The organism is Marivita lacus, from assembly GCF_014637725.1.
Lineage (GTDB): Bacteria > Pseudomonadota > Alphaproteobacteria > Rhodobacterales > Rhodobacteraceae > Marivita > Marivita lacus.
The window spans coordinates 55,933-113,603 of sequence record NZ_BMFC01000012.1; the positions used below are offsets into that span (position 1 = coordinate 55,933).

Annotated in this window: 51 protein-coding genes and 3 pseudogenes (2 of these 54 only partly in view); 38 read left to right on the forward strand and 16 right to left on the reverse strand. The window is 60.5% G+C overall.

What is annotated here, in order from left to right; genetic code table 11:
- The 5 genes from IEV82_RS18255 to IEV82_RS18275 all read right to left on the reverse strand — a co-directional run.
- Nucleotides 1-1,651: the 5' portion of an McrB family protein gene (locus IEV82_RS18255; protein ID WP_188483507.1), read on the reverse strand. Its footprint begins 605 nt before the window's first position; the window shows 1,651 of its 2,256 coding nt (coding positions 1-1,651); the start codon lies at nt 1,649-1,651; its stop codon lies beyond the left edge, outside the window.
- Nucleotides 1,652-1,778: 127 nt separating this feature from the next.
- A complete protein-coding gene (locus IEV82_RS18260) occupies nt 1,779-2,102 on the reverse strand; it encodes a hypothetical protein (protein WP_188483508.1) in 324 nt (107 codons plus the stop codon).
- Nucleotides 2,103-2,693: 591 nt separating this feature from the next.
- Entirely contained in the window at nt 2,694-3,611 is a 918-nt protein-coding gene (locus IEV82_RS18265; protein ID WP_188483509.1) for a plasmid partitioning protein RepB C-terminal domain-containing protein, read from the reverse strand.
- Entirely contained in the window at nt 3,608-4,519 is a 912-nt protein-coding gene (locus tag IEV82_RS18270; protein ID WP_188483510.1) for a plasmid partitioning protein RepB C-terminal domain-containing protein, read from the reverse strand. Before IEV82_RS18270 ends, IEV82_RS18265 begins: the two co-directional genes overlap by 4 nt.
- Complete coding sequence (locus tag IEV82_RS18275; protein ID WP_268236136.1) at nt 4,519-6,093, reverse strand: recombinase family protein; 1,575 nt, start codon at nt 6,091-6,093, stop codon at nt 4,519-4,521. The genes IEV82_RS18270 and IEV82_RS18275 overlap by 1 nt, the downstream gene beginning before the upstream one ends.
- Before the next feature lie 94 nt (nt 6,094-6,187).
- Here IEV82_RS18275 and IEV82_RS18280 point away from each other — a divergent pair, with 94 nt between their 5' ends.
- From IEV82_RS18280 to IEV82_RS18320, 9 genes are all read left to right on the forward strand, one after another.
- A complete protein-coding gene (locus tag IEV82_RS18280) occupies nt 6,188-6,586 on the forward strand; it encodes a hypothetical protein (protein WP_188483511.1) in 399 nt (132 codons plus the stop codon).
- A gap of 104 nt (nt 6,587-6,690) precedes the next feature.
- Nucleotides 6,691-8,346, forward strand: coding sequence for an anti-phage dCTP deaminase (locus tag IEV82_RS18285; RefSeq protein ID WP_229747915.1), 1,656 nt, complete (start codon nt 6,691-6,693; stop codon nt 8,344-8,346).
- Nucleotides 8,343-8,879 carry a hypothetical protein gene (locus tag IEV82_RS18290; RefSeq protein ID WP_188483512.1) on the forward strand — a complete coding sequence of 179 codons (537 nt, stop codon included), beginning with the start codon at nt 8,343-8,345 and terminating at the stop codon, nt 8,877-8,879. Before IEV82_RS18285 ends, IEV82_RS18290 begins: the two co-directional genes overlap by 4 nt.
- A 281-nt stretch (nt 8,880-9,160) precedes the next feature.
- Nucleotides 9,161-10,639 (forward strand): class I SAM-dependent DNA methyltransferase, encoded by a 1,479-nt coding sequence (locus IEV82_RS18295; RefSeq protein ID WP_229747916.1) that lies wholly within the window; start codon nt 9,161-9,163, stop codon nt 10,637-10,639.
- A complete protein-coding gene (locus IEV82_RS18300) occupies nt 10,636-11,967 on the forward strand; it encodes a restriction endonuclease subunit S (protein ID WP_188483514.1) in 1,332 nt (443 codons plus the stop codon). Before IEV82_RS18295 ends, IEV82_RS18300 begins: the two co-directional genes overlap by 4 nt.
- Nucleotides 11,968-12,223: 256 nt before the next feature.
- Nucleotides 12,224-14,545 (forward strand): EcoAI/FtnUII family type I restriction enzme subunit R, encoded by a 2,322-nt coding sequence (gene hsdR, locus IEV82_RS18305; protein ID WP_188483515.1) that lies wholly within the window; start codon nt 12,224-12,226, stop codon nt 14,543-14,545.
- A 107-nt stretch (nt 14,546-14,652) separates the two neighbouring features.
- A complete protein-coding gene (locus IEV82_RS18310) occupies nt 14,653-15,174 on the forward strand; it encodes a MarR family transcriptional regulator (RefSeq protein ID WP_188483516.1) in 522 nt (173 codons plus the stop codon).
- Nucleotides 15,175-15,395: 221 nt separating this feature from the next.
- On the forward strand, nt 15,396-16,157 hold the full coding sequence (locus IEV82_RS18315) for a ParB/RepB/Spo0J family partition protein (RefSeq protein ID WP_188483517.1): 762 nt from the start codon (nt 15,396-15,398) through the stop codon (nt 16,155-16,157).
- Between the two features lie 442 nt (nt 16,158-16,599).
- Nucleotides 16,600-17,283, forward strand: a complete 684-nt coding sequence (locus tag IEV82_RS18320; RefSeq protein WP_188483518.1) for a recombinase family protein — start codon at nt 16,600-16,602, stop codon at nt 17,281-17,283.
- Here IEV82_RS18320 and IEV82_RS18325 read toward each other — a convergent pair.
- Entirely contained in the window at nt 17,267-18,556 is a 1,290-nt protein-coding gene (locus tag IEV82_RS18325; RefSeq protein WP_188483519.1) for a tyrosine-type recombinase/integrase, read from the reverse strand. The two genes, IEV82_RS18320 and IEV82_RS18325, sit on opposite strands and share 17 nt — an antisense overlap.
- 524 nt (nt 18,557-19,080) lie before the next feature.
- On the opposite strand from IEV82_RS18325, the gene IEV82_RS23980 reads away from it, so the two are divergent.
- The 5 genes and pseudogenes from IEV82_RS23980 to IEV82_RS18345 all read left to right on the forward strand — a co-directional run.
- A complete protein-coding gene (locus IEV82_RS23980) occupies nt 19,081-21,006 on the forward strand; it encodes an OmpA family protein (protein WP_308420459.1) in 1,926 nt (641 codons plus the stop codon).
- An 80-nt stretch (nt 21,007-21,086) separates the two neighbouring features.
- A pseudogene (locus IEV82_RS23745) lies at nt 21,087-21,221 on the forward strand (IS5 family transposase); the annotation flags it as partial.
- Between the two features lie 3 nt (nt 21,222-21,224).
- A pseudogene (locus tag IEV82_RS23750) lies at nt 21,225-21,332 on the forward strand (IS5 family transposase); the annotation flags it as partial.
- Nucleotides 21,333-21,584: 252 nt separating this feature from the next.
- Nucleotides 21,585-22,196 (forward strand): hypothetical protein, encoded by a 612-nt coding sequence (locus tag IEV82_RS18340; RefSeq protein WP_188483522.1) that lies wholly within the window; start codon nt 21,585-21,587, stop codon nt 22,194-22,196.
- A 61-nt stretch (nt 22,197-22,257) separates the two neighbouring features.
- Nucleotides 22,258-22,659 (forward strand): annotated as a pseudogene (locus IEV82_RS18345) (transposase); the annotation flags it as partial.
- A 25-nt stretch (nt 22,660-22,684) separates the two neighbouring features.
- Here IEV82_RS18345 and IEV82_RS18350 read toward each other — a convergent pair.
- From IEV82_RS18350 to IEV82_RS18385, 8 genes are all read right to left on the reverse strand, one after another.
- Nucleotides 22,685-23,077: a CBS domain-containing protein gene (locus IEV82_RS18350; RefSeq protein ID WP_188483523.1), complete on the reverse strand. Its 393-nt coding sequence runs from the start codon at nt 23,075-23,077 to the stop codon at nt 22,685-22,687.
- 189 nt (nt 23,078-23,266) lie between these two features.
- The gene (locus IEV82_RS18355) at nt 23,267-24,202 is read right to left on the reverse strand and encodes an FAD:protein FMN transferase (protein ID WP_229747917.1); all 936 of its coding nucleotides are present in this window, start codon (nt 24,200-24,202) and stop codon (nt 23,267-23,269) included.
- 36 nt (nt 24,203-24,238) lie between these two features.
- Complete coding sequence (gene nqrF / locus IEV82_RS18360; RefSeq protein ID WP_188483525.1) at nt 24,239-25,462, reverse strand: NADH:ubiquinone reductase (Na(+)-transporting) subunit F; 1,224 nt, start codon at nt 25,460-25,462, stop codon at nt 24,239-24,241.
- The gene (nqrE, locus tag IEV82_RS18365; protein ID WP_188483526.1) at nt 25,459-26,073 is read right to left on the reverse strand and encodes an NADH:ubiquinone reductase (Na(+)-transporting) subunit E; all 615 of its coding nucleotides are present in this window, start codon (nt 26,071-26,073) and stop codon (nt 25,459-25,461) included. The genes nqrF and nqrE overlap by 4 nt, the downstream gene beginning before the upstream one ends.
- On the reverse strand, nt 26,070-26,735 hold the full coding sequence (locus IEV82_RS18370) for an NADH:ubiquinone reductase (Na(+)-transporting) subunit D (protein WP_188483527.1): 666 nt from the start codon (nt 26,733-26,735) through the stop codon (nt 26,070-26,072). Before IEV82_RS18370 ends, nqrE begins: the two co-directional genes overlap by 4 nt.
- Nucleotides 26,736-26,738: 3 nt before the next feature.
- Nucleotides 26,739-27,533: an FMN-binding protein gene (locus IEV82_RS18375; RefSeq protein WP_188483528.1), complete on the reverse strand. Its 795-nt coding sequence runs from the start codon at nt 27,531-27,533 to the stop codon at nt 26,739-26,741.
- Nucleotides 27,520-28,302 carry an RnfABCDGE type electron transport complex subunit D gene (locus tag IEV82_RS18380; protein WP_188483529.1) on the reverse strand — a complete coding sequence of 261 codons (783 nt, stop codon included), beginning with the start codon at nt 28,300-28,302 and terminating at the stop codon, nt 27,520-27,522. The genes IEV82_RS18375 and IEV82_RS18380 overlap by 14 nt, the downstream gene beginning before the upstream one ends.
- Entirely contained in the window at nt 28,299-29,486 is a 1,188-nt protein-coding gene (locus IEV82_RS18385; RefSeq protein WP_229747918.1) for a Na(+)-translocating NADH-quinone reductase subunit A, read from the reverse strand. The genes IEV82_RS18380 and IEV82_RS18385 overlap by 4 nt, the downstream gene beginning before the upstream one ends.
- Before the next feature lie 200 nt (nt 29,487-29,686).
- On the opposite strand from IEV82_RS18385, the gene IEV82_RS18390 reads away from it, so the two are divergent.
- Nucleotides 29,687-30,865, forward strand: a complete 1,179-nt coding sequence (locus IEV82_RS18390) for a cytochrome c3 family protein (RefSeq protein ID WP_188483531.1) — start codon at nt 29,687-29,689, stop codon at nt 30,863-30,865.
- A 33-nt stretch (nt 30,866-30,898) separates the two neighbouring features.
- Here the strand turns inward: IEV82_RS18390 and IEV82_RS18395 are convergent, their stop codons facing one another.
- Entirely contained in the window at nt 30,899-32,077 is a 1,179-nt protein-coding gene (locus IEV82_RS18395) for a cation:proton antiporter (protein ID WP_188483532.1), read from the reverse strand.
- A 170-nt stretch (nt 32,078-32,247) separates the two neighbouring features.
- Between IEV82_RS18395 and IEV82_RS24060 the strand changes: the two genes are divergently transcribed.
- Nucleotides 32,248-32,469, forward strand: a complete 222-nt coding sequence (locus tag IEV82_RS24060) for an allophanate hydrolase-related protein (protein WP_373285249.1) — start codon at nt 32,248-32,250, stop codon at nt 32,467-32,469.
- On the opposite strand, the gene IEV82_RS18400 is transcribed toward IEV82_RS24060, so the two are convergent.
- A complete protein-coding gene (locus IEV82_RS18400; protein ID WP_188483533.1) occupies nt 32,435-33,466 on the reverse strand; it encodes a LacI family DNA-binding transcriptional regulator in 1,032 nt (343 codons plus the stop codon). The two genes, IEV82_RS24060 and IEV82_RS18400, sit on opposite strands and share 35 nt — an antisense overlap.
- Nucleotides 33,467-33,560: 94 nt before the next feature.
- Here IEV82_RS18400 and sauS point away from each other — a divergent pair, with 94 nt between their 5' ends.
- The 22 genes from sauS to IEV82_RS18510 form a co-directional block, all read left to right on the forward strand.
- Nucleotides 33,561-34,970 carry an acylating sulfoacetaldehyde dehydrogenase gene (gene sauS / locus IEV82_RS18405; RefSeq protein WP_188483534.1) on the forward strand — a complete coding sequence of 470 codons (1,410 nt, stop codon included), beginning with the start codon at nt 33,561-33,563 and terminating at the stop codon, nt 34,968-34,970.
- Nucleotides 34,967-36,553 carry an AMP-binding protein gene (locus IEV82_RS18410; RefSeq protein WP_188483535.1) on the forward strand — a complete coding sequence of 529 codons (1,587 nt, stop codon included), beginning with the start codon at nt 34,967-34,969 and terminating at the stop codon, nt 36,551-36,553. Before sauS ends, IEV82_RS18410 begins: the two co-directional genes overlap by 4 nt.
- Before the next feature lie 42 nt (nt 36,554-36,595).
- Nucleotides 36,596-37,549, forward strand: coding sequence for a Bug family tripartite tricarboxylate transporter substrate binding protein (locus IEV82_RS18415; protein ID WP_188483536.1), 954 nt, complete (start codon nt 36,596-36,598; stop codon nt 37,547-37,549).
- A gap of 13 nt (nt 37,550-37,562) precedes the next feature.
- Nucleotides 37,563-38,153, forward strand: coding sequence for a tripartite tricarboxylate transporter TctB family protein (locus tag IEV82_RS18420; protein ID WP_188483537.1), 591 nt, complete (start codon nt 37,563-37,565; stop codon nt 38,151-38,153).
- A 15-nt stretch (nt 38,154-38,168) separates the two neighbouring features.
- Entirely contained in the window at nt 38,169-39,665 is a 1,497-nt protein-coding gene (locus tag IEV82_RS18425; protein ID WP_188483538.1) for a tripartite tricarboxylate transporter permease, read from the forward strand.
- A gap of 444 nt (nt 39,666-40,109) precedes the next feature.
- On the forward strand, nt 40,110-41,960 hold the full coding sequence (locus IEV82_RS18430; protein ID WP_188483539.1) for a DUF4214 domain-containing protein: 1,851 nt from the start codon (nt 40,110-40,112) through the stop codon (nt 41,958-41,960).
- A 103-nt stretch (nt 41,961-42,063) separates the two neighbouring features.
- Nucleotides 42,064-42,987: an NAD(P)/FAD-dependent oxidoreductase gene (locus IEV82_RS18435; protein WP_188483540.1), complete on the forward strand. Its 924-nt coding sequence runs from the start codon at nt 42,064-42,066 to the stop codon at nt 42,985-42,987.
- Nucleotides 42,984-43,823, forward strand: a complete 840-nt coding sequence (locus tag IEV82_RS18440) for an isoprenylcysteine carboxylmethyltransferase family protein (RefSeq protein ID WP_188483541.1) — start codon at nt 42,984-42,986, stop codon at nt 43,821-43,823. Before IEV82_RS18435 ends, IEV82_RS18440 begins: the two co-directional genes overlap by 4 nt.
- Nucleotides 43,795-44,511: a bifunctional 2-polyprenyl-6-hydroxyphenol methylase/3-demethylubiquinol 3-O-methyltransferase UbiG gene (gene ubiG, locus IEV82_RS18445; RefSeq protein WP_188483542.1), complete on the forward strand. Its 717-nt coding sequence runs from the start codon at nt 43,795-43,797 to the stop codon at nt 44,509-44,511. The genes IEV82_RS18440 and ubiG overlap by 29 nt, the downstream gene beginning before the upstream one ends.
- The gene (locus IEV82_RS18450) at nt 44,508-44,900 is read left to right on the forward strand and encodes a DUF4149 domain-containing protein (protein WP_188483543.1); all 393 of its coding nucleotides are present in this window, start codon (nt 44,508-44,510) and stop codon (nt 44,898-44,900) included. The genes ubiG and IEV82_RS18450 overlap by 4 nt, the downstream gene beginning before the upstream one ends.
- A 247-nt stretch (nt 44,901-45,147) precedes the next feature.
- Nucleotides 45,148-46,416 (forward strand): DEAD/DEAH box helicase, encoded by a 1,269-nt coding sequence (locus IEV82_RS18455; RefSeq protein WP_188483544.1) that lies wholly within the window; start codon nt 45,148-45,150, stop codon nt 46,414-46,416.
- Between the two features lie 154 nt (nt 46,417-46,570).
- A complete protein-coding gene (locus IEV82_RS18460; protein WP_188483545.1) occupies nt 46,571-47,032 on the forward strand; it encodes a (2Fe-2S)-binding protein in 462 nt (153 codons plus the stop codon).
- A 2-nt stretch (nt 47,033-47,034) separates the two neighbouring features.
- Complete coding sequence (locus IEV82_RS18465) at nt 47,035-49,281, forward strand: xanthine dehydrogenase family protein molybdopterin-binding subunit (protein WP_188483546.1); 2,247 nt, start codon at nt 47,035-47,037, stop codon at nt 49,279-49,281.
- Between the two features lie 180 nt (nt 49,282-49,461).
- Nucleotides 49,462-50,166, forward strand: a complete 705-nt coding sequence (locus IEV82_RS18470) for a succinate dehydrogenase/fumarate reductase iron-sulfur subunit (protein ID WP_229747921.1) — start codon at nt 49,462-49,464, stop codon at nt 50,164-50,166.
- Entirely contained in the window at nt 50,163-50,492 is a 330-nt protein-coding gene (locus tag IEV82_RS18475) for a succinate dehydrogenase (RefSeq protein ID WP_188483548.1), read from the forward strand. The genes IEV82_RS18470 and IEV82_RS18475 overlap by 4 nt, the downstream gene beginning before the upstream one ends.
- Complete coding sequence (gene sdhC, locus IEV82_RS18480; protein ID WP_188483549.1) at nt 50,489-50,827, forward strand: succinate dehydrogenase, cytochrome b556 subunit; 339 nt, start codon at nt 50,489-50,491, stop codon at nt 50,825-50,827. Before IEV82_RS18475 ends, sdhC begins: the two co-directional genes overlap by 4 nt.
- Nucleotide 50,828: 1 nt before the next feature.
- Nucleotides 50,829-52,592, forward strand: coding sequence for an L-aspartate oxidase (locus IEV82_RS18485; RefSeq protein WP_188483550.1), 1,764 nt, complete (start codon nt 50,829-50,831; stop codon nt 52,590-52,592).
- On the forward strand, nt 52,589-53,545 hold the full coding sequence (locus IEV82_RS18490) for a fumarate hydratase (RefSeq protein WP_188483551.1): 957 nt from the start codon (nt 52,589-52,591) through the stop codon (nt 53,543-53,545). Before IEV82_RS18485 ends, IEV82_RS18490 begins: the two co-directional genes overlap by 4 nt.
- Nucleotides 53,542-54,690, forward strand: coding sequence for a CaiB/BaiF CoA transferase family protein (locus IEV82_RS18495; RefSeq protein WP_188483552.1), 1,149 nt, complete (start codon nt 53,542-53,544; stop codon nt 54,688-54,690). Before IEV82_RS18490 ends, IEV82_RS18495 begins: the two co-directional genes overlap by 4 nt.
- On the forward strand, nt 54,687-55,352 hold the full coding sequence (locus IEV82_RS18500; protein WP_188483553.1) for a fumarate hydratase C-terminal domain-containing protein: 666 nt from the start codon (nt 54,687-54,689) through the stop codon (nt 55,350-55,352). The genes IEV82_RS18495 and IEV82_RS18500 overlap by 4 nt, the downstream gene beginning before the upstream one ends.
- Entirely contained in the window at nt 55,349-56,455 is a 1,107-nt protein-coding gene (locus IEV82_RS18505; protein ID WP_188483554.1) for a sulfite oxidase, read from the forward strand. The genes IEV82_RS18500 and IEV82_RS18505 overlap by 4 nt, the downstream gene beginning before the upstream one ends.
- On the forward strand, nt 56,452-57,671 hold the 5' portion of the coding sequence (locus IEV82_RS18510; RefSeq protein ID WP_188483555.1) for a thiamine pyrophosphate-binding protein. It continues 346 nt past the right edge of the window; only the first 1,220 of its 1,566 coding nucleotides appear in the window; it begins with the start codon at nt 56,452-56,454; its stop codon lies beyond the right edge, outside the window. Before IEV82_RS18505 ends, IEV82_RS18510 begins: the two co-directional genes overlap by 4 nt.

The following is a 57,671-nucleotide window of genomic DNA, read 5'->3' on the forward strand; positions in this document are numbered from 1 at the left end:
GAATACGCTTGTCTACCTCAACCAGCGTGATGAGCTCGCCGAAGACTTTGGCGACATTCCCGCGATTGATCTCGTCGATGAAGAGGGCGAAACGCATATCCGGCGCGCGCCGGGCCCGCTCGCAGAGCCGCTTCAGCACACCCGACCGAACCTCGTATGTGACGGTGCCGTCTTCCGTGACAGGACGAATCCCTTCGACGAAATCCTCGTACGCATAGCTCTGATGGAACGTGACGAACTCGAAACGATCTCCGGCCTCATCCTCGTAACGCGGCAGATAATCGTTCTTCAGACGATAAGTCTTCCCGGTGCCTGGAGGACCGTAGATAATGAGATTCAGCGGCGGTGCGGCTTTCTTCGGCAATGCTTCTCCAGATCCCTTACCGCCCTGTGGCGCAGTTGTGCCTGTTGCAGCCAGTGGCAGCGCCTTCCAGAGGCGCTCCAAGGTCCTGGCCGCCTTGTTCTTGATCTCGATCCCAGAAGACTGCGGGTTCCATTCTTGGCTGGGTTCGCGGCTCTGAAGTTCTTCTAGGGGGACAATCTCGTCCATTGTTGCGTCGCGGACGGAGTCGAATGCCAGGTCAATGAAGCGCGTCATCTCTCCGGCATCGGCGCGGGCCCGTTCCCAGTGCTCTGCGTCGTAGGGCGCGCGCGTAACCTTGCCCACACCCACGATGCCCTTCGGAGGACTGCCGGTCCGGATCAGAAAAACGCGGTCACCCTCGCGCGGCTTGCTCGAGCTGCAGCGCCAGCGGCTGTCGGCCTTCTCACCGCTGATGGTCATGGCGCGGTCGGCAGCGAGTGTATCCCAGTTCCATCTGGATGGGTTCCAGCTGAGGAGCCAGTTCTTTGTCTGCGTCTTCCATTGGGACTCAAATTCTTCTTGGTAGAAATCGATGTCCGCGCCGTGCTCCTGTTCCAGACGACGGCGCAGGTCCAGTAAAGCGCGGTCAATCTCGATAGTGCTCCACTTACGAATTTCCTTCTCCGGCGTGTCACTGAAGCCTGCGAGGATCAGGCGCTTATCGCCTTCGGAGCTGATCCGCTCGAAGGTGTCAGGAAACAGCAGGTGTGGAAGGATGTGGATCAATTGCCTGTTTCGAGCCTCTGGGAGGCCGCTCAGCCAGCCGGAGAATGCCCAGGGATCAGAGGCGATCTGCTCGCGATCGGAGACATCGCGAGCCTTGAAGTCGCGCATGGCACCGATCAGAAAGACCAACTCGCGCCACCGATGCGTGTTGTAAGCAGTTCCAGCGGAACCGATGCCCTTGAGGACAGCATCATTTAGAAGAGGATGCATCCCGTCCAAAACTTCCCCCGACCAGGACCAGATTTCCAAAACGTTCTCCCGCTTTTTGGCGGCGCCCACGTTTGAAGGAAAGAGAAGCAACAGCCACAGGCTCTCGGCCATCAGCTGCCGGCAATTAGAAGAGCCTTCTGAAAGCTGCACTCTCAGTTTAGAGAGAAAATCACCTTCACCGGCGTCGAGGTTCTGGACGAAGCGCTGGTCAAGTTCGTTCAAAAGCGCGTTCGTCCAAAGTTTCTTGCCTTCAGAAAAGATCGAATGTTCGGCGATCAGAGATCTTTCACGCCACTGCCCCGCAGCGTCGTAAATTGGTTTGACATGGTGGCTAGGACTAAACTTTGACACGAAAACACGCTTTCTCGGTTGTTTTACGGGGCGCGGTGGATGCCAGACGTCTGGCCCGGAGGCCTTTGCGGCTCAAAGCCACAGTAGTTGCGGCTTTGCTTGCAGGCGTTGACAGGGCCGTCGGAATTTATCTGTGAAATCCTTCTCTTGCATCGAGGGCAACAGAAATCTTCGCATGGTTCGTTTTTGCGATCACAATATCAGATAGAATTAATGCTGATCGAACAACACCATTGGCGCTCGGTTCTCGGCCTCGTAGCGTGATAAACGGTCGTTGGACGCGGTGCTTGGCGTAAACATGGTCGTGGAATTCGGACTGACTTGAAAATACCGATGCGCAAAAGGGGCAGGAAAAGCTTGATTCACTGGGCAGACTGAGATCAGGCGTCCTTTCGGTGCCTTCATACAAGGCATCAAGGTGATCTTCACGGATCCAGCCGACAGTGGGCATATTGACCTCCCAAGTCGCGACAGTCCTCGTTATGCCGTCGGCGTGTCGAACCCACCCATCCAGCTTCATCAATCAACATCAATGAAATAAGCGTAACAGCTAGCATTTCCGCGAACAAGCGGATTGACAGAAATGACGGGCGATGGACCGGCCATGTTCGCCGATGGTGTGACCTTCATTCAGGCAATTTCGAAGGCGCGCATGGACCTCGATTTCAACTCGACCTCTTGCTCCTGCAGCACACCGATGTTCTCCCCTTTAAAGACCTGCTGCAATTCATTTTCCTCCCTTCAAATCGGTCGGGACACAAGCATGCAGTAGATGAGAAACGAAAGGCCAGACTGGCAAAACTTCAAGGGCAATATCGGGACGTAATGCAGGCGTGCCGAGCCTCACCACTTACCGGCACGCCTGCAATTTTCGCAACCACATGCGCGGTTACGCGGTCGGCGAAACCTCGGCCGACCTGGTGGGCTCCGAACGGGTTCGCCGTCATCCCCACCTCCGCGCTTGATCCGCCCCACAGTGCGGCGTCTCCTGCGGTCCCCGCGCTTGTCGGGTCCGGGTCCCCATCAGTTCTGGCCGCCTTGGCTAGTCCGCTTCCGGCGGCGGGGCGGAGGCCATCTCAGTGATGACTTGGAATTCTGCCAGAAACTCAGGTCGATGCTGCATCAGGTACCGGACGATCCGGGCGTTTCCGAGCAGCTTTCCCAGATAGCCCTTGATGACGGTCAGCTGCAGGTGGTCTTGGCCATAGGAGTCTTGAATCGATGTGATCCCTTCCTGAAGCCGTGCCAGCTCTCGCTCCATGCGGGCCATGGCCTCGGGGGTAATGCCCTTCATCTTCTTGGGCTTCTTGGAGTCCACCAGCTGTGCTTGGGGCGTTCCTGCGAGGATCGCGGAGATGTAAGCTGGAGAATAATTGTTTGCGTTCATCATCAGCTCGGCTGCCTCGATCTGGCGCATGGCTTTCATCTTACGCAGGATTTCGAACACAGCGGTCGCGCATTGTTTGTCCTTCAGGATGCTGACAGCTTCTCCGCAGATCCCGTCGAGGAGTTTTGCCTTTCGCACAATGCTGCGCGGATGGAGGTCGAGCGCCAGGGCTATCTTTTCTTCGGAGACACCTCGCTCAATGGCCTTGAGGATCATTTTGTGCTCTTGGATGGGCGCAAGGCGGCTGATCCGCTTGTTGTAGGTGAAGGCCTCGTCGTCCGTGGAGATCAGACATTCGACCCGTTCGATGCCGAGATCCTTCAGCACCTCGATCCGGATATGTCCATCCAGCAGCATATAGGTCTCGTCCTCACCGGTGGATCGCGTAACGACTGGTGGCTCGACCAGGCCAACCTCTTTGATGGATGCGGTGATCTGGCGATACTTGCGGCTGGATTTGACCGATGCGCTGAGCGCGCGCACCGGCAGGACGGCCTCAACCGGCACAGTGACGCAATCGCTTTCGAAGCCAAGCGCCACCGCGTCCGGGGATTTGCGCTTGCCACGGCTCATTCTGTTGCTCCCGAATCCAGTGACTGCCCGAGATAGGTGGGCAGGGTGTCCAGCCCCTCCGCCCGCAAGAGCGTCAGGAAGTGGTCATCGTCGCGCAGCGTGCGAAACGCCTCCACGACGAACATCAAACGGCCCTGCGTCAGCTCGGCCTTCTTGATCAGCACCTTCTGGCGTTTTGCTTCCTGCTGATATGCGCGCACTAGCGCGTCGCTGGTCAGGGGACGCTTGGTGCCGTCGCTTCTGCCATATCGGTTTCGATGAAGGTGCGGACCTTGAGCATCGCGCTGCTGGATAAGACGGCGCACCGCGGCGAGTTTCTTACCGCGCAACTTTTTCTGGGTGTAGGCATCCATCAGAGCGCGCTGCCCGCCCTCGGCATCTGTCTTTGAAATGTCGATGGCGAGGTTCAGCGGCAGAAGGCCGGTTTCTACGGCCGAGACCAGCCGTTCTTCCCCGCGCTCCAGAAGCCCCGCGATCATGCCGACATAGTCTGGCGTGACGCCGATCTTGTTTGCGATCTGGCGATCATTGTAGCCGCGTTTGCGCAGGTTGCCGATTTCGCGCATCAGGTCGATGGGGTTGTGCTGGCGACGTGCACAGTTTTCCACGAGGCTCATGACAAGGCAGTCGCTCTCATCGGCGTCGATGATGATGGCCGGGATGGCATCCTGCTGAAGCTCCATGAACGCCTCGAGCCGACCTTGGCCGCATACGAGATCATATTCCGCAGGGTCTGTCCCGACGCGTTGCGCCACGGTGATCGGTCGCTTCAGACCGATCTTTGCGATGTTTTCGACCATTTCCTCGAAATTGCGGCGGTTGCGTACACGGGGATTGAGGATGCGAATGCGGTCGGTGGGGATGAGTGTGATATGCTTCTGTGCAGTGTCGTGATCGTCGTCATGCATCAGGCGGCCTCCGTGATCCGGGCCCGGCCAGCGAGCGCATAAAAATAGTCGAGCGTGTCAAAACGATAGGCGTCCAGCGACAGTCCGTTCTGCTCGGCCAACTTCAGCCTGCTCATGGTCATGTCGATGCTCGGAAGCAGGTAATAATCGCGTGGGCCGCTGTTCAACGCGTCCATCCGCACGGCGATCGTGATGTCGGGTACCAGGTCAGTATCGAGGCGGATGCGCCATCGCAGGGAGCCGCCCTGCGTCTCGAAACATCGGGCCAACACCACCGACGCCGTGAACTCGTCGTTGATGCGGATCAGGTCGGTGTCTGGATCTTGGAAAGCATGGCCGCCGCGTTCGCCGATACCTTCAAGTATCTGGGCTACGATGCCGGGGTGGGCCTGCCGTAACACCCTGTTAATCTCGACGTAGCGATAGTCGCGCTCCGGCTCGTAACCGATCATCTGGTAGGCGCGCAGCAGGCTGCCGAAGCGGCTCCGAAAGGCGCTGGACGACGGTACGTTGTCCTGTTCATCGATGATCAATCCGGACAGCACGCCTTTCTGTTTCAGAACGGTGCGAAGCGCTTCGAGCAGTTCGGCGTCCGTGAAATGCTGGCTGCGTGCGTCGATGATTTCGCGTGCACGCAGAAACAGCGCCTCGTCCACAATTGCGGGGTAGGCGCCTACGGCCCGGATCCACATCTCGCGCGGATTCACCACCCGGCGCTGTTTCAGCTTGAAGGACACCTTGTTGTAGACGTTGTTGCCGATGTATTTCTCGTTGGTCAGGACCTGGTGCACCGATGCCCGGGACCATGGCCGCTCAAGATCGGTCAGATGCCCTTCGGCATTCAGGGTTTCCGCAATCTTGCGCTCCGAATGGCCATCCTCGACGAACATCCGATACATCCGGCGCACAATGTCCTGTTCCTGCTCAGGGCCTGGAACAAGCACGACACGGTCGGTCTGAAGGCTCTTCTGCTCACCGCGGGATAACGCGCCCTTCGGGTTGCCGTGTTCGTCGATCAGCACCCGGCGCAGGCCATAACCTGCCGCACCGCCTTGGCGGAACCCAAGCTCTACCAGGCGACATTGCCCCGCGAACACCTTCACGGAAAGCTCGCGGCTGTACTCGCCCGCCATGACCCGCTTGACGGTTTTCAGCAGGTTGGAGCCGATGCTGCCGTCGTTTTCGAATTGCTCGCCGCAATAGTGGACGCGGATCCCGGCACGAGAGCAGACATGCTCGTGGTAGGCCCCTTCATCGGCATCCTGAAAACGGCCCCAGCGGCTGACGTCATAGACCAGAATGGCCTTGAAATCCGCTTGGCCTGTTCGGACCTCGGCCATCAGGTTCAGCAGCGCTTCGCGGCCGTCCAACCGCAACCCGGACCGACCGGAGTCCTCGAACACCCGCAGGATCTGCAGACCCCGGGCGTTGGCGTAATGTCGAATGACGTCCAGCTGGTTCTCGGTCGAGTACTTCTGGTGATCGGTCGACATCCGCACATAGGCGACAGCCGGCACATCTGTTTCCGGTGGCTCGTCGTTCCTGTTCGAATGGGTCGCTGATCGACCGGTCAATTGCCTATCTCCTCACAATTCCAGGCAAATCCATCGCTCCCGCCGGAATCAACGGTTGAAGTCTTCGCATCCATGTAAAGCGAAGGAGTGTGGAATGTCGTTTCCGAAAAAGGGCAAGTTCTTTCCAAAAGAAAACGGATATAATGGGAAAGACGATCATCAGACGAATGGATGCTTTGTCGACGAAATCGCATCGGCGTTAAAGCGGTCGCTCGGCGACAGTCGGGCGGGTGTCAAAACCGTGGCGGCCTGGACGGGTGCCAACGAAAAGACGGTGAAGAACTGGTTCTCGGGCACCTACGGTCCGAGTGGGGCGCACCTGATCGCGCTGTCGCGGCATTCTGACGAGGTGCTGGGTACCTTCTTGGCCATGGCAGGGCGCGAGGATCTGATGGTGGCTATCAAGCTCGCGGCTGCCGAGGACGCTATTGCGGAGCTTCTGATGGCGGTGCGGGAGCTAAATCGACACGACCAGACAGGTTCCGATACCTGACGTAGGGCCTGCCGCTAGAACGATAACCGATTGACTGGCCCGACGATCGGGGTGATCGTCGGGCAGCTCACGCGGGCGCGGAAATCGATCATTCGGGGAATATTTTGTCAAAAGTTGTCGAAAAGATATCTGGTAAGGCCAAAATTTTAGGAATTAAAGATTCCAAGGAAGTAATTTCGCAAAACAGATCAAGCGAAATGTTCTTCGCTGTTGTTGGTCCTGTGGGCGCAGGCGGGTCTAGAGTGATTGAGTCGCTCAAGCGCGCTTGCGAAGAGTCCGGGTATAAAACAGAGTGGATTAAAGCCAGTACTCTAATCAGCCAATGGCATGAGGATAACGATAGTCCACTGCCGTCTTCAACAGAGAAGACACTCGAACTCGTTGAGGCATACCAGGATGCTGGGGACAAGATGCGCAAACGAGATGCGGCCGAAGTTGCACGTGAGGTATTGCGCGAAATTGCTAGGCGGCGAGCTGAAGCTACCGATGTTGCATATGTGCAGGGCGAGCCAGTTAGGCCAAATAATGAGCGACGTGCCTATCTGATTGATTCGATTAGGCACCCGGCTGAAGTTAGTTTACTCCGTCGTACCTACGGCAGTGCATTCGCGCTGGTAGGCGTTGTTTGTGAGGAAGGCAGGAGAGAGAAACGAATACTCGAAAAGTATTTCCGAAAACCACGTCATCATGATCAAGAAGTAAAAGATCAGGTCCTGCGCTTTATGCAGCGCGATTCCGACGATGCTGGTAACAAAAGAGGACAGCACGTTGCGGAGGCGTTTTTCGAGGCCGATTATTTTGTTGATAACTCGGAAGATGACCCAGAAGGAAATAAATTCGCCCTTGATGAGCCATTAGGTCGCTTGGTGAATATCGTTGCGCACGACCAGGTCATTCGCCCGACTATGGAAGAAACGGCAATGCATCATGCCCATTCTGCAAGAGTTAGGAGCGCCTGCTTGTCTCGGCAGGTGGGTGCTGCTCTGGTTGACAGCGACGGGACAGTCGTTGCCACCGGCGTCAACGAAGTGCCGGCTGCAGGGGGTGGCGTGTATGGCGAAGGATTTGGCCTCCCGCATGATCATGAAGATCATCGATGCGCTTTTCGCGAGACCAAGTTCTGTAGCAGCAACAGGCAACAGAATAAAATCATTGATGAACTGATCGTTGCGTTGCCTGAACTGGCTACGGTAGGGGACAAACTTGACCTCGCTGCGAGAATTAGGAAGACCCGCCTTGGAGGTCTCATCGAGTTTAGCCGCGCTGTGCACGCTGAAATGGATGCATTGCTGTCTGCGGGTCGGGAGGGCGTCTCGACGGTTGGAACGCGGCTGTTCGTTACTACCTTCCCGTGTCACTACTGCGCCAGACACATCGTCGGTGCAGGTGTGTATGAGGTTCAGTACATTGAACCTTACCCCAAAAGCCTCGCAATTGAGCTGCATAGTGATGCCATCGAGACCAACCCGTTTGAGTGGATGCCACCAGAACGCAAGTCGATGGCAGAGCAGAGGAAGGGGATTAATGAGCCACCGCGTCCTGTTGCCGCGCCCGAGCCAAGGAACCCAGGAAAAGTTCTGTTCAGGCCTTTCGTGGGCGTCTCTCCGCGCATGTACACAAGGGCATTCGAGAAAACGTGGCGTTTGAAGGACAAGGTCACTGGAAATTTTGAGATGGAAGCGCCAGAATGGGGCGATGAGTGGTCACCGTTCACCGTTGGGTACCCCGACCTCGAAGCAGCACTAACGAAGAAGTCATGACACATCCGATGCTCAGACTCGTAACCAAGGAAAGCTACGAACTTTCAGTGCCTACGGAAGTATCCGGGGCGCGCTCGCGTGTTGCGTCGAACGAACAACTCAGTTTTTCGTTCGAGGATGATGATCGCTTTGACGGTCGTCGAATCGAAATTGTGTCTATGGATGGCCTACACGGAAAGCGGCTCTGTGAATTGATTCTGTCAAAAAAGCCGAGAGTCGCGCTTGATTTGCGTCATGTAATTCGTTTCGATTTGCCTGGAACCAGTCGCGAACAAGTCCTCAGTTACTTCCGCGCCGCAAACACTCTTTACGTGCGTGATCCACTTCCTTGGCATGCGCTGCAAAGAAAGGATTTCATTGTAGGGAATCGAGTCATCTCGCAGAGACTTGAGCATGAGACAGTAGAAAGAAAGCATTCGCCGGTTATGCTATTCGTTCCTAAAGATGAACATGCTGGGTTTCTCGCTGCTTATCTTAATCGCGTTTTCTCAACTCGGGGAGGCGAGCCCTGGGAGATATTGACCGCTCACTAGGGTGATTTTTCAAGAAGAAGCCGTGACGATTTTCGCAGAAATTCGAAAGACCAACATAGTGTCCGACACTGGCACGAGAGAGAGTTCGTTGAATGTGTCATCCCCTCCGCCAAGATTTCAAAAAACCCATAAGATATTGTTTTTAAATGAAAATGTGAGGCGGATATTTTTCCTTCCACACACGTTTCCCACACACGTTTTCCACACACACCCAGCGCTACCGACTTGATCGACAGTTTCAGCGGCTTCCCTGTTGCCGATCTGTGCTGTTGGTGGTCATGATGCGGAAAAAGCAAAAGGGCAGGGCAACGATGTACGAAACGGCCTTCAACCAGATCGAGCGGAACCTCCGGGCCGAGGAAGGGATCGCCAACGAACTGGATTACGTTGAACAGATTTCGTGGGTCCTCTTCCTGAAGTACCTGCACGAGCTGGAGGCGGAACGGCAGGACAGGGCTGAACTGGAGGGCGGGGATTACGAGCCGATCATTAAGGACGAGTATCGCTGGGATCAGTGGGCCGCACCAAAGAAGGATGGGCAGTTCGATCACAACGCGGCAAGGATCGGCGACGATCTGATCGCTTTCGTGGATCAGGAGCTGTTCCCCTTCCTTGGGTCCTTCCGGGAAACCGCCACGGGGCCACAGACCATCGAATACAAGATCGGGGAGGTCTTCACTGAACTGCGCAACAAGTTCCGGTCGGGCTACATTCTGCGGGACGTGCTGGAGGTGCTGGACGGCCTGAGCTTCAACACCCAAGCGCAGCGGCACGAACTGTCAGAGCTGTACGAGACGCGCATCAAACGGATGGGCAACGCAGGCCGCAACGGGGGCGAATACTACACGCCACGGCCACTGATCCGGGCGATGATCAAGGTCCTCGATCCACAGATCGGCGAGACCGTCTATGACGGTGCCGTCGGGTCTGCAGGCTTCCTGTGTGAGGCCTTCGAGTACATGCGCACCCCTGATCTGACCGCGACGGAATGGGAGACGTTGCAGCGCAAGACGTTCTACGGGCAGGAGAAAAAGAGCCTAGCCTACATCATCGGGATCATGAACATGGTCCTGCACGGGATCGAAGCGCCGAACATTGTCCACACCAACTCGCTCAACGAGAACGTGATGGACATACAGGAGAAGGACCGCCACGACATCATCCTTGCCAATCCGCCCTTCGGTGGTGGCGAACGGCGCGAGGTGCAGCAGAACTTCCCGATCCGCACCGGGGAAACGGCTTATCTCTTCCTGCAGCACTTCATCCGCAAACTGCGGGCCGGGGGTCGTGCGGCGGTAGTGATCAAAAACACCTTCCTGAGCAACACGGACAACGCCTCTGTTGCCTTGCGCAAGGAACTGCTGGAGGCGGCGAACCTGCACACGATCCTTGACTGTCCCCAAGGCACGTTTCAGGGGGCCGGGGTCAAGACTGTGGTGCTGTTTTTCGAGAAGGGGTCGCCAACGCGGGACGTTTGGTTCTACCAGCTCGATCCGGGGCGCAGCATGGGAAAAACCAACCCGCTGAACGACGCTGATCTGGCAGAGTTCGTGGAACTGCAGCGGGGCCAAAAAACAGGCTTGAAGAGCTGGACAGTGAACCGCGCCGATTTGGATGAGTTGACCTTTGACCTGTCGGTTAAGAACCCGAACACGCCAGAGGCCGACGTGCTGCGCAGCCCAGAGGAGATCATTGCCGATATGCTGGCGCGGGATGCCGACACTGCAGACATTCTTGAGAATATCCGGGGTATGCTGTGAGCACCGATTGGCCGAGTGTTGCGCTTCGTGACCTATGCTCAATCGCACGTGGCGGCTCTCCACGCCCGATCAAGAACTTCATCACAGACGACCCAGACGGGATCAACTGGATCAAGATCGGAGACACGCAGAAGGGAGGCCGTTACATCGACAGCACTGCCGAAAAGATCAAGCCCGAAGGCATTGCACGGTCGAGGTTCGTAGAGGAAGGGTCATTCCTCTTGTCGAACTCCATGAGTTTCGGACGCCCCTACATCCTTAGGACAAGCGGCTGTATTCACGACGGGTGGCTAGTCTTGGAACCGGATTACGCACGGGTCGACCAAAACTTCCTGTACTATGTACTTGGGTCACGAACTGTTTTTGACCAGTTTGATCGTCTCGCAGCAGGATCGACGGTACGAAACTTGAATATTGACTTGGTCAAAGGGGTGGAAATCCCTCTGCCACCACTCGAAGAACAACAGCGGATTGTTGCGGTTCTGGACGAGGTCTTCGAGGGATTGGCCCGCGCCCGCGCCCATGCCGAAGCCAACCTCCAAAACGCGCGGGAGTTGTTTGAGAGCGCTGTGAACTCGACAGTTTTGGGCGACCGTCATCGGATGCCCCATGATGTTCAGGACGACGGTGTTCGTGACCTCAAGGATGAACAAAGAAAAAGGACGAACGACAGGAAATTTCGAGGACCTAGATTTATAGCGTCAAAAGGAGAACCCAAGTTGCCTGATGGCTGGATTTGGGCCTCACCCGAACAGTTGTGCACCCACATCGTTGATTGCCTCCATGCGACACCGAAGTGGGCCACCAGTGGCGAGGTATGTTTGCGCACAACGAATTTCCGTGTCGGTGAACTTGATCTGACAGAGACACGATATGTTTCACCAGAAACGTACGCTCAGAGAATTTCCCGATTGGAACCGAAGCCCGGCGACGTGCTGTACAGCCGCGAAGGCGGGATACTGGGTATCGCTTGCATACACCCTGAGGGTCTGAAAGCCTGCCTCGGACAGCGTATGATGCAGTTTAGGTTGAGACAAAATTTGATGCTTCCAGAGTTCTTTTGCGCGGTTCTCAATTCAGCGTTGGTTCTTGGTGAAGTAAGGCACTTTACTGGCGGGGCAGCAGCGCCCCATCTGAACATCGGCGATATTCGGCAGTTCCCGATTCCGGTGCCGCCGTTACAGGAACAAGCTGAGATGGTGGAAATCATTGAGGCCCAGACCGACGGTCGCCGCCGCCTCCAATCCGCCTATGAAACCAAAATCCAATACCTCGACGACCTACGCCAATCCCTTTTGCAGAAAGCCTTCGCAGGCGAATTGACATGACTTAGGAAACCCCGCCAATGGGAACATCAAAACGCCAACTTGGCGACATTAGCCGTAACGATCAGGTCCTGATTACCCGTACCGACCGACACGGCACAGACCACATGCAATATGTCTGGGTTCTGGTCTGCGCACGTCGCTTGGAAGATGGTGTTCTATGCGGTTATCGTTATGGGGCAAACGGCTCTGACTTTCACCATCGGAAATGTCCACAGTGCCAAGGTGGTGCAGCAGGGTTGGACGTTGACGGGTTGATATGAGTATTCATGACGAAACCGAAGCTGAAACACGGACAAACCGTATCCTGCCCGTGTTGCAGGCCTCAGGCTGGGGTGTTGTCGAAGGATCGCGGCTACGTGAAGAGCTGATCTGTCCGGGTCGTATCCAATCCGGCGGGACACGAGGCAAAGGCCTGACCTGTGACTACGTCCTGCAGTACCGGGGCCAAAAGCTGGCAGTGCTTGAGGCGAAACGGGCCGGGATCAGCCACCGTGACGGCATTGGGCAGGCCAAGGACTATGCCCAGCGACTTGAAGCACGGTTCGCCTATGCCTCCAACGGGATCGACTGGCACCAGATCGACATGCAGACGGGAGCAGAGGGCGACCTGAGCCTGCCCTTTCCGACACCGGATGAGCTGTGGGACCGGACCTTCGGGGATCAGAACGCATGGCGTCTGCGGTTCGGAGCCGTCCCGTTCGAAACCGACGGCGGCAAATGGGAGCTGCGCTATTACCAACACAACGCCATCAACGCGGCGCTTGAGGCCATCGCCAAGGGTGACCGCCGCATCCTGCTTACCCTCGCCACGGGGACGGGCAAGACGTCTATCGCGTTTCAGATCGCGTGGAAGCTCTTCCATGCCAAGTGGAGCCTTGAGGGTGAGCCGGTGCGACGTCCGCGCATCCTGTTTCTTGCCGACCGCAACATCCTCGCCGATCAGGCTTACAACAGCTTCTCTGCTTTCCCGTCTGACGCGGTGACCCGGATCGACCCCGGCACAATCCGCAAGAACCACGGCAAGCCCCCCAGGAACGCCAGTGTGTTCTTCACCATTTTCCAAACCTTCATGACCGGGGATGGGGAGCCGACCTACAAGGAGTACCCACGCGACTTCTTCGACTTCATCGTGATCGACGAATGTCACCGGGGCGGGGCCAAGGATGAAAGCGAGTGGCGCAGGCTGCTGGAGTATTTCGAGCCAGCCGTGCAACTTGGTCTTACTGCAACGCCAAAGCGCAAGCACAACGCCGATACCTACGCGTATTTCGGAGAGCCAGCCTATGTCTACGCGCTCAGGGACGGGATCGAGGATGGCTTCCTGACCCCGTTCAAGGTGCGGCAGATGGCCAGCACGATTGACGAATACGTTTACGATCCTGACGACAAGGTGGTTCAGGGCGAAGCGCAGATCGGCGACAGCTTTTCCGAGGATGACTTCAACACAAGGATCGTCATTCCAGACCGTGAGCGCAGCCGCGTCATCGAGTTTATGGAACAGATCAACCAACGGCAAAAGACGCTGGTTTTCTGCGCAACCCAAGACCACGCCGCCTTGGTGCGAGACCTGATCAATGAGGTGAAGGCAAACCCTAACCCCAACTATTGTCACCGCGTCACCGCGAATGACGGGGCCATCGGGGATCAGCATCTGCGCGACTTTCAAGACAACGATAAGACCATCCCAACGATCCTGACGACTTCCCACAAGCTGTCCACCGGGGTCGATGCCCGCAATGTCCGCAACATCGTGCTGATGCGCCCAATCAAGTCGATGATCGAGTTCAAGCAGATCATTGGCCGGGGAACGCGGGTCTACGAGGGCAAGGATTTCTTCACCATATGGGACTTCGTGAAAGCCCACGAGAACTTCAAGGACCCCGAATGGGATGGCGAACCAGAGGACCCGGTCGAACCGCATCAGCGGCCATCTGAGACGCCCACAGACCCACCTGAGCCGCCTGACTTGCCAGATGATGAAGGCGAGGGAGAAGACCCCAAGCCGAAGCTGGTGATCAAGCTGGCGGATGGGAAAGCGCGAAAGATCAGATACATCGCGTCCACGACCTACTGGATCGACGGAAAGGTGGTGTCGTCTGCTGAGTTTCTTGAACGCCTCTTCGGTGATCTGTCCGATCTTGTTGCTGACGAAGACCAACTGCGGAAAACGTGGAGCGACCCCGACAACCGCGAACGCTTCCTGTCTCAGATCGCAGACCGTGGATATGACCGCGATAAGCTGAACGACATCCGGCAACTGGTGGACGCGCCCGACAGCGACCTTTTCGATGTGCTGGCCTACGTCCTCTACACGCACGATCCGAAGACCCGCCATGTCCGAGCCGAGGTCGTCCGCAGCGAAGCGTTGGGCGACGTGACAGACGACTTGCGCCCGCTGCTGTTGGGCATCTTGAGCGCGTACGAAGAGGGTGGCGAAGACGAACTGGCTTCTGGCAAGCTGACGCACTACCTGACAGCCCGCTACGGGAGCGTCGGCGAAGGGAAGGCCGCTTTGGGTGGCATTGAGGGTGTCCGCAGGGCATTTCTGGACATGCAGCGAGACCTCTACAGATCGTAGATTAAGGTTTTGAAATAATGTGATGAAATACGATTTTCGCCGATTGGGTTCCACCATGGCACAGAGAAGCTTCTGTGTTCACATGAACTCATCAAGGAAAATCAAACATGACATACCACATGGACATGCCCAGTGAAATCGACGCCATTCTCAAGATGTTCCACATGTTCGGTCTCTATAGAACCAGAGCATCAGGGCTGGAGCTGCTTGTGTTCCTTGAAATAGCAAAAGAAGAAGGATGCACTTCGCGCTACCTGCGAGAAAGACTGGACGTCAATCAGTCAACAGTATCCCGCGTCACCCGTGTCTTAGGAGATGGCGATGCCAAACCGATTGATCGTCAGCCTTGGGATGGACAACAGTTGATCTACAGTTATCCGGATGCCGCCCAAAGCAAAAAGGCACGAGGCGATTGCAGCGCTTACAGGGCAGATACGTTGCGCTACGCCCTTACGGAAAGGGGGCGTGAACTACTGAACCGTGTCTTGGATTACTTGGCGATATACTTCCCTTCGCGACCTGTTGGATGCCCAATAGGTCGATGCCAGCGCCCATCGGGAATGGGTGCCACCATTGCAAAGAGTGTTCCGGTGAGGCTGTTCAATCAAGGCACTCAATCCAAGGGTTAACCAAGGGCGAAACCAGTGACGCGCTCCTGATATTCGTATCGGTGGAAACCGACGGGTCCGGGAGTGCGGCCATGGACCATCAAGAGAACTCCGCCAATGCCATACTGAGCAGGGCGCTTGAGGGGAACCTTGGTCTCGTTCGGCTGTGCAACCCTTGGGCCGTGCATCTGCACAGGCTTGTTGCCTTGCCATTTCGATACAAACTGACCGGAACTGACTGAATGATAAAGACAAAAACGGGCCTGCCGCGCCCGATCAAGCGGCGTGTAGTAATGTCCAACTTGACCACGGATGAAAGCAGGTTCCAGCCACGCCAGAACGGTGTTCAGGAGAACCATGTTGCTCACCTCTGCGATGTCCTGAAGCGTGGCGAAGACTTCGACCGCCTCAGTGTCTGGGAGGACCCACAATCCAAGGAGCTGATTGTCGCGGATGGTCATCACAGGTTGGAGGCGCTTCAACGGGAGCGACCTGACAGCAAACTGGAGGTGGACGTCTTCCATTGTAGCTATCACGTGGCCCTCGAAATACCACTTGCGGACAACCGCAAGAACCGTCTGTCGTTGCGATACGAGGAAAAGGCCAATTGGGCATGGAAGCTCAATGTCGAGGGTGAAAGGTCCAAGCGAGAAGTGGCGAAAATCTGCGGCGTTTCTGAGCGCACTGTCGCTAACCAGCGTAAGACGATGAAACTTCTTGAGGAAACCGACCAGCTCTTGCCTGACAACTGGCGAGATGCTCTCCGCTTGGCACAAGGGCGCGAAAAAGACGAATGGACAGACGAGGACCGTGATGCTTGGCGAGAAGCTGCCATCGCAAAAGCAGATGAAGCCTTCGGTGCCAATCTGACGGAGCTGTTTCGACGATGGCCGGATGCCGCAATGGAGTTGGTCGAACGGTGCGCTGGTCCTGATGCTTTCGCGGATGCCTTAGACTACTTGGGCTGGCAGAAGTCGGACGATGATTTCGTTGATCCGTTCTGAGATTACTGGATTTGCCTTCGCAGGAAGCAGACCCCGATATTTTGGGGGCAAAAATCTCAGCGGTCTACTTAATATGAGCGCTTTCGGTCTTCCCCCCTGTCGATATGCGAGGGGGTGGGGGGAGGTCGATGCGTTGCAGGTCAGATCAGAGCGCCACCATACGCGGGTCCCGGTTCTGAGAAGCAATTCATCTTGTTGTCGTGTCTGTGCAGCCTCCAGTCTATCCGCAAGCCAACACAAGCCAGAAGAGCGCATAGGACAGCCGAGATAGGAGCAATCTTTATCCCGAGAGAGCCGAGTTTCACATCGCCGTCCTAAATACCCGTGCGCCGGGCAATGGGCGTTCAAGCCTGCATCATTTTCGTTTGTAACAGTCACAACCTACGTTGACGTTTGCAACGGCCTGTCATATGTGCCGACTTAACAGCAAGCGGAGGCAGTCATGAAGAGGTACGTAACCTACAAGCGGGTCAGCACGGCAGAGCAGGGACGTAGCGGTCTTGGCTTGGATGCCCAAGAGCGGGACATTCAAATCTTCCTTGAGACCTACTCGGATGTCCCCTTTGAGATTGTTGGGGAGTTCACTGACGTTCTGAGCGGCAAGGATGATGATCGACCAGAACTGGCGAAGGCCATCGAACTGGCCAAGAGGACTGGTGCTGACTTACTGGTCGCAAAGCTGGATCGGTTGTCCCGTCGTGTTTCCTTCATCGCAGGTTTGATGGAGGACCCGAAGTTGTCTATGCGGGTCGCTCAGATGCCATATGCCGACAAGTTCCAGCTCCATATTTACGCCGCCCTTGCAGAGCAGGAGCGGGATTTCATCAGCAAGAGAACCAAGGCAGCATTGGCGGAGGCCAAGAAGCGTGGCACGAAGCTCGGCGGGATGCGGGACGCAACCATGAAAAGAAACGAGGCCGTGGCGGCAAACGCCGATGCCCGCGCCAAGAAAGTGGCCGGTATCATTGTCCCTCTGCGTGACGCCGGGAAGACGCTTCGTCAGATCGCCGATGAACTCAACACAGTGGGCATCAAGACAGCCAGAGGGGGCCTGTGGCAAGCCTCTCAAGTCCAACGGACACTGGACCGCTTGGAGCGCCAAGATGCTGCTACAGAGAGCTTGTGAGCCGTCTGCTAAAGGCCGGGGCATCTAGCGGATAGTCCAGCTTCGTCACTGCTTCCAGCTTGGATTGAAACGGTGCTCCGCCTGAATACAGTCCGTATGTCATTGTCGGAATATCATGCCCAAGTACCCGTGCGCTGATGCTTTCCGGGATGCCAGCCGCGTCAAACTGCGTGGTGACCGTCTTGCGGATCGAGTGGAAGACATAGTCTGGCCCGAAGCCCAGATCACGTTTCAATCTTCCAAAGCGCTTGCCCACAGCGTTTGACCTGTCGCCGTACTTGTTTCGCGTCAAGCCCGACAAGATGAAACCGTCGGCACTCGATGCGCTTAACTCGGCCAGTGTGGCAACGAGATGAGGATGCAGCGGAACTTCCCTCAAACCTGCTTCAGTTTTTGCGTTGGTCACTGTGAGGCGATCACCGTCAATGTCTGTAAGTTTGATGCTGCAAAGTTCCTCGATCCGGCAGCCAGTCCACATCCCCAGCCAGATAAGCTGTGCCAGTGGCAGGTCGTTTTTCGCCAAGGATGTCTCAAGGAGTTTCACGACCTCGCTGGCTGTGAACGGTTTACGACGTGTGGCAATTTCCGCCTTCGATTTCTTGGGCGCTCTGGGGACAGCCTCGGCGAACGGATCGCTCTCATCGGCGACGTGGCCAACTCTTTGCAGGTAGCGCCAGTAGCCCCTGCAACTTGAGATGATGCGCCGAACTGTTGCTGGTTTCAGGCCATCGTCGTGGAGCAATTTGTGTACCCATTGCTGCACATTTCTACGGTTGACGTCCTTGGTCAGACAAAACCTCTCGGAAAACCGCAAGACATCAGATCGTTTCATGTCGATGCTCTTGGCTTCGAGGTCATTGGTTGCAAGCCAGTCTGCGATGTACTCCTGCGTTTCAGTCCATTGCCGTGTCGCCAAACGGGCGAGAGCCACACCAGCCTTTGGTTGTTTTGCTTCGATTGCTTCTGCCGCATTGGTCAGGGCAAGTTCCAGCGCCTCTTTCTGCGTGTCGTCTGCGTCATCGAGCAAAACTCGCCATTCCAAAGCAGAGGAACGAAGGTCTCGGATGGCCGTGTCGTTACCGCTTCTGATCGCTTCAAACTCTGCTTTCCATAACGCGACAAGAGGCAAACACAGTCGCTCTGCTTCGCTCTGGCTGTCGGTGCCAAGCGACTTGAATAGCCGTTTCTTGCCGCCATAATCGGCTTGCAGCTTTGATGGAATGTCGAGGGTCGCGTACCACTTGCGACGTCGTTTGGTAAGGTATTTTGCCATGGCTCCCACACACGTTTCCCACACACGTTTGGGGGTCCATCACATTGAAAACCAAGAGTTTCAAGGCGTTACTGAGCGTAAGCGGATCATCCCTGAGCCTCCGCCAATTTTTTGAAAACAATGATTATCTTTCAAGATTTTAGGGCGTAACCTGTTTCGTCTCTCAATTTGACCGCCATTTGATTTTGTGTCGGTCCGCCAGGCCTTTCCTTCTCATGAGCACCAGCCTCCATACTCTGTAAGGGCTATTTAATCTTCGGCTTCACTGGTTGTCTTGCCCACGTACGCCGATGGAGTGTTCCGCGATGTCGTCGGGAGAGGGCATCCCTGCCGTCGCCAATGCCGCAACGGACCATCAATGTCGGCAGTGCTTTTGGATAACATGGCATGTTGGACGATCTTTTGGAACGCGGGCACAGGTGAGGCGTTACATTACAACCAAAGCAAACGCGTCTTCGTTTTGGCCGGTTCCTCGACCCCGGTTGGATCGCTCACAAAGTCGACCCTGAAACAAAGGAAGAATGATGTCTCTCGCTCCGTTAAAGACCACGACGGCACTTTTTGCCAGCCTGTCTCTGCTTCTGCCACACACCGCGCTTGTCACCAGCGCCGCAGCGCAAGAGGTCGAGTTGCTGTGTCTTGACGAAAGTGAACCCCCCTGTCCCGAAGGTGAGCCGGAACAAGGCTCGACTCCGATGGAGCGCGCAGATTTCGTCGCTGCGCAAGCCGCGCGACTGGCTGAAGAAGCGCAGGAAGCTGCAAGACTGATCGAAGAGGACGCCGCGGCGGCCAAAGAAGAAGCTGCGCGTCTGGAACAGGAAGCTGCGGACGCAGCTGAAGCGGATCAAGCACAGGCTCAAGCGGAGGCTGAACGCGCGGCCTTGGCGGCAGCCGAAGTCGAAGCCCAGGTAGAGGCCTTGCGTGCCGAAGCCGAGGCAGCTGAAGCAGAGGCTGCTCAGATGGCGGCGGAGGCGGAGGCCCAAGCGGCTGACGCAGCTGCGGCCGAGGCTGAAGCGCAGGCTGTTGACGAAGCTGCAGCGGCAGAAGCAGAAGCGCAGGCCGATGAAGACGCCGCAGTGGCAGAAGCAGAAGCGCAGGCTGCCCAGGATGCTGCATCGGCTGATGAGGCCGCTGCGGTGGAAACAGAGGCGCAGGCTGCCGAGCAAGCAGAAGCGGCAGAAGCCGAAGCGCAGGCCGCTGAAGAAGCGCAGGTGGCTGAGGATGTCGCGAAGGCGGAGGCTGAGACAGAGGCACAGGTGGCCGAAGAAGCCGAAACGGCTGACCCCGAAGCCATAGCGGCCGAAGAACAGACGGAAACCGAAGCGGAGACGGGCGCTGCAGAGATCGATGCCGCAGATACGACGGCTTTGGTCGACCCGACCGTGGTCGAAGATGACGAGGTGCCAGCCGCACCCATGGCCGAGACAGCATCCGAACCAGAGGCGGTAGTGGAAGAAACACTCGACGCGCAGTCAGTCCGGAGCAGCGAGCAGGACTTCGCGACCGCCATTGGCAGTGAAGAATCCAGTGCCTCCTCTGGAAACGAGAGCAGCGGGATGAGCAATCTGGAAAAAGCCCTCCTGCTGGGGCTTGGAGCGGTCGTCGTCGGATCGGTGCTTCGCAATGGTGACCGGGTTGTAGAGAACACGGGCGACCGCGTTGTCGTCGAAAGCCCGGACGGGTTTACTGTCTACAAGGATGACGATGCGCTGCTTCGCCAGCCGGGCGCCATGATGCGCACCGAAACCTTCGCCGATGGGTCCACGAGCACCACGCTCACCCGTGAGGACGGATCCCAGGTTGTGACGATCCGCGATGCGCGCGGCCGGGTGCTGCGTCGCGAAGCGATCTATCCCGATGGTACGCGCTATGAGCTGTTCGATGATCTGCAAGCTTCGGCGGCAGTCGATGTGCGCCAGTTGCAAGCCACGCGCCCGGTGCCACGGAGCCTGTCAGTTGCTGAAAACGATCTGGCCGCCTTGCGGGCGGCATTGCGTGCCGACATGGCCTTTGATCCGGACCGGACGTTCAGCCTGCGCCAGATCCGCGAGATCGAGCAGGTGCGCAGCCTCGTTCCGGCGATTGATCTGGATACGGTGACCTTCGCCTCCGGGTCTGCCGCGATCCCGGCAGTGCAGGCGCGTAGCCTCGTGCGGCTGGGCAGCCTGATCGAGGAATTGCTGCTTGAGAATCCGCGTGAGGTGTTCCTGATCGAGGGTCATACCGACGCGGCGGGAAGTGAAAGCTACAACCTTGCCCTGTCGGATCGGCGTGCGGAATCGGTCGCTCTTGCCCTGACCGAGGCGTTCCGCATCCCGCCGGAAAACCTGATCGTTCAGGGCTACGGGGAATCGTTCCTCAAGGTGCAGACGGAAGCCGCAGAAGAACGCAATCGCCGCGCAACCGTGCGCCGGATCACGCCGCTGCTGCGCGAGATAGCCGCAAACTGAGAAAGCGAGGAACGTCTGAAAAACCTCGCGTGCTGAGCGGTTTGAGATAGACTGTCGGGGACGAGAATGGAGCCTCGCCGATGCCTAAGCAGCCCGCCTTTCCCGGTCTCCGCCACGCGATGAAAAAGAAGCAGACACGGTGGGAGAAATTCCTCGCCGAGATGGAGGTGGTTGTGCCGTGGGCGCGGTTGTTGACGCTGGTTGCGCTGCACTATCTCAAGACCCGCTATCGGGGCCTTGCGAAAAACCGCGCGCAGCTGTTCACGCTGTTCACGCTGTTCGCTCTTGGCAACCTGTTCGTCGTCCGACGAAAGCTGATTGCATGAGGCGGACTCTGCCCAAAATCGGCGCAGCCGATGTAGCAGATCAGACGTTCCTTAACGCAAGTATTTGTTCATGAGGCCAAGGCCGCAGTTATTCATATGGCACCTGTTCTGCTCCACCGTTTAATCAAGTCGCTTCAGTTGATGCCTTGCCTTGTGTATATTTGAGTGATTAAACATTTTTGACTGGGGCTGCTTTGACATCCACAGAACGGGGGTGATGCAGTGTTGGTTGTAAGTAAAGGATTTCTGCGAGTGATTGCTTCAGCAAGACCGCAGATGACTAGTAGTTTTGCCGAGAGGTCAAGGCTTTTTGGTGCGCGACTTGCGCAGGGCGCTGGACTTGTTTCAACAGGCATAAGTCTTGCTGAATTAAGTCGGGACTGGAACAAAGAAGTTGAAGTTTACGGACAAATGGTGAGGCGGACCAAGTTTGAGAAGGGCGCTGCTATCTTCTGCGTTGCTCTCGACGGGCTCAGTAATGTTGGTGGAGTTAAGGGTGCGCTTTGTGGTGTTGGGAAAGTGGCAGTTGGAATGTCGTCAGCCATTGCGACAGGCAGCCATAGCTTTTCCCGCCAGCATGCAAGTAACGATTTTGTGGAAGGCTTGGCAGGTGTAGCATCCGGCGGGGTTGGCCTTTTACCAGGCAGGTCTTTTGGACGCGTATCTGATATTTTGACTATTGGACTTCGTGCCGAGTTAGAAGGGCCAAAACTTATGGGATTGGTCGCACCGATGCTGGATGAGTATCCCAAAGGCGTCGATATGTTCGTGCTTGACGATATCATGCTCAGTCTAACAAATAAACTAAATTCTATAGCCGCCGCCCAGAAGGACACCCTGTTAAGCATGTCGAGCAACGTCTGAAAAACCGCGCGTGCTGAGCGGTTTGAGATAGACTGTCGGAGAGGGCAATGGAGCCTCGCCGATGCCCAAGCAGCCCGCCTTTCCCGGTCTCCGCCACGCGATGAAGAAAAAGCAGACACGGCGGGAGAAATTCCTCGCCGAGATGGACGTGGTTGTGCCGTGGGCGCGGTTGTTGACGCTGATTGCGCTGCACTACCCGAAGGCTGGACCAAAGGGTGGACGACCGCCCATTCCGCTGGAAACGATGCTGCGGGTGTATTTCCTTCAGAAGTGGTATGCGCTGAGCGATCCGATGGCCGAGGAAATGCTCTATGACAGTGATGCAATGCGCAAGTTCGCGGGCATCGAACTTGGCGACGACTGCATCCCGGACGGTCCGAAGGGACCGTGGCGCCAGTGGCGCCGCGTAAGCCCGAAGGACGCGATCCTGAACTTTCGCCACCTGCTGGAGACGCGTCGGCTTGGCGTTCTCGCTCAAAAGGCGAGTGTTATCCCAGACGGATCAGTTCCGCGAGGATGTCGGAGCGGTGAACAAGTCCCTTGACCCGACCCGCATCGCAGACCGGGAAAACGCGGTGAGGATGCGACAGAAACATCCCGGCCACGTGGATCAAGTCATCCTCGGGCAGCACGGTTATGACCTCGCGGCTCATCTGATCTCCCACGTTGCCCTTCCATTCGCGATAGTAGCTTGCGTGCAGTGCCGAACGGAAACAGTCCTTCTGGGTGAGAAATCCGGCAAGCTGGTCGTCTTCTCCGAGGACGGGTGCGGCTGCCGCGCGTGCCTCGACCAGCAAGGCGGCGGCACGGCGGATCGGTGTGTCTGCCCTCAGAATCAGGATCTCTGTGCGCATGACTGATGCGACGCGTTTCGTAGTCATCGCCGACCTCCGTCCCCGACGCGTCGGCGAAGGGGACAATCCGCGCAGCGTCCCTCGGGGCGGTTGGCCGCAGCGCTGCAAGTCGTAAGCACCGGACCACGACCGAGGACGAGTCCCAGCCCCAGGCCGCCGACGGCCAGCGTCACGATGGCGACGGCAAGGATCACTTCGAACATCGGATCACCTTTCTCATGACAGCACCGCGCCGATGCCGCCGGTGCGCAACTGGCGCAGCGCCTGTGCGTCTACAAACACGAAGAGCGCTGCGATGTCATGCTTCCGCGCAAGCGCGGGCCCCGAGGCATCCCCTGCGGCGAAGAGGGCAGTGGCCCACCCGTCGGCGGTCATGGCGTCGTCGGCCAGCACCGTGACCGAACGTAGTTTACCATCGACGGGCTGTGCGTTTGCGGGGTTCATGATATGGCCCCAAGCGCGCCCGTTCAGCACGTAACTTTGCGCGCCAAGGCCCGAGGTTGCAACCGCCATGCCCTCGGGCAAGTGCAGGATCGCCGGAACGGGATGGCCCGGCGCCGGAGGCTCTACCGCCACATGCCAGTCGCGCCCTTCAGGATGTGGGCCAAGCGCGCGCAATTCACCTCCGAGATCGAGAAGCAGGTTTGCCAGGCCGTGATCGCGCGCGAGTTCCCATGCGCGGTCGAGCGCGCGGCCCTTGGCGATGCCACAAAGGTCGAGGGTCAGATCAGCCTGGCTCTTGGCCAGCCGTCCTTGACCAACCGACAGTTTCCGCCAATCCGGAGCCGCGCCCTGTTCGATCGGCCCAAATCCCCAGCGCGCCACGAGTGGTCCGACCGTAGGATCGAACGCGCCTTCGCTTTCACGGGCCAGATGCAGCGCCGATCGCGCAACCCGGGTCATCTCGAAACTCGCGGGCATGCCTGTCTGGCTCGTGTTGAAGCGGCTGAGGGCGCTGTCCGGGCGCCACGGCGACATGTCCTGGTCGATCTCCGCGAAGAGCGCGTCAAGCGCCGGGCGCAGCCGGCCAAGCGCTTTGCCCTCCGGCCCTGCGATGTGCCATCGCGTGCCGAACGCCGCGCCTGACAGATGTTGGGATGTCGCTGCACGGACCAGGGACGGGGCGGCGAGGGTTGCGCCCAAACCGGTCATAAAAGCGCGTCTTGAATGGAAAGCTGCGTGCATGTCTCAGGCTCCAAAATCGTCGTAAAAGATGGCGTCGGGTTCCACCCCCAACCGTTCCAACGTCGCCAGCACAGCCGAAATCATCACCGGAGGTCCGCAGAGATAGTATTCGCACTCCTCGGGAGCGGGATGGTCGGCCAATTCCGCGTGAAGGATTTCGTGGATGAACCCGGTCGGGCCGGTCCAGCGGTCACCGGGTGCGGGATCGGACAGTGCGGGCGTCCAGCTGAAATTGGCATTGTCGCGCGCCAGCGTGTCGAATTCCTCGCTATAGAACAGGTCGGCCGCTGTGCGTGCACCATAGAAGTAGCGGATGCGGCGGGGCGTGCCGCGTCCCAGCTCCTGATGGATCATCGCGCGCAGCGGAGCCATGCCGACGCCGCCACCGATGTAAACCATCTCGCGGTCGGTGGGCTGGACGTGGAACTCGCCAAACGGGCCCGAAACCGTAACCATATCGCCGGGTTCGAGCGTGAACAGCCAGGACGACACGATGCCCGGCGGCACATCGCCCTCGCGTCCGGCGGGCGGCACGGCCAGGCGGATGTTGAACACCACGGTGCCTGCGTCTTCGGGTCGGCTCGCCAGCGAATAAGCGCGCGTCACGTCCGTGTCGGAAGCGACATGCATGTCGCGCCAGCCGGCGATCTGCCAATCTTCGCGGAAGGCTTCCGGAAGGTCGAGCGTTGCGAAATCGAGGCTGTAGGGTGGCGCGGTGATCTGCATGAAGTCGCCGGCATGAAAGGCGGTTGGCCGATCCGCTGGCACGTCAAGCACGATCTCGCGGATGAGGGGCGCCAGCATCCTCGTCGAGACGACCGTGCAGGCAAAACCGCCCCCCGCGCTTAGGATCCCTTCGGGCACCTCGACGGCGCAATCGCCGCGCAAGCTGGTCTGGCAGGCAAGTCGCACGTGGTCGCGCCGCTCTTTCGGCGACAGCACGCCACGTTCGGTCGCTTGCGCCGCGCCCGCGCCGTCGCCCGTCACGGTGACCCGGCATAGCCCGCAGGTGCCCTTGCCGCCACAGGCCGCCGGGATGGGTATGGCCGCATTGTGCAGCGCATCGAGCAGCTTGTCGCCACGTTGCGCCGGAATATGGCGCCTGCCGTTCAGCGAAATGTCGAGCGCCTCTGCCGGGATCAGGCGCTGCCGAAGGACCACCAGCCCGATCGCCAACCCGAGCATCAGAGATACGATCACCAAGGAACCGACAGCGATCTCCGTCATTGCGACACTGCCATCTGGGCAAATGACGCAAATCCCAGCGACATGAGACCTGTCAGGACAAAGGCAATGCCCAGCCCGCGCAGCCCCGCTGGCAGGTCCGCATAGGCCAGCCGGGTCCGCAATGCGCCCAGCATCACGACCGCGACGGCAAAGCCCAGCCCGCTGCCAAGCCCGAACACCGCCGACTCCGCCAAAGTATACGCCCGGTCGACCATGAAGAGGCTGCCCGCGAGGATCGCGCATTGCACCGTCAGAAGCGGCAGGAAGACCCCGAAGGCGGAGTGGATCGCAGGGAAGAAGCGATCCAGCAGCATTTCGAGCACCTGCACCGTCGCTGCGATCACACCGATGAAGGCGATGAGCGCGAGATAGGACAGGTCCAGTTCCGGCAGCCCGGCCCAAGCCCAAGCGCCGGGGGCCAGCACGCCCTGATAGATCAGCCAGTTGAGCGGCACCGTCACGCCGAGGACGCCTGTCATGGCAATTCCAAGGCCTATGGCGCTTTCGGGACGTTTTGAGAGCGCAAGAAATGTGCACAGCCCGAGGAACAGCGTCAGCGGCATGTTGTCCACAAATGCGGCAGACAGGAAGAGGGCCCAGAGGTCTGTCATTCCGCAGCCCTCACATCTGCGGGGGGCTCGTGCTCGGGCGCTTCGGCCTGTTCCGGCAGCATTGCCCGGATCGCCCAGACAAGGCCACCCAGCAGGAAGAAGGCCGATGGGGCCAGCAGCATCAGGCTGAGCGGCGTGAACCAGCCGCCCGCATCCGCCAGAGGCAGAGCTTGCCAGCCGAAAAGCTGCCCTCGGCCGAAAAGTTCACGCATTCCGCCGATGACGAGAAGGATCAGCGAATACCCCAGCCCATTGCCGAAAGCGTCCACCGCTGCCGGGACCGGCGCATGATGCCGCGCATAGGCCTCGGTGCGGCCGAGCACGAGGCAATTGGTGGTGATCAGGCTGACATAGATCGACAGCGCGCGGCTGATTTCGGCAAAGAAGGCTTGCAGCACCTGATCGATCACGATCACCAGCGAGGCGACGATGACGATCTGCACGATCAGTCGGATGGTATCGGGAATGTGACGGCGGATCAGGCTTATGATCACCGCCGACAATGTGAGCACCACGGTCAGCGACACCGACATGGTCAGCGCCGTGGCCAGCGATGTGGTCACCGCCAGCGCCGAACAAATCCCGAGGATTTGCAACGTCACCGGGTTCTGCCGGATCAACGGTTCGGTCAGGGTGGTCCAGAGGTCGGAACGGGTGGCCATCGATCAGAACTCCCCCCGCCGAATGGCGCGGATCAGCGGGCCGTAACCGTCGGGGCCGAGCCAGAAGCGCACCATGTTCGAGATGCCCCGCGTGGTGCGCGTGGCGCCTGTAATGCCGTCGACCTGGTAGGCGGTCGATGCTTCGCCCCGCGCCACGCTGAAGCGCAGATCGCCCGCGTCATCATGTAACTCGGTCCCCGGGAAGCTGGATTGCCAGGAGCGATCCTCGATCCGCCCGCCCAGGCCGGGCGTTTCGGAATGGCTGGTGATGGCGATCCCGGTAACAGTGTTCATGTCGCCCTCGACAGCCAGGATCGCATCGATCCGCCCGCCATAACCCTGACCGGTCATCGGAAGCAGCACCAGGGAAATGGCGTCGTCCCGGCGCAGCAGGAAGATTTGTGCGTAATCCGGTCGCTGGCCCAGCCCGGCGATGTCGTCCCCGGCCTCGAGCGCGGTCCAGTTCGCGGTGTCGGCCAAAGCGGCGTCAAGCGTGTCGATGGTCACGTCCTGCGCCGCGCGCCCGTCGTCAAGGTCGACCACCACCGTCGACAAGGTGCCGCCCGATTGCTCCAGAAGATCGGCCATGCCGGGAATGCCGCGCACCAGAGCCTCGATCCGGGCCTGTTCCTCGGCGGCGCGGTTGGCGGACTGGATCGGCCGCAGCAGCACGGTCGCGCTGCTGACCAGCAGGGCGCAGACCGCCGCCACGATGAACGCCATGACAAGCGTCTTGGTCCGGCTTTCGTTCGGCAGCGCAAGGAATCGTCGCCAGGGATTGCGCTCAGTGTCGGCCATGTCGCCTCCATCTTTGGGCATACCAGAGCGCAAGCGCCACCTCATCGAGGACCGGCGCGGCAAGCGAAGTGAGAAGAGCCGCGGCCACCGCGAATTGCACCGGCGCGGCCCCGTGCCAGGCATTTGCAAAGAGGATCACCAGCGCCAGAAAGAGCAGCCCATTCAGCCAACGGCCCAACCGTGTCGTTGCGCTGGTGACAGGATCGGCCACCAGCAGGACCAGAACGACACCCGCCGCGGGCAGGACGAAACCGGGCAGCACACCGATCGCCACCGCGATCGTTGCACCCAGTGCCGCACTCAGCAAGACACCGGCTGGCATCACCCCGGTCATAAGGCCGATCGCTGCCGCCGGGATCGCGGCCCACGCGACCGGCAACAGGATCTCGGGCCAGGTGAACCCGGGAAAGCCGAATCCCAGAAAGGAAAGCGCCACCGTCGCCGGATTGACCACGTTGCGTCCCCAGCCGCCGAAGACCAGCTCTCCCATCACCGCGCCAAAGCTGATGCCGAGGATGAGCCGGAACGCCCCCAGTCCTTCGGGTGTCAGCATCGCGATGGCCAGCGCCGTGATCACCGCCGAGAGCGAGACCGGCTGCGCACGGGCCAGCAGAAAGACAAGCTGCCAGATCGCGAGGACCAACAGCGCCAGCGCCAAGCGCTGCAATTCCTGAATGTCGCCGAACCACACCCAGAACAGGGCCAGCGGCAGATAGGCCACCAGCAGCAGCACCACCACCGTCTCGCGGGTCCAGATTCCTCTGGTCATGCGGCGAACTCCGTCCTGATCCGCTCCAGCATGCCGCGCAGAAGCTCACGCAGATGCCCGTCGTCCCCCAGGACGTAATCGGCCAGCGCACAATCCTCTTCCAGCAGGCACAGGACCCCCATCTTCATCGCTGTTTCATCATCACCCGCGCTCAGCACGCGGGTAAATGCAGCCGCCGGCAACGCACCGCCAAACGCTTGGTCCAGCGCCGCGCTCGGGATCACCGGCCTGGATCTTGCAGAGCGGGTGAGCGCCGCAGTCAGCCAATGCGGCGTGGGGCGCGATGGTTCTCGTGGCAATGCCGTGACCTGCCTGTCGCGCGGCTGCAGCCAATGCGCGGCTTGCCCGTCTAGGGGTGATCCGGACAAGAGCCTGTGCGCCCCGGGCAAAACGCTGCGATAGGTGAGGCCGCGCAGGTCGGCGCCAGCTTGCGTCCTCACAAGGCGGCTTTCTCGCAAGGCCGATCCGCCAACGCTGACCAGCCGGGTCAGCGGCAATTGCCCGGTTTCGAGCAGCGTGCCAAGTGCTGCCACGTCTTCGGCATGGATGTCCCAGACAGGCGCGTCGATTCCCGCCGGACAGAGCGCGTGAATGCGCAGTCCCGCAGCACCCTGCGGATGACGCGCACCGATCGTCACGACATGTGCCCTTTGCCTGTCGGCGCTGTCGATCAAGGCGGGGCCCGGCTGTTGACACAGAAACGGAGCTTCGTCTGTCAGCAAGTTCAATGCGCGAAGTCCACGGCCGAACGCTTCTTCGCGCCCATCGAGGGCAATGCGCGGATCGGGTGCGAAAGGGCGGGTGTCTGTTGCCATGACCACGACGGCCGCCGGGCGTTCATCGGCATCGGGCATCCCTCCGAATGGCCGCCGCCGGAGCCAAGGCCAAAGTCCGGCGCGTTGCATCAGTCGCCGCAAGCCAGCTTCGGTGTCGGCCGTGGAGGTGTCATGACTGATCACATCGCCGCCGGGCTCTTGGAAGACCACGATTTCGGACAGCCTGTGTCCTTGCAAAAGCGACACCCGCGCAACACGGGACGCCATCGGCGCCACAAAACAGACATCCGGCGCATCGCGCAATCGGGCCAGCGGCGCGCCCTGCGCCACCACTGCGCCATCTTCCGCCTCGATCGACACGCGCGGCACGGTGCCTTGGGGTGGGCAAAGTCCGACCTCCTCCGTCATCTCGTCCTCAATGCCATGCGCAGTGCGCGGCGGCGACGGGAAGGGAAGTCTGAGACCTGAGCGAGACGTAGCCTGGAACATGCGGCATCGGTATCATGAAACAGCCTCATGTCGTTTGATCTGACGCAATCCGGCACAGGGAAAATCGTGCTAGCCTTCGAACAAGGTTCCCCGTTGGCACAAACACCGGAGTAGACGCGATGTCCCGCAAGCCCAGACCCACCTGGTTCGTTCTCGCCGCCGCATCTTTTGCGATCCTGTTGATCGGCGCCCCGTCCGTGCCGGGCCAGAACGACCCAGCCGTTTCCGAAGAGGCCGAGACAATTGTGCCCTTCGCACTGCCCAAATCCGGCCCCTTCAATCCGGCCGATATCGAGATCAAGAACGACCAATCCATCACCGACTGGTTTCGCTCGGCCCATGCCGACGCGGCGGCCGAAGCGTTCCGCCACTGGGACGAGGAAGAGGAAATCACCGCTGTCTGCGCCACCTGCCATTCGGGCGAGGGTTTCCGCGACTTCCACGGGCTTGATGGCACAACCGCAGGCAAGGTCGATGGCCCGATCAACACCGGCGGTGTGGTCGATTGCGGCACCTGCCACAATGCGGGTCTTGCGGATATCGAAGAGATCGCCTTTCCAAGCGGCCTCATGCATCCGGTTCAGGGGGTCGAGGCGTCCTGCATGACCTGCCACCAGGGCAGGACCGCTGGCAGCAACGTGGTCAAGGCCGTGGGCGATATGGATCTTGATGAACCCAACGCCGACCTGCGCTTCATCAACCCGCATTACGCCACCGCCGCCGCGACATGGCTCGGCGGCTATGGCGGGTCGGGGTATCATTACGACGGCAAGGACTATTCCGGTCGGTTCTTCCATGCCCGGCCAGTGTCGAGCTGCGTGTCCTGCCACGAACCTCACACGCTCGAGGTCGCGTTCGAGCCGTGCCTGACCTGCCACCAAGCGGACTCTGCCGAAGGCATCCGCATCGCCCGGCAAAGCTATGACGGCAGCGGCAATACATCGAAAGGGATCAAGTCCGACCTCCAGGCGAATGCTGCAACGCTTCTGGAGATGATCAAAGCCTACGCCGCCGACGTAGCGGAGGTGCCGATACTCTATGATGGAACGCGCTACCCCTACTTTTTTGCCGATGCGAATGGCGACGGAGTGGTTGACCAAAGTGATGGAAAAGCCGTCGCCTACACGTCATGGACCCCCCGCAGCCTGCGTGCGGCCTATAACTGGAAACTGGTCACCGCCGATCCCGGCAACTACGTGCACAATCCGCCTTACATGCTCGAACTTCTTTACGACTCGATCGAGGATCTGGGCGGTCCGCTCGGAACCGATATCGAGGCGTTGAACCTGTTGCGGTAAACCAGATACCTCGTGGGTCTTGCCACGCCGACCTCAGTCGGATCGGTCCTCCGAGGGGACATCGGCATCAACGTAACGCAGAGCCATCAGGGTGACCGGTGGGCCGATGATCTCGAAAACCACGGTGGCAGCGACGGTGAGTGTCATGATCGTCGCGGCCCATTGCGGGATCGCTTCCGCCGCGACCAGCGCCATGCCGACAGCGACCCCCGCCTGCGGAAGAAGCGCGGGCCCGTAGGCGTGGCGCTCTCTGGCCGGGACATGCCCCAGCCGCGCGCCGATCTCGCCTGCCACCAACCGCGAAACGATTCTCAGAGCCACATATGCCGCGGTGAGCCAACCCAGGGACCACAGAGCGTCCAGTTCGAGCGACGCTCCGGCGAGCAGGAAGAATAGGAGCATGAACGGCCATTCGATATGCTCGATTTCATTGAAGGTGCGCTCATGGTGTTTTGCAAAATTGGCGATGATGGTTCCGGCGGTCATCCCGGCCACCAGGAATGACACCTCCATCCAGATCGATACACCCGCGGTGATGAAGACCACGCCGATGGCTTCGGTCTGAAGCGGCTCGCCCGGCTTGAGACGACCGGTGAGATACGCCGCGGGCATTCCTATGGCGAGGCCAAGAAGAACGGCACCTCCGATATCGAAGCCGACTGCCAGCACAGGTCCGCTCCAACCATCGAACGGGTGCACGATGGCGAGACAGAGGCTGAACACGATAAGGCCCCAGACATCGTCGATGGCCACGATGCCGGTCAGGGTTTCCGAAAATCCGTTCCGGATGCCCGATTGATGGATGACATCCGAGATGGCAGCGGGCGCCGTTGCCGTTGCGATTGCCCCAAGCAACAGGGCAAGGCCCGGCTCTACCCCCATCAGTGTCAAACCGGCCCAGACGACAACCGTGGTTCCGGCAACGACACAAAGGGAAATCGCAAAGATCGCCCGTCCATGACGCGTGAGATTCTCTCGGGTCAATTCGCCGCCCATCAAGAACGCGACCATCGTGAGCGCAATGTAGGAAAGCGGCGCAAACCATTCAGCCGAGGCTTCAGGAAGGATACCGAAGCCGGATTGCCCAAACAGCAAGCCGAGGAGCAACAGCGCCGTCACACGCGGCAGCCGTGTCGCACGACCGAACTGATCGGCCGCCAAGCCTGCCAGAAACAGGGCACCCAGCGCAGTTATCAGAAGACCATGGTCCAAGCTGTCATTCCCTTTGGTGAAATCGTGCTTTTGGACACCCTACCGAGATAGCGGTCAGAAACCAGATGATGCATTGGACCTGTCCCGCTTCTGTGCCGCCCCAAGTGGTCGTTTAGGCCATCTTTCGTTCAAAAGCGACCGGGCTGCTGCGCATCAGGGCTGGCGATTTCATCTTTCAGATCCTGGCCCCGCTCGGGTTGGGATGCGTGCAGCCCATCGATGAAACCGAAGTCTCGGGTTTCTTGTTCGAAGCTATCGCAACAGAAGGGGTGAGAGACATCACCGAACTGGGTAGCTGGAGCGCCTATGCCAACTTGCCAGCCAAATGGCGGGGTAGCTCTACGGCTGCTTGGGTGATCAGTCACCTCGCTGCCGTGCCGTTGTCGCCCTAGGGTTGAGGACTACCTCGATCTTGCCTCTGACGATGTCGTGCGGATCAAAATCTGCAACACAATTGATCAGATGTCGGCCCGCTTGCGAACCAATTTCATAGGCTGGGATTCTGACCGTAGACAAGGCTGGAAACATGTCGGCCGAACCGGCGAAATCGCCGATGCCAATGATTGAAAGATCCTGAGGAATTCTGATCCCCAGTTCCAACGCAGCGGCAACAGCGCCCTGCGCGATGATGTCATTTCCGCAGATCAGTGCGGTAATGGGATGGCATTGATTGAAGAGAACCCTCGACACCGCCTTCGCCTGCGTGATGTTGTAAAGCGATTGCACACTCCACGCCTCCGGTATCTCTGCGCCCGATTTCTTCACCGTGGACATCGCCGCCTCCAGACGGCCACGGGCACGATCGTTTTCGTCGGTTGGAGGGAAGATGAAACCAATCCGGCTATGGCCGAGAGACAGGATGTGTTCAGCCGCGATGCGTCCGGCTTCACGATTGTCCGATCCGATGCAGGAAATCCGAGATGTCTCGGAATAGTTCCAGACCGCGACCACGGGCACGTCCTGTGATGCCAATAGCCGGTAGGTATCGTCGCTGTGATCGAGGCCAATGAGCGCGACGCCGTCAACGCGGTGTTCCAGCAGCTTTCTAAGCACCCGATACTCGACTTTCAGGTCGTAGCCATGCGTTGCCAGCAGGAGCGTAAACCCCTGTTCCGCGACGGTGTCGTTGAAGGATTGCACCAGTTCTGCAAAGATCGAGTAGTTGACGGTCGGCACAACCAGACCAAGCGTGGAACTGCGCCGTCCATGCATTGTCTGGGCGGCACGGTTTCGGATGTAACCCGTCTTGCGAATGGCCTCCTCGATCCTCTTGCGGGTGGACGGGTTCACCAGATCGGGATGATTCATTGCCCGCGAAACGGTGGCCGCGGATACGCCGGCAGCATTGGCCACCGTGACGATATCAACCTTATATGACTGTTTTTTCATAGGTTATCGTTCAAGCGTCGCACTTTTATGAAAACATTTGCAATACTATTTTCATTACCTACCGTCGATTTTCAGATTGACGACAGGGGTTTGAATGGCTGCCCAGGGCATGGAAAATCAGGTGGACGCTCTCGTGGCGCAGGCACGGGTCGCACAGGCAGAGTTCGAAGCCGGGGGCAGTCAGGCGCGCTATGACCGGGCGGCCCATGCTGCGGCCTGGGCGATCATGGAGCCCGAGCGCAACCGGCTTTTGGCTGAACTGGCCGTACGTTCGACGGGCCTTGGAAACATCGCCGACAAGATCACGAAGAACCACCGCAAGACCCTTGGCTTGATGCGCGACATCGCCGAGGCGCGGACCTTTGGCATCTTGTCGGACGATCCGTCGACTGGAATCACCGAGATCGCTCGTCCGCTTGGTGTCATCGGTGCCGTCGTACCGTCGACAAACCCAGCAGCCACACCCGCAAACAAGATCATCAATGCGTTGAAATGCGGCAATGCGATCATCCTTTCGCCATCCCCCAAGGGGGTCGCCTGCTGCGAGATGCTGCTGGGCTTCATCCATGCCGAATTCGACAAGATCAGCGAAGACAAGCGGCTGGTGCAGAGTATCCCGGCCCCCGGGACCAAGGCCGACACCCAGAGGCTGCTGGAGCTCGCCGACCTCGCGGTCGTCACCGGCAGTCAGGATAACGTGCGCCGTGCCTATTCCAGCGGAACTCCGGCCGTCGGTGTCGGAGCTGGCAATGTCACCGTGATCGTGGATGAAACCGCTGATCTTTCAGCGGCTGCAAAAAAGATCGCCGCATCGAAGACCTTTGACAATGCGACCTCCTGTTCGTCAGAAAACGCGCTGGTCGTGGTCGACGCAATCTACGACGACTTCCTGAAAGTCATGGCTGCGGAAGGTGGCGCGACGGTGCCGCAGTCCCGGGCCGCCGGGATCATCGCCAAGCTTTGGCCCGAGGGGCATCTGAACCGCGAAGTGATCGCGAAGGACGCCGATGTGCTGATCGACAAGCTGGGGCTTGCAGGCACCGTTCCCGAAGGCACGCGTTTCATTGCGGTCGAGACCGACGGGATCGGGCCGGATCATCCCCTGTCGGGTGAAAAACTCAGCCGTGTTCTCGCATTGTACCGAGCGCGGGACTACGATGACGCGGTCGAGATCACCAGACAGGTGCTGACCTATCAGGGCGCTGGCCATTCGCTCGGCCTGCATACGACAGATGCCGAGAGGCCGGTCACGCTTGGGCGCCACATGCCGACCTGCCGGGTGATCGTCAATCAGGCCCATTGCTTCGCCACTGGCGGCGCATTCGACAACGGAATGCCCTTCTCGCTGTCGATGGGGTGCGGCAGTTGGGGCGGCAATTCGATCGACGACAACCTTCACTGGCGGCATTTCATGCAGCGGACCAAGATCATTCGACCGATTCCGTCGCGCGAGCCGTCACTGGATGATATCTTTGCCGGATATTGGGCAGAGGTCGGAAAATGACCGAGGTTTCCGCAACGCCACCGATGGGAACCGTCCGCAGCTGGCTCGATCTGCGTGCAGACCTTGACGGGGATAGCGTCAGCCACCTGTTCCCGAGCGCGGCACCGCTGACATGGTCCGCGCTGCGTGACCAGGCGGCTGAGATTGCCGCACGGCTGAGTGGTATGGGACTTTCAAAGGGGGACAGCGTGGCACTCATGCTGCCCAACGGTCCTCAGGGTGTCCTGTCATTGTTTGGTGTTCTTTATGGGGGGTTCCGAGCGGCAGTCATCAACCTCGTCGCTGGCACCGAAGCAATCGGATATGCATTGTCACATTCCGATGCGCTGGTGGTTCTCGTAGGCGAAGCGCAGCTTGATCTGCTCCTGGCCGCGAAAGGCGCCCATGACGTGGCCGCCCGGAAAGTCGTTGTCGGGCACGACATCCGGTGGCCCGAGGGGACACCGACTGCGCCGCTCGATGAACTTCACTCCGACGACCAGGCATTGTTGATGTACACGTCCGGCACGACAGGGCGTCCGAAAGGCGTATTGCACAGCCATGCCAGCCTGCTCGCCGGGGGCTGGACAACAGCGCTGGCACACGAGCTCACGGATCGGGACCGTGCGCTCTGTGTCCTGCCGATCTACCACATCAACGGTCTTTGCGTGACGATCATGGCACCGCTTGTCGCGGGGGGATCGGTCGTCGTCTGCGACAGGTTTTCGGCCAGCCGTTTCTGGACGACATGTGCCGATCATGAGATCACCTGGTTCTCGGTCGTTCCGACCATCATTTCGCATCTGCTTCATGGCGATGCCGATCCGGACGCGGCGACCAAGGCGCGCATCCGGTTCGGGCGTTCCGCATCCTCGGCGCTGGCTGTCGAAACCCAATCCGCCTTCGAAACGAGGTTTGGAATTCCCATTGTCGAGACGATGGGTCTGACCGAAACTGCGGCGCAGATCCTGTCAAATCCAATGCCGCCGGGGTCGCGCAAGATCGGTTCACCCGGAAAGGCCTACGGCAATGAGGTCGCGATCCTGTCGCCTGATCTGGTGCCACTACCGCCCGAAACCGAAGGCGAGATTGCTGTGCGGGGCCCGAATGTCATGCTCGGTTACTACAAGAATGCCGAGGTGACTAAAGAAGCTCTTACCGAGGATGGCTGGCTCCGGACCGGAGACCTCGGCAGGATGGACGCTGACGGCTACGTTTTCGTGACCGGCCGCCTGAAGGAACTGATCATCAAGGGCGGCGAGAATATCGCTCCGCGCGAGGTGGACGAGGCGCTCTATTCCCATCCGGACGTTGTCGAGGCCGCAGCATTTGCGCGGCCCTGCAAAATCTATGGCGAGCGGGTGGAAGCGGCCGTCAAATTGCGAGACGGCGCAACCGTGAGCCGCGGCGATCTGATCCTGCTTTGCGAGCAGAAAGTCGGCAAGTTCAAATGCCCCGACATGGTCCATGTCATGGGCGAACTGCCGAAGGGGCCATCAGGCAAGATCCAAAGGCTCAGGCTGGCCGAATTGACAACTCAGCCAGAGCGACATGAGCCCAAGCACAAAAAGAACCAAAATACTGTCGAAGCAACTCGGGACTAAGACATCGAGGCCCCGGGCAATGTCTACAAATGGGAGGAAAGAATGAAGTCAATTATCGGAAAAGTAACCCTCTGCGCAACCGCGCTCTTGGGGACCATGGCCTTTGCGGGTTCGGCGGCAGCGCAGGACTACCCCAATCGTCCGGTTGAACTGATCGTGACCTTCGGACCCGGCGGCGGGGCTGATCTGATGGGCCGCACAATGGCCCAACTGATGGAAGAGTCGCTGGGCGTGGCAATCCCGGTTTCGAATGTCGGGGGTGCGTCGGGCAATGCCGGCCTGACCCAACTTCGGACCAACCCGGCTGATGGCTATACGATCGGCACGCTGATTTCACTGACCGTCGCCTCCTGGGCTTCGGGGCTGGGTGACAACAAGCCCGAGGATTTCCGCGTGATTTCGGTCGTCCAAAGCTCGCCCTCATTCCTGTTCGTGCCCACCAGCGGGCCGCATCAGACTGCCGAAGCGCTGTTCGACTTCGCCAAGGCCAATCCCGGCGCAATCACCGTAGCGACGTCGGGATATGGCACGCAGGACGACGTGACACTGAAGCTTCTGTCCAATGCCGGAATTCAGATGGAAAACGTGCCCTTCCAAGCCCCTGCAGAACGCTATGCCTCGCCGATCGGCGGCCACACCAGCGCAATTTATGAAGAGCCGGGCGACGTTGCGCAATTCATCGCTGCCGGTCAATTGGCCCCGGTCGTGGTGTTCGCGAAGGAACGCCATTCGGAGTTTCCAGATGTGCCGACCTCGGCTGAACTCGGAATCGACATCTCCGGCCTCGACAATTACCGGAGTATCGCCGTTGCTGCCGGTACGTCGGATGAGATCGTGGCCAAACTTGAAGCGGCGGTCGCGACAGCCACGGCATCGGATGAATGGAAGGCGTTTTGTGCCAAGACCTATACCTGCATCACGCCTGTAACCGGCGATGCGGCGCAGGCCATGGTCAGCGACTTCCGCGATCTGATTGCTGCGCAACTCGCGAACTGATCTGGAGGGGGCATTGGCACCGTCACCCGTCCGGGATCAGACCAGCCGAAACAGCACTGCCGGGGGTGGCCTTACCCCCGGCATGATCCGGCTTCTGCTGATGGCATTGCCTGTCGGGGTGTTCCTGATGGCCCTGATCCTGCCTGGATACATGTTCGAGACCGATCAGAAACCCACCGAGATCGGTCTTGGCCCCGCAGCCTGGCCCCGTGCGATGTTGCTGGCGCTGGCCATCTTTTCAGCACTTTGGATCGCCCAGGACATCTGGGTGCTGGGGAGGGCGGGGCGCACTCCCTTGCTTCGCATTCCCAAGGAAGATGGCCATTACCATTTTGGCAAGGCTCTGGTCGGATTGGTGATGATCGTCCTCTACGGGTGGCTTCTGTCGGTCCTTGGCTTCGCCATTTCGACCGCCGTCTTCATCGCGACATGGTGCGTCTTCGGTGGTTTGCGGAAGATCAGTGTCGTGTTGCCTGTTTCGGTGATCGGCACGATTGCTCTTTTGTGGCTGTTCATGGGCCTCGCGCTGATGCCGCTTCCCAGGGGCGTGGGGATATTCGGCGAATTCAGCATCTGGTTGCTTCGGGCAGTCGGGATTTACTAGCAGGAAGGCAGGACGATGTCGGCTTTGGAGCTATTGGGTGGAGGGTTCCTCGCCGCCTTCGAATTATGGGCGTTCCTGACCATCGTGACAGGACTGCTGATCGGGGTCGTGGCAGGCGCATTGCCGGGCATCTCTTTCGTCAACGCGATGGCGATGGCCTTGCCGTTCACGTATGTGATGGAACCGACGCAGTCGATGCTGTTCCTTGGTGGCATCTATGTCGGCGGCGTCTTTGGTGGCTCGATCTCGGCTATCCTGATCAATGTGCCGGGAACCCCAGCATCTTTGCCAGCCACATGGGATGGCTATCCGATGACAAAGCGGGGCGAGGCGAAGCGGGCGCTGACGATCGCCGTAACCGCCTCGGCCACAGGCGGGCTGGTCAGCGCGCTGATGCTGGCCTTCCTGTCAGCGCCCTTTGCCAGTTTCGCGCTGAAATTCTCACAGCCTGAATTCTTTGCAGCAACCGTGCTGGGGCTTGTCAGCGTCATCGCCATCGCCAAGGATCAGCCAGTGATCACGATGGTGTCGCTGCTTCTCGGTATTGTTGTCGGGACCGTCGGCGTTGACCCGCTCTACGGTCAGGCCCGATTCAGCTTCGGTATCCCCGAAATGGAAAGCGGCATCCGCTTCGTCGTCGTGATGATCGGTCTTTTTGCCATCGGGGAAGTTGTCGATCTTCTGGCCACCAATCGGGATCTGCGACCAAAGAAAGCGGATGGCAAGGCGGTGGGCGCCCGCCTGAAGGACATCCTGTACGTCAAGGGCGCCATTCTGCGCGGCACCGGGATCGGCTGCATGATTGGCTTGATCCCGGGGGCAGGCGCAACACCGGGCGCGGTGATCGCCTATGGTATTGAAAAGCAGGTCTCCAAGCGCGGGGATAAGTTCGGCACGGGGATCGAAGAGGGACTGGCGGCACCGGAAGCTGCAAAGAACGCCACGACCGGCGCGGCAATGGTTCCGCTTCTGACGCTCGGTATTCCGGGCAGCGCTGCCACCGCCATCATGCTGGCCGCGATGATGCTGCAAGGCGTCAATCCCGGACCGCTCTTGTTCATCATGGATCCGTCGATGGTCTACACGATCTTTGCCGCCATGATCATCGCCAACGTGCTCATGATCGGTGCCGGAATTGGGGTTGCGCAGATGTTCTCGACCCTGATGCGAACACCGCCCGCCATCCTCGCCGCTTTCATAATCGTTCTGAGTGTGATCGGGGCCTACGGCGTTCGGAACAACATCTTCGATGTCTATGTCTGCCTTGCCTTCGGTGTGCTCGGCTGGGGCATGAAGCGTGTCGGCTTTCCATCAGCACCCCTGGTTCTTGGCGTCATCCTCGGGCCGCTGGCGGAGCGCTATTTTCTGACATCGCTTGCGAACTCACGGCAGGATTGGACCGTGTTTTTCACCCGCCCGATCAGCGCGACAATACTATGCCTGGCTTTGGTGTTCATTCTGTGGTCGTTGGCTCCCGGCTTGAAGACCCTGTTTTTACGTCGGAGGAGCTAAGTCAGGTATGTTGGCCATACGCGTCAATGATCGGATTTGACGGGCGGTCGTGATCTTTTGGACTGTATGATCCCGACTGTTGCAAGGGCATGTGGAAATTGTTGTAACCGGAAAGGTGCTCTGCCCTGTGCAACAGATTGTCGGTGGACATTTTTGCTACACCTTTCACTTGCCAAGAACCTTGCAATGTTTTGCTTTTAATACACTTTGAATACATCATTTTCATCAAGTGACTGACTGAGCCTCCCCCAGTTTCCCAAGAATACTGACCCGGTGCGACCCCTTTGGCGCGACGTCACCCAAGGCACCTCCTGCATGCGCGGCTTCGGGCCGCTTGACCTGCATGTCGGTTTTTCGACAGCCCGATCACCGACTCAATTGACACGATACCGGATTCTTGGATGGATCAGCGGACCGTAATATTCTGAGGACTTTAAAAAGTTTATGGAAAACGAATTTGAACAAAGCCTTCTCGACACGCTTGCATCTCTGGGGCCGTTGGCCGGGTTTGCTGATTTCGGTGACTTGCCGGCAACCGAAGCCGACGTATTCAACCTGACGGTTGGCGAATATCTCGACCTTCTTGCTGTCGCTGAGGCTGCTTTGGCGGCAGCTCAGCCCAATATCGCGGCGCTGTTGAGCAATCCGCAGTTTCTTGACACTCTTGACGCGGAAACCCGCATGTTCTTTCAGGACTGGGCGGCAGGTGATTTCAGCTTTCTGACAGCAGCCTTCGATGAGGCCCGCACCGCCCTGTCCGGCGTGCCGCGGGAGACATTGCTGATCAACGTGCAGGGGCTGGACGGCGATGGCGGCACGCTCGAGGACGATTTCGAGATGGCCTTTGCCGAGGCCGAAGCGCGTCTGGGCGAACTGCTGTGGACCGATTTCGGCGGTCTTTTCACGTCGCCCACCTTTACCATCGACCCGGATACCGGAAGCTGGTTCGTGCCAGGTGCGGCGCTCTCTGGCGGGTCGCTTTTCGAGCTGTGGACTCTCGTAGGCGAGGCAGCCGGCCAGGCGATCCTGAGCTATTTCAACTCGCAGACCGCATTGCTCAACGAGCTGTCCGGCAGCGGCGTCAGCTCGCTGGAGCTGGCCAACGCGGCAGCCGCGGCGCAGGTTGCCTCGGCCAATGCCTTCGAGGTGCTGCAGGGCTTTGGCACGACATTGACCAATTCGGATGACGTGGACCTGTCGGCGTTCGAAGCACTGGCATTGGCCGAGTTCGAGGCGGTTGTTCAGGCGGTCACATCCGTTCTGCCCGTTGCCGCGAGCGCGCTGAGCCAGCTGATCCTCGGGTCGCGCAACTCGGACCCGACCTTTGTCGTCAATCTTGAAGGCGACGTGACCGGGTCCGATGAAGGCGACTGGTTCTACCTCAACGATCTGGCCAACGTATTCGACGGCGGATTGGGACAGGACATCCTGTTCGGCTTTGGCGGCGATGACCGCTTTACCGGTGGTGCCGAGGACGATGCCCTGTTCGGTGGTGACGGCGCCGATACGGCTGTCTATTCCGGGCCACAGGGGCGCTATACCCTGCAGATCGAACGCGACGGCGTGACGCTGATCGACCGCTCGGGTGCGGATGGCACGGACGCGCTCAGCGGGATCGAGTTCCTGTCCTTCGGCGACGCGACCGATTTCAACCTCGCCAACCAGGTGGGTATCGCGTCGCTGAGCGCAGAGGAGATCGAGACCTTCGTCGAACTCTACATCGCCTATTTCAACCGCGCGCCCGATGCCGAGGGTCTCAACTTCTGGGGATCGGCCTTTGCCAACGGATTCTCGCTGGAAGAGATCGCGACCCTGTTTCTTGATCAGGACGAAACCCGCGACACCTATCCTGACACGCTCAGCACGATTGAATTCGTCACGCAGGTCTACGGAAATGTGTTGGGCCGCACCCCGGATCAGGGCGGCCTTGAATTCTGGGCAGGTGCTCTCGACGATGGTTTTGTGACGCGGGATGAGTTCATTCTGCAGGCCCTCCGCGGCGCCAAGGTCGATCTGCCTGAAGGGTCTTCGGCCGAGGACATTGCCTTGCAGCAGGGCGACCGCGCATACCTGTCGGAAAAGACGGATATCGGCACCTATTTTGCGGTCATCCGAGGCCTGTCGGACGTGAACGACGCCGATGCCGTCATGCAGCTGTTCCAGCGTGATGACCAGGGGTCGATCGCAGAGGCCTTGTTGGCTGCCGACGCGGCATATTCCGATGCGCTTGCCGCCAATGGCGGCGATTTCCTGATCCAGCTCGTCGGCATCGTGCCGGACCCCTACGGCGTCTGAGCCGCGACCCGAATGCCTTGCGACAGCGCGCCCCTCGACGGGCGCGCTGTTCGTTTTAACTAACGCCCTCGAGATCAAGAATTCCAAAGCAGGGCAGGGCATCATGAAGATCGCGATCATCGGTTCCGGCATGGCCGGTCTGGCCTGTGCCGCACGGCTGACCAAGGCGGGGCTGGCTCCGACCGTGTTCGACAAGGGGCGCGGTATTGGCGGGCGCATGGCCACGCGCCGGGCCGACGGCGGGTTTCAGTTCGACCACGGTGCGCAGGTGATCCCCTGCGACAGCGACGGGTTTCGCGCGCTGATGGATGACGCCAAGGCTGCGGGCCATGTTGCGGAATGGGACACTGGCGAAGGCAAGACCCGTGTTGTCGGCTCACCCGGCATGACTGCGCTCGCCAAATACGTCGCCCAAGGGCTCGACTTGCGACAGGGTACTGAAATCACCGCCCTGACGCAGACCACCGAAGGCTGGGATCTTACGGCAAACGAAGCGCTTGGCACGTTTGACCGGGTGATCTGCACCGCGCCTGCGCCGCAGGCAGCCAAGCTGGCGGGTCATGCCCTGACCGACCCGCTGGGCGCCGTGACTTACGCCCCCAGCCTGACGTTGATGGTCGCGCTGCACACCGCGCTGGATGTCCCCGTGACCCAAACCAATCCGACTGACGCGCTGGCGTGGATCGCGCATGACAGCGCGAAGCCCGGGCGCCCGACGCAGAACTGCTGGGTCGCTCAGGCCAGCACCGATTGGAGCATCGCTCATCTGGAACTGTCGAAGGACGAGATCGCGGCACGGATGCTTGACCTCTTCCTGACGCATCACGGGCTTGACGCGACCGAAGTGGCCTATGCCGCGGCCCATCGCTGGCGCTATGCGCTGGTGGACACGCCGTTGGGCCAGCCCTTTGTCACGTCGGCCGACAAAACGCTCTATGCGGGCGGCGACTGGTGCCTTGGCCCGCGTGTCGAACACGCCTGGCAGAGCGGCACCGCCATTGCCGACGATATCCTGAGCGCTGCATGACGTTCGACGATCCCCGCATTCAACGCCTGATCACCCTGATCCGCGCTGCTATAAACCCTCCTCCCGGCAAGGGCAGGATTGCGCTGGCGCTGCTGATGGGGGTGCTCTGCCACCTGATCTTTGCGATTGCGGTCCTGTCGATGATGGTCGCCATGTTCTTTGGCCTGAGCGAAAGCTTCGGGTTCGTCCCGTGGCCCTGGGCGGTACTGACCAACGCGGCGCTGATCCTGCAATTCCCGCTGGTGCATTCCTTCCTGCTGTCGAAGCGCGGCATGAAGATCACGGCCCGCCTGATCCCCGGCCCGCATGGCGGCACGCTGTCGACCACCACCTACGCCATCATCGCCTCGCTGCAACTGGCGGCGCTGTTCCTGCTCTGGACGCCAAGCGGTATCGTCTGGTACCGGGCCGAAGGTGGCGCGTTCGCCGCATTGTGCACGCTCTACGCCGCCACATGGGCTTTGCTGATCAAGGCCAGTTTTGACGCGGGCGCAGAGGTGCAATCGGGCGCGCTGGGCTGGATGTCGCTTCTGGGCAGGATCAAACCGGTCTTTCCCGACATGCCGACGCGAGGTCTTTTCCGCCACATCCGCCAGCCGATCTACGTGGCCTTCGCGCTCACGCTGTGGGCGGTGCCGGTCTGGACGCCGGATCAACTGGCGCTGGCGGTCAGCTACACCGCCTATTGCCTGCTGGCCCCGCGACTGAAAGAGAAGCGCTTCGAGGCGCGCTACGGTGCCGCGTTTGATCGCTATCGCGAAACGGTGCCCTATGTCCTGCCGAAACTCACATCGAAGGAGCGTAAGGATGGCGCAGACCCTGCGGAACAATCTTGAGATTTACGACCACGTCGCGGCGCAATGGTGGTCCGACGACATCCGCTGGGTCCGCACGCTCAAGAACATGGTGCCGGGGCGGCTGGGCTGGTTCGACACGCATGTCGACTGGCAGGGCAAGGATGTGCTCGATCTGGGCTGCGCCGGGGGATTCATGGCCGAGGCGCTGGATGACCGGGGCGCGCGTGTCACCGGCATTGACCCCGCGAAGGACGCCATCGCGGCGGCAAGTGCCCATGCCGACCTGACGGGCCGTGAGATCCGATATGACGTGGGTGTCGGCGAGGCGCTGCCTTACGCCGATGCCAGCTTTGACGCCGTGGTCTGTGTCGACGTGCTGGAGCATGTGCAAAGCCTGCCGCAGGTCATTGCAGAGGTCTCCCGCGTCCTGCGCCCCGGTGGGCTGTTCCTCTTCGACACGATCAACCGCAACCCCATTGCGCGGCTCGCCACGATCACCATGGCAGAGGACGTGCTGAAGCTGCTGCCCAAGGGCACGCATGATCCGGCGCTGTTCATCAAGCCCTCGGAACTGCGGGCAGAGCTTGAAAACGCAGGCTTCACCGTGGGCAAGATGGTCGGCCTTGGCCCGCGCGGGATCAATGGCCGGGGCGATTTTACCTTCGGGCGCGTGCCCGGCACGATGATCATCTACATGGGCACCGCCCGGAAACCGGAGGCAACATGACGACATTGGCCTTGCTGACAACCGCGCTGCTGTTCGGCGGCATGGTGCTTTATTCCTTCGGCTTCGCGGCGTTCCTGTTCACGGCCCTGCCTGCCGAGACCGCAGGCCCGACGATCCGCCGCGCTTTTCCGCATTTCTACCTCTTCGTCATCGCGGGGGCAGGGCTGTCGGCGGCGTTCCTCGCACCCGCCGACCCGATCTCTGCTGCGATCATGGCGACCATCGCGCTCTCCACGATCCCGACAAGGCAAATCCTGATGCCCGCGATCAACGCCGCGACGGATGCGGGTGACAAGCGTCGCTTCGGCATGCTGCACGCGCTCTCGGTGGTGATCACCCTGATCCACATCGTCGCCGCCGCTTACGTGCTGCACCGCTTTATCGGTTGACTTGGCGCGAATTAGGCCCCATGTGACCCTTATCGCCGCGCAGCCGCGTGAGCTTGCCGTGCCCGTCATCTTGGGCACACCGGCGATAGGCACTTCAGTTCCCCATCACGCAGGGTCCCTGACGCAGTACCAGACGGTGCGGGGCGCTCCCGTAATGTCTTAAGGTCCTGCGGACACCCTCGTTTGCCGCGTGATGCGGCAGAACTCCCTCCGCCGGCATGATGCCCGTGGACGTAAAGGATAAATTTTGTCTGATTTCGAAACGCTGGGCCTCAAGCCCGTACTCCTCGCCGCTCTGAAAGAGGCTGGCCTCACCACCCCCACCCCGATCCAGGACCAGGCGATTCCGCTGGCGATGGCGGGTCATGACGTCATGGGTCTCGCCCAGACCGGCACCGGCAAGACGATGGCCTTCGGCATCCCGCTGGTCAGCCACCTCATGGACAGCCCCGATCGTCCCGCCGCGAAGACCGCGAAATCGCTGATCCTCGCGCCGACGCGCGAACTGGTCAACCAGATCGCCGAGGCGCTCCGCACCCTGACCAAGAAGACCCATCTCAAGGTCAATGTCGTGGTCGGTGGCCAGTCCATCAACAAGCAGATCCACCACCTGCTCAAGGGCACCGACATCCTGGTCGCGACGCCCGGACGCCTGATCGACCTGATGGACCGCAAGGCGGTCGATCTGCGCACCGTCAAGCACCTCGTGCTGGACGAGGCTGACCAGATGCTCGACATGGGCTTCATCCACGCCCTGCGCCGGATCGCTCCGAAACTCGGCACGCCGCGCCAGACCATGCTGTTCTCGGCCACCATGCCGAAACAGATGGAAGAGCTCAGCAAATCCTACCTGACCGATCCGAAAAAAGTGCAGGTCTCGCCTCCGGGCAAGGCGGCGGACAAGGTCACCCAATCGGTGCACCACATCTCCAAGGCTGACAAACCCGCCAAGCTGCGCGAGATCCTGTCACGTGACATGGACGCGCTGACGCTGGTCTTCGCCCGCACCAAGCATGGCGCGGAAAAGCTGATGAAGTCTCTGGTGGCCGATGGCTACAACGCTTCGTCCATTCATGGCAACAAGAGCCAGGGACAGCGGGACCGCGCCATCAAGGCGTTCCGCGACGGCGAGATCAAGGTGCTGGTCGCCACCGACGTGGCCGCGCGCGGCATCGACATTCCCGGTGTCGCCTATGTCGTGAACTACGAACTGCCCGACGTGCCGGACAATTATGTCCACCGCATCGGCCGGACGGCGCGTGCCGGTCGTGAAGGTGAGGCGATTGCCTTCTGTGCACCCGACGAGGCCGATCTGCTGCGCCAGATCGAAAAGCTGATGAAGATCGAGATCGTGGTCGCCAGCGGCCAAGCGCCCAAAGACCCGGTCGCCCGCAAGCCGCAAACCCGCGGTCAGGGCCGGGGTGGCAAGACCGGTGGTCAGAGCCGTCCCGCCGGTGCGACGGCCAAGCCCAACGGCAACCGCCGCCGCCGCAGCAGGCCCAGCAAGGCGGCCTGAGACTGATCCGGTGATTTTGCAAACGGCCCGCCACATCGGCGGGCCGTTTTGCATTTTTGCAGGGTCTGCTGTCTTGACCCTAGGTCAACTCTCCGTCCCTCGGCATCGCCCCTATATGGTAAACGGGACGTAGCGGGATACGGAGCATGACGCGATGCAACTCAGGATCAACGGAACCATCCACGAGGTCGATGTCGAAGACGACATGCCGCTGCTCTGGGTCCTGCGCGATGAACTTGGCCTGACCGGCACCAAATATGGCTGCGGCATTGCGCAATGCGGTGCCTGTACCGTGCATCTGGATGGCGTTGCCGTGCGGTCCTGCCAGACCTGGGCGGTCGACGCGACCGGGGCTGACATCCGCACCATCGAAGGTCTGGGCACACCTGCCGCGCTGCACGCGGTTCAGGCGGCATGGCTCACCGAACAGGTCGCGCAATGCGGCTACTGCCAGTCCGGGCAGATCATGCAGGCCGCATCGCTGCTGGCCGAAAACCCCAGCCCGACAGATCAGGACATTGACGACGCCCTGTCCGGCAACCTCTGCCGCTGCGGCACCTATCCCCGCATCCGCGCCGCAGTGAAACGCGCCGCGACGATGATGCAGGAGGGCTGATCATGGGACGCCTCAAAACCATCGCCCGCCGCACGTTTCTTGTCGGGTCCGTCGCCGTTGTCGGCGGAGTCGCGTTTGGCATCTTCACTGTCCGCAAACCGCACGGGAACCCGCTGACCGCCAAGGCGGGTGAGGCCGTGCTGACACCTTACGTCAAGATCACATCCGATGGCATCACCCTCATCACACCGCGTGCGGATTCGGGGCAGGGCGCCTACCATGTGCAGGCCGCGCTGATCGCGGAAGAACTGGATGTGGATCTCGACCAGATCACAGCCGATCCCGGCCCGCCCAGCCCGGCTTACTGGAACACCGCGCTTGCGGCTGAGGCCGCCGATTTCATGGTGCCCGCCGCTGGCGTGATGCACACCATGGCCGAAGGCGCCGTGAACAGCGTGATGAAGGTCATGGGCCTTCAGATCACCGGCGGGTCGACCACCGTTCCCGACCAGTTCGAAAAGCTGCGTCTGGCCGGTGCCTCGGCGCGAGAGACGATCAAGGCGTTCGTGGCAGAGCGGGAGGGCGTGGCTGCGGGTGATCTGACCACCCGCGCCGGGGCCGTGATTTTACCGGATGGTCAAAAAATCCCCTATACCGACCTCGCCGCCGATCTGGCAGATGCCGAGGTGGTGCAGGACGTTGCCCTCCGCACGCCGGATCAATGGCGCTATATCGGCAAGCCGATGCAGCGGATCGACATGCTGGCCAAGAGCACCGGCACGCAAGGCTACGGAATCGACGCTGCGGTGGACGGGATGGTGCACGCCACGGTCCTGATGAACCCCGCGCAGCGCGGCGGCATGGCCGACTACGATGCGTCCGACGCGCTGGCCATGCGTGGCGTGCAGGCGGTGGTCCCGATCACCGGCGGCTTGGGCATTGTCGCCGACAACACGTGGCGCGCGTTCCGTGCTGCGGAGGCGATCAATGTCACATGGGAAGAGCCGTCTTCCCCGCCCCAACAAGCGGATCACTGGGCCGCTCTGGAAGCCGCCTTCACCCCCGATGCGCAGGACAGCCGGAAACGCGATGATGGCGATGTGGAAAACGCGCTTGGCGAGGGCGAAATCCTCACCGCCGAATACCGCGCGCCCTATCTGGCCCATGCGCCGCTGGAGCCGGTCAACGCCATCGTGCGTGTCGAGGATAACCGCGTCGAGGTCTGGACCGGCACGCAGATCCCGCGCTTCATTCAGGCCAATGTCAGCCGGATCACTGGCATCCCGGCGGACAATGTGACCGTGCATGCGCTGATGATGGGGGGCAGTTTCGGACATCGCCTTGAAGACGAGGTGGTCAAGCAGGCGACCGAGATCGCGATGCAGATGAAGGGCACACCGGTCAAGCTGACCTATTCGCGCGAAGAGGACATGCTGCATGACTTCCCCCGCCAGATCGCCATGGCGCGGCTGCGGGGCAAGGTGGCGAACGGTCAGGTCGAGGCGCTGGATCTGGGCATCGCCATGCCTTCGGTCATGGCCTCGCAGCTCAGCCGTCAGAACCAGTCCGCCCCCGGACCCGACAGCCAGATCGTGTCTGGCGCGTGGGATCAGCCCTTTGCCATCCCGCACCAGCGGGTGACGGGGTATCGCGCGCCGGAACTTGCGCCGATCAGTTCGTGGCGGTCGGTGGGCGCATCCTCGAACGGGTTTTTCTACAACGCCGCGCTGGACGAATTGATCGCGGCGGCAGGCGCTGACCCGATGGCGGAACGCCTGCGCCTGTGCAGCGATCCGCTCGCACGGCAGGTGCTCGAAGCGGTGGCCGAGATGTCGGACTGGTCCGGCATCGGCGGTCAGGCCGACGGGTCACGCACCGGGCGCGGCGTGGCGCTGACCAAGTCCTTTGGCGTGCATTGCGCGCAGGTGATCGAGGTCACCGACACCGACAACGGTCTGCGCATCGACACCGTCTGGGTTGCCGCCGAGGTGGGCCGCGTCGTCGATCCGGTGAATTTCGAGAACCTCATTCAAGGCGGGGTGATCTATGCGCTCGGCCATGCGATGAATTCCGAAATCACCTATGCGGGTGGCGTGGCCGAACAGACCAATTTCGACACCAACCCTGGCATGCGGTTGGACCAATGCCCCGCGATCATGGTGCGCGGGCTGGAGAATGGCGACCGCGTGCTCGGGATCGGAGAGCCGCCCGTGCCGCCCGCAGCACCCGCGCTGGCCGGGGCGATCTGGGCGGTCACCGGCACACGGCTGCGCGAGATGCCGTTCAGCAGGGCGGTGGATTTCGTTTGAGCCAGGCCGATTTTTTACCGGGTGGTAAGAAATGGATGCGGTTCTCTACATAAAGTATTGCTTACAGATACAGTTAAATTATTTGCCTTTTCGTTACCTGCGCTGACCGTTATCGTTGATGCCACCACGTTGAAATGATGAAAGGCGGGCTCTCAGGTGCCAGAGCAAGACCATTTAACTGTGACGGTGCAGCGCGGCGGGCCTGATGCGCCGTTGCAGCCACAGACATTTCAAGTCCCGGCTTATGACAATCAGACGGTTCTGGACGTGGTGTCGTGGATTCAGCAGAATTCCGACCCGACCCTGACCTACCGGTTCGCCTGCCGCGTCGGCATGTGCGGAAGCTGTGCGATGATGGTCAACGGCGTGCCGCGCTGGACCTGCCGCACCCATGTGGGCAAGGTCTCGAAGGGCGGCGCGATCGAGGTCGGGCCGCTGCGCAACCTGCCGGTGATCAAGGATCTGGCCGCCGACATGGACCCGTTCTTCGACAAGTGGGTCGCCGCAGAAGGCATGCACCACCCGACCCGCACGCGGCATGACGCCATCGAGGCGATTGATCCGGTGGCGTCCGACCGGCAAGAAGCCAATGCCGGGATCGAATGCATCAACTGTTCGGTCTGCTATTCCGCCTGTGACACGGTTGCGGGCAATCCCGATTACCTTGGGCCGGCGGCGCTGCAGCGGGCGTGGACGCTTTTCAACGATGCCAAGGACGCGGACCGCGATACCATTCTGGACGCGGTGTCCGGCAAGGGCGGCTGTCATTCCTGCCATTCGATGGGGTCCTGCACGACCTATTGCCCGAACGAGCTGGACCCGCTGTCGGCCATTCTTGGTCTCAAGCGCGCGACGGCCAAGCGGTTCTTCGGGGGGCGCAAATGACCGAGTTTCACCTCTACATGGCGCAACGCCTGTCGGCCTTGGTCATGGCGCCCTTCGTGATCGTGCATATCGGCGTGATGATCTACGCCATTCAAGGCGGCTTGTCGGCGGCGGAAATCCTTGGCCGCACCCAGGGGTCGGTGTTCTGGTTCGCCTTCTACGGCATGTTCGTGATCGCGGTGTCGATCCATGCCAGTATTGGTCTGCGCACGATCCTTGGTGAATGGGCGGGCCTGCGCGGCGGGATGCGGGACGGGGCGTCGGCGCTCATCGGCCTGGGCCTCTTCGCTCTGGGCGCACAGGCCGTCTGGGCGGTGACGGCATGAAGGTCGCGCGCGCCCATCCGCTCTGGCTGGCCTACATCCTGCACCGGCTGTCGGGCCTTGGCCTTGCCCTGTTCCTGCCGCTGCATTTCTGGGTGCTGTCCTATGCGCTCAACGATGCGGCCAAGCTGGATGCATTCCTGACCCTGACCGAGATGCCGCTGGTCAAGGCGGCTGAGTTCGGTCTGGTGTTCCTGCTGGCGGTGCATCTCTTTGGCGGGTTGCGGCTCTTGGCGCTGGAATGGCTGCCCTGGTCCGCGCCGCAAAAGACATGGGCGGCGGCGGCGGTGGCCGGGTCGTTCCTGGTCTCTACAACCTTTCTCATGCAGGCGATCTGATATGTTCACGACAAAAGACATCGACCGGCACGACACCGATATCCTCATCCTCGGCACCGGGGGCGCGGGCATGTTTGCCGCGCTCCACGCGATGCAGACCGCGCCCGAGGGCACCAAGGTGACCATCGCGGTCAAGGGCCTGATCGGCAAATGTGGCTGCACGCGGATGGTGCAGGGCGGTTACAACGTGGCGCTGGGTCATGGCGATTCCGTCGAGCGGCATTTCATGGACACGATCGAAGGCGGCAAATGGCTGCCCAATCAGGACATGGCGTGGCGGCTCTGCGAACAGTCGGTGGTGCGCATCCGTGAGCTGGAGAACGAGATCGGCTGTTTCTTCGACCGCAACGGCGACGGGTCGTTGCACCAGAAGGCCTTTGCCGGGCAGACCGCGGACCGGACCGTTCACAAGGGCGACCTGACCGGCATCGAGATCATCAACCGGCTGATGGAGCAGGTTCTGTCCCGCCCGGTGGAAAAGTTGCAGGAACACCGCGCGATCGGCCTGATCCCGACGAAGGACGGATCGGCCTTGGCCGGTGTACTAATGATCGACATGCGGACGGGCAAGTTCCGATTTGTGCGCGCCAAGACGGTGCTGATGGCAACGGGCGGCGGCCCGACCATGTACAAGTACCACACACCCTCGGGCGACAAGACGATGGACGGGCTGGCCATGGCCATGCGCGTCGGCCTGCCGCTGCGCGACATGGAGATGGTGCAGTTCCATCCGACGGGATTGCTTGCGGGTGATCACACGCGGATGACCGGCACGGTCCTCGAGGAAGGTTTGCGCGGGGCGGGTGGTCAGTTGGTGAACCATTCCGGCCAGCGCTTCATGTTCGACTACGACGCGAAGGGCGAACGCGCCACCCGCGACGTGGTGAGCCGCGGCATCTATTCCGAGATGCGCAAGAACAACAATCCGGAACAGCAGGGCGTGTTCATCTCGATGTCCCATCTTGGGCCGGATTTTGTACGCGAAAAGTTCAAGGGCATGGTCAAGCGCTGTTCTGACAGCGGGTTCGATCTGGCCGCGGGCAAGGTCGAGGTGGTGCCGACGGCGCATTATTTCATGGGCGGTGTCGTGGTCGATGTGGACACGCGCACGGCGATGGAAGGCTTGTATGTCGCCGGGGAGGACGCGGGCGGCGCACATGGGTCGAACCGTCTGGGCGGCAATGGTGTCGCCAATTCTACCGTCTATGGCGGTATCGCGGGCGACGTGATGGGCACCGACATTCGCAGCATGGGCGCGCTGCGCGACCCCGACGAGGCGGTGCTTGAGGCCGAACTGGCGCGCGCTTGCCATCCTTTGACGCGCAAGCCGGCGTTGGTTCTGCCGCTGCGCAAGCAGTTGCAGGAGGCGATGTGGGACGAGGTCGGCGTGATGCGCACCGAGGCCGGGCTGAAACGCGGGCTGACGCGGATTTCCGAAATCTCGGACGCGCTGGGCGATGTCGGCGTTGCGGCGGACAACTTGGCCTTCAACCTGACATGGCACGACTGGCTGAACCTGCGGTCGCTCTGTGATATCTCCGAGGTCATCACCAAGGCGGCACTCGCGCGGGACAATTCGCGCGGCGCGCATTACCGCGAGGATTTCCCCGACGCGGGCGCAATGGAGGACAGTTATTTCACCATCGCCCGTCAGGTGGACGGCGCGGTCGAGGTGGGGCGCGAGGACGTGCAGTTCACCATCGTGCGCCCGGGTGAAACCGTGCTTCCCGACGGGGAGCCAGAGACATTGGTGGCCGCGCAATGATCCCGATAGACCTGATCCAGAAAACTGCTGAGTCCCTGATGGACAAGGCCGCCATCGAGATCCCCGAGGATTACCTCGACGGTCTGCAAAAGGCCGCCGAGACAGAGGACGGGGATCTGTCGTCCTTCGTGCTCAAGGCGATGCTCGACAATTACGAAGCCGCCAAGGAAGACCGCCGCGCGATGTGCGGCGACACCGGTGTGCCACGTTGGTTCGTGAAGCTGGGCAATGACGCAACAGTCGAAGGCGGCATGTGTGCGTTGGAAACCGCGCTGCGGCGGGCCACGGCAATTGCCACCAACGGCGTGCCGCTGCGGCCCAACCGGGTGCATCCGCTGTGGCGGACGGATCACAACAACAACGTAGGGATCGGCGCGCCCGAGATCGAATACGGGTTCGAGCCGGAGGGCGACTGGATCGACCTGATCACGGTGCACAAGGGTGGGCTCTTCGGCACAGATTACCGGATGCTGTTTCCCAGCGATGGCGTCCAGGGGATCAAGCGCTTCTACCTCGACAGCCTGATGGCCTTCGGCAAACGCGGTCTGGCCTGCCAGCCGGCGATCATCGGGATCGGGCTGGGCGGGTCGAAAGACATCTGCATGACGCTGGGCAAGCGCGCGTCGGTGCTGCGCATTGTGGGCAGTCGCAATTCCGATCCCCGCATCGCCGAGATGGAGGACGAGTTCAAGGAGCTTGGCAATTCCATCGGCATGGGCGCGATGGGTTTTGTCGGCAAGAACATGGTGATCGATTGCAACATCGAAGTGGGCTATTGCCACACCGGCGGGATGCCCATGTCGGTGCACGCCTTCTGCCTGTCCTCGCGCCGGGCCGTGGCGCGGATCTATCCTGACGGGCGGGTCGAGCACCGCACCGATCCGGATTGGTTCACGCCGTACCAACGTCGCGAGACCGTGGAGTGGGAACCGATGCAGGAAGCGGCGGAATGACACGCGATGGCCCTCTGACGGGTGTTCGGATCCTTGATCTGACCCATGTTCTGGCCGGGCCGTATGCGACGGGACAACTGGCCCTGATGGGGGCCGATGTGATCCGGGTGGAACGCCCGAACAACGACGATTTCGTCCGGCGTCACGGTGGCACGCATGCCATGAAGGACGCCGGGCTGGGTGCATCCTTCCTCAGCCAGAACAGTGGCAAGCGATCCATCGTGCTCGACCTCAAGGACCCGGAACAACGCGGGCAGCTTCTTGAACTGGCCAAGACCGCCGATGTGATGGTCGAGAATTTCCGCCCCGGCGTGGTTGACCGGCTGGGTGTCGGATTCGACGACATCCGGAGCATGCGGCCGGACATCATCTATGCCAGCCTGAATGGCTATGGCGCAGAGGGGCCTCTGTCTGACCGCCCCGCCTATGACCACATCCTTCAGGGGATCAGCGGGCTGATGGCGATGACAGGCGATCCGGGCAGCGGGCCGATGCGGGTGGGCCTGCCGATCGTGGATTACGTGGCAGGCCAGGCGCTTGTGGCGGCGCTGCTCGGGGCGTTGCTTCAGAAAGCACGTAGACCGGGCGAGGCGCAGAGGCTGTCGGTGTCGATGCTCGATGCCATGACCACGTTCATGGGGGCCTATGCCATCCATCACGAAACAACCGGTCAATTGCGCGGGCTGGAAGGCAATCGCGCTTTTGCCGATACACCCTTTTCAGGCCGGTTCGACACCGCAGAGGGATCATTGGTGATCACCGCAAACACACCCGCGCAGGCGAAGCGCCTTTGCGCGGCGCTTGGTCAGGCTGATCTGGCAGACGACACGGACGACACCCGGATCGCCACAACGCTTCGGACGGTCTTTCTCACCGATGATGCGCAGGCGTGGGAGGACAAGCTGTCCGCCGCCAATGTGCCCGCTGCCAAGATACGCACGCTGGCCGAGGTTCTGGACCATCCCCAGATGACCAACAGCCGAGCGTGGTTGCCATTGGAGGTGCCGCAGCTCGGCATCACCGTCCGTGCGCCAAGCCTGCCGTTCAGTGCGCCGTGGAGCCCGGACCGACTTGAACCGGTGCCTGCGTTCGGCCAACACACGGCCGAGATCGTCGCCAATTCGCTTGAAAAGGTCATGCCATGAAACCGCGCGAAATCCGATTGTCGACAACCCCGACACCCGAGGCGATTGCCGAGTTGCGGCTGGGCGACATCGTCTATCTTGACGGGTTGATGTATACGGCCCGCGAAGGGGTCTATATGCGCGCGCTCGAAGAGCAGGCGAATATCCCGATGGAGCTGCCGTCGCAGAGTGCGGCCAACTTCCACTGCTCGCCCGCCGCGCGGATCAACCCCGATGGCAGTTTCGACATGGGGGCAGTGACCGCCACGGCGTCGTTCCGCTTTGCAAAATGGCTGCCGGAATGGATGGAAAAGACCGGCGCCAAGCTGATCATCGGCAAGGGGGGCATGACCTCCAAGGATTACAAATCCTACTTCGTGCCCAATGGTGCGGTCTACCTGTCCACCGTCGGCTACGGAACCGGCGCGCTTCTGGGGCGCGGAGTCGAGAATGTCGAAGCGGTGCATTGGAACGAGGAACTGGGTCTTGCGCAGGCGATGTGGGTCATTCGTTGCCGCAAGATGGGGCCGTTCATCGTGGCCTCGGACCTGAACGGTGATTGCCTGTTCGAACGGGAGAATGCCAAGATCGCAAAGAACATTGCGCGGGTGTATGAAGGCACGAAACCTGCCGTGCTCAAGCGCTACGGCGAAAGTGACGACCGCTCTGACGAGGTGATATGACCCAAAACCCATTTGCGCCCGGCGCGAAACGTCCGTCCGTCACGGAAGGCGTGTTCTCGCGCGAGGAAGTGGCTCTGGCCAACCGCAATTCCGGCGCGCTGCTGGAGACGCTGGGGTTGGAGATCACCCCCACGGGCACGCATTACCTGCTGAACCATTTCGATGTCCCGGTGCTGGACGAGGCCGCGCATGTGCTGTCCTTCGAGGGCGCGTTCGATGCGCCGTTCCGCCTGACGATGGACGAGATCCGCGCGCTGCCTGAAATGACACGTCCGGTGACTTTGGAATGCGCGGGCAATGGGCGAGCTGGGGTCAGCCCGCGCTGCTTCTCGATGCCGTGGATGTACGAGGCAGTGGGCACGTCGAAATGGGCGGGTACACCGCTTGCGCCGCTGCTGGAACGCGCGCAGCCACGCTCGGGCGTGCAGGATTTCGCATTCCTTGGAGCGGATTTCGGCTTTGACAAAGGTCAGCCGCATTACTTTGGACGTAGCCTCACGCCGGATCAGATCGCGGATCTGGACGTGATGCTGGTCTGGGGCATGAACGGTCAGCCGCTCTTGCCGCAGCACGGGGCGCCTTTGCGGATCATCGTGCCCGGTTGGTACGGCATGGCGTCGGTCAAGTGGTTGACGACGATCACGGCGCTGACCGAGCGGTATCAGGGCTTTCAACAGGTTCAGACCTACCGCCTGCGAAAAAACGAGGACGATCCCGGCACGCCGGTCACCACGATCCGGGTGAAATCGCTGATGAAGCCTCCCGGTGTGCCCGATTGGGTGACGCGGCAGCGCTGGTTGCAGGCCGGGCGCGTGACGCTCGAGGGTCGGGCGTGGTCCGGCGGCGGGGTGCCGATCACCAAGGTCGAGGTGCGCTTGGGCGACACATGGCAGGACGCCGAACTGACTGGCCGCCCCGACACCTATGCCTGGACCGGCTGGCGCATCGACTGGGATGCAACACCCGGAGTTTTCGATCTGGCCTGCCGCGCGACCGATGCAAACGGCAACACGCAACCACTGGAGGCGCCCTTCGACATGGCAGGATTTGCGAACAATTCGGTGCACCGCGTGCGGGTCCATGTGGCCGAGGCCGCGACATGACGCGCGGCGCCGATGTGGTGATGCAGACCCTTGCGGCGCATGGGGTCCGGGACATCTTCGCGCTCTCGGGCAACCAGATCATGCCGCTCTTCGATGCGAGCCTCGATGCGGGGATCCGGTTGTACCATACACGCCACGAGGCGGCGACGGTCTACATGGCCGAAGGCTATGCGCAGCTGTCGCGTGGGCTTGGCGTGGCGTTGGTGACCGCTGGGGCTGGGCTTGGCAATGCGTTGGGGCCGCTGCTGACGGCGCGGGCGTCGGACAGTCCGGTTCTGCTGCTGAGTGGCGACAGCCCGGTGGCGCGCGACGGGCAGGGCGCGTTCCAGGAAATGGATCAGGTCGCGCTCACGCAGTCTTTGACCAAGTGGTCTGTGCGGGTCACACGAGCTGCCGATCTGGCCGAGGTGATCGACAAGGCGGTTCATGTGGCGATGCAGGGCCGACCCGGCCCCGTGCATGTGTCCCTGCCTGCCGATATCCTGATGGCCGAGGCCGCCCCCGCAACGGCGACGAAAGCGGTGCAGCCTGATCCGGTCAATGTCGCTGATCTGCGCGATTGGATCGACGCGGCGCAGCGTCCGATTGTGGTGCTGGGTCCAGCCCTCAACACCACCCGGCAGCCGGGACTGGCAGCTCGGCTGGAGCAGGCGACAGGTGCTCCTGTCGTGGTGATGGAAAGCCCGCGCGGGTTGAACGATCCGTCGCTGGGCGCTGTGGCGCAGGTTTTTGGCGAGGCGGACCGCGTGGTGTTGCTGGGCAAGCCGCTGGACTTTACCCTCCAATTCGGCGCGGCTGCCCCCAAGGCGGGATGGGCCGTGGTCCATGCCGATCCGGTCGAGCTGTCCCGTGCGCGCATCAACTGCGCCGAACGCCTGACCCGCAGCGTCGAGGCTGATCCGAATGACGTGGCAAGGGGATTGTCACTGGGTACTCCGCCGCCCCGTGTGGGCGACTGGGCAGACAGGGTGCGCGCTGCTTGCGCGCGCCGCAGCATGACCAGTGACGAAACCGCGTTGACCTCCAACACTTTATGCTCTGCCGTTCATGTAGTGCTGCAAGAGGCGGACACGCCGGTTCTGGTCTGTGATGGCGGTGAGTTCGGGCAATGGGCGCAGGCGAATGTGTCTGCCCCGCGCCGGATCATCAACGGCGTGTCGGGCGCCATTGGCGGCGGGTTGTGCTACGCGATGGCAGCCCGTGCGGCCGATCCGAC

Bases quoted from the DNA above. Each gene is read 5' to 3' on its own strand.
- IEV82_RS18265 (WP_188483509.1), bottom strand. From the start codon at position 3,611: ATGAGCCGTGGCAAGCGCAAATCCCCGGACGCGGTGGCGCTTGGCTTC.
- IEV82_RS18435 (WP_188483540.1), top strand. From the start codon at position 42,064: ATGAAGATCGCGATCATCGGTTCCGGCATGGCCGGTCTGGCCTGTGCC.
- IEV82_RS18325 (WP_188483519.1), bottom strand. From the start codon at position 18,556: ATGGCAAAATACCTTACCAAACGACGTCGCAAGTGGTACGCGACCCTC.
- IEV82_RS18350 (WP_188483523.1), bottom strand. From the start codon at position 23,077: ATGACTACGAAACGCGTCGCATCAGTCATGCGCACAGAGATCCTGATT.
- IEV82_RS18410 (WP_188483535.1), top strand. From the start codon at position 34,967: ATGACCGAGGTTTCCGCAACGCCACCGATGGGAACCGTCCGCAGCTGG.
- IEV82_RS18460 (WP_188483545.1), top strand. From the start codon at position 46,571: ATGCAACTCAGGATCAACGGAACCATCCACGAGGTCGATGTCGAAGAC.
- IEV82_RS18295 (WP_229747916.1), top strand. From the start codon at position 9,161: ATGCGGAAAAAGCAAAAGGGCAGGGCAACGATGTACGAAACGGCCTTC.
- IEV82_RS18290 (WP_188483512.1), top strand. From the start codon at position 8,343: ATGACACATCCGATGCTCAGACTCGTAACCAAGGAAAGCTACGAACTT.
- sdhC (WP_188483549.1), top strand. From the start codon at position 50,489: ATGAAGGTCGCGCGCGCCCATCCGCTCTGGCTGGCCTACATCCTGCAC.
- IEV82_RS18495 (WP_188483552.1), top strand. From the start codon at position 53,542: ATGACACGCGATGGCCCTCTGACGGGTGTTCGGATCCTTGATCTGACC.
- IEV82_RS18475 (WP_188483548.1), top strand. From the start codon at position 50,163: ATGACCGAGTTTCACCTCTACATGGCGCAACGCCTGTCGGCCTTGGTC.
- IEV82_RS18440 (WP_188483541.1), top strand. From the start codon at position 42,984: ATGACGTTCGACGATCCCCGCATTCAACGCCTGATCACCCTGATCCGC.
- IEV82_RS18375 (WP_188483528.1), bottom strand. From the start codon at position 27,533: ATGGCCGACACTGAGCGCAATCCCTGGCGACGATTCCTTGCGCTGCCG.
- IEV82_RS18370 (WP_188483527.1), bottom strand. From the start codon at position 26,735: ATGGCCACCCGTTCCGACCTCTGGACCACCCTGACCGAACCGTTGATC.
- sauS (WP_188483534.1), top strand. From the start codon at position 33,561: ATGGCTGCCCAGGGCATGGAAAATCAGGTGGACGCTCTCGTGGCGCAG.
- IEV82_RS18400 (WP_188483533.1), bottom strand. From the start codon at position 33,466: ATGAAAAAACAGTCATATAAGGTTGATATCGTCACGGTGGCCAATGCT.
- IEV82_RS18315 (WP_188483517.1), top strand. From the start codon at position 15,396: ATGATAAAGACAAAAACGGGCCTGCCGCGCCCGATCAAGCGGCGTGTA.
- IEV82_RS18430 (WP_188483539.1), top strand. From the start codon at position 40,110: ATGGAAAACGAATTTGAACAAAGCCTTCTCGACACGCTTGCATCTCTG.
- IEV82_RS18505 (WP_188483554.1), top strand. From the start codon at position 55,349: ATGACCCAAAACCCATTTGCGCCCGGCGCGAAACGTCCGTCCGTCACG.
- IEV82_RS18280 (WP_188483511.1), top strand. From the start codon at position 6,188: ATGTCGTTTCCGAAAAAGGGCAAGTTCTTTCCAAAAGAAAACGGATAT.
- IEV82_RS18485 (WP_188483550.1), top strand. From the start codon at position 50,829: ATGTTCACGACAAAAGACATCGACCGGCACGACACCGATATCCTCATC.
- IEV82_RS18450 (WP_188483543.1), top strand. From the start codon at position 44,508: ATGACGACATTGGCCTTGCTGACAACCGCGCTGCTGTTCGGCGGCATG.
- IEV82_RS18465 (WP_188483546.1), top strand. From the start codon at position 47,035: ATGGGACGCCTCAAAACCATCGCCCGCCGCACGTTTCTTGTCGGGTCC.
- ubiG (WP_188483542.1), top strand. From the start codon at position 43,795: ATGGCGCAGACCCTGCGGAACAATCTTGAGATTTACGACCACGTCGCG.
- IEV82_RS18490 (WP_188483551.1), top strand. From the start codon at position 52,589: ATGATCCCGATAGACCTGATCCAGAAAACTGCTGAGTCCCTGATGGAC.
- hsdR (WP_188483515.1), top strand. From the start codon at position 12,224: ATGAGTATTCATGACGAAACCGAAGCTGAAACACGGACAAACCGTATC.
- nqrF (WP_188483525.1), bottom strand. From the start codon at position 25,462: ATGACGGAGATCGCTGTCGGTTCCTTGGTGATCGTATCTCTGATGCTC.
- IEV82_RS18320 (WP_188483518.1), top strand. From the start codon at position 16,600: ATGAAGAGGTACGTAACCTACAAGCGGGTCAGCACGGCAGAGCAGGGA.
- IEV82_RS18415 (WP_188483536.1), top strand. From the start codon at position 36,596: ATGAAGTCAATTATCGGAAAAGTAACCCTCTGCGCAACCGCGCTCTTG.
- nqrE (WP_188483526.1), bottom strand. From the start codon at position 26,073: ATGACAGACCTCTGGGCCCTCTTCCTGTCTGCCGCATTTGTGGACAAC.
- IEV82_RS18270 (WP_188483510.1), bottom strand. From the start codon at position 4,519: ATGCATGACGACGATCACGACACTGCACAGAAGCATATCACACTCATC.
- IEV82_RS18355 (WP_229747917.1), bottom strand. From the start codon at position 24,202: ATGACCGGTTTGGGCGCAACCCTCGCCGCCCCGTCCCTGGTCCGTGCA.
- IEV82_RS18500 (WP_188483553.1), top strand. From the start codon at position 54,687: ATGAAACCGCGCGAAATCCGATTGTCGACAACCCCGACACCCGAGGCG.
- IEV82_RS18380 (WP_188483529.1), bottom strand. From the start codon at position 28,302: ATGACCAGAGGAATCTGGACCCGCGAGACGGTGGTGGTGCTGCTGCTG.
- IEV82_RS18310 (WP_188483516.1), top strand. From the start codon at position 14,653: ATGACATACCACATGGACATGCCCAGTGAAATCGACGCCATTCTCAAG.
- IEV82_RS18425 (WP_188483538.1), top strand. From the start codon at position 38,169: ATGTCGGCTTTGGAGCTATTGGGTGGAGGGTTCCTCGCCGCCTTCGAA.
- IEV82_RS18385 (WP_229747918.1), bottom strand. From the start codon at position 29,486: ATGACGGAGGAGGTCGGACTTTGCCCACCCCAAGGCACCGTGCCGCGC.
- IEV82_RS23980 (WP_308420459.1), top strand. From the start codon at position 19,081: ATGTCTCTCGCTCCGTTAAAGACCACGACGGCACTTTTTGCCAGCCTG.
- IEV82_RS18390 (WP_188483531.1), top strand. From the start codon at position 29,687: ATGTCCCGCAAGCCCAGACCCACCTGGTTCGTTCTCGCCGCCGCATCT.
- IEV82_RS18260 (WP_188483508.1), bottom strand. From the start codon at position 2,102: ATGCCCACTGTCGGCTGGATCCGTGAAGATCACCTTGATGCCTTGTAT.